General features: G+C 60.8%; 53 protein-coding genes, 2 tRNA genes and 1 pseudogene (1 of these 56 running past the window's edge). 26 read left to right on the top strand and 30 right to left on the bottom strand.

Annotated features, from left to right (window positions below; all coding sequences use genetic code 11):
* The 3 genes from LC531_RS19855 to LC531_RS19845 all read right to left on the bottom strand — a co-directional run.
* Nucleotides 1–121, bottom strand: the 5' portion of a protein-coding gene (locus LC531_RS19855; RefSeq protein WP_223653382.1) for an STAS-like domain-containing protein. The gene continues 188 nt to the left of window position 1, outside the view; 121 of the gene's 309 nt are visible here — the first part of the coding sequence; it begins with the start codon at nt 119–121; the stop codon falls past the left edge of the window.
* A gap of 53 nt (nt 122–174) precedes the next feature.
* Entirely contained in the window at nt 175–1,101 is a 927-nt protein-coding gene (locus LC531_RS19850) for a hypothetical protein (protein WP_223653381.1), read from the bottom strand.
* Between the two features lie 271 nt (nt 1,102–1,372).
* A tRNA-Phe gene (locus tag LC531_RS19845) sits at nt 1,373–1,445 on the bottom strand.
* 119 nt (nt 1,446–1,564) lie between these two features.
* On the opposite strand from LC531_RS19845, the gene LC531_RS19840 reads away from it, so the two are divergent.
* The 5 genes from LC531_RS19840 (at nt 1,565) to LC531_RS19820 (ending at nt 7,877) form a co-directional block, all read left to right on the top strand.
* The gene (locus LC531_RS19840; RefSeq protein WP_223653380.1) at nt 1,565–2,998 is read left to right on the top strand and encodes a 4Fe-4S dicluster domain-containing protein; all 1,434 of its coding nucleotides are present in this window, start codon (nt 1,565–1,567) and stop codon (nt 2,996–2,998) included.
* A 285-nt stretch (nt 2,999–3,283) separates the two neighbouring features.
* A complete protein-coding gene (locus LC531_RS19835; RefSeq protein ID WP_223653379.1) occupies nt 3,284–4,195 on the top strand; it encodes a (Fe-S)-binding protein in 912 nt (303 codons plus the stop codon).
* 10 nt (nt 4,196–4,205) lie between these two features.
* Nucleotides 4,206–4,700, top strand: a complete 495-nt coding sequence (locus tag LC531_RS19830; protein WP_223653374.1) for a hypothetical protein — start codon at nt 4,206–4,208, stop codon at nt 4,698–4,700.
* A 77-nt stretch (nt 4,701–4,777) separates the two neighbouring features.
* Entirely contained in the window at nt 4,778–6,730 is a 1,953-nt protein-coding gene (locus LC531_RS19825) for a CHU_0125 family OmpA-like outer membrane integrity protein (RefSeq protein WP_223653372.1), read from the top strand.
* A gap of 169 nt (nt 6,731–6,899) precedes the next feature.
* The gene (locus LC531_RS19820; RefSeq protein WP_223653369.1) at nt 6,900–7,877 is read left to right on the top strand and encodes a DUF4476 domain-containing protein; all 978 of its coding nucleotides are present in this window, start codon (nt 6,900–6,902) and stop codon (nt 7,875–7,877) included.
* A gap of 124 nt (nt 7,878–8,001) precedes the next feature.
* Here LC531_RS19820 and LC531_RS19815 read toward each other — a convergent pair whose 3' ends face one another.
* Entirely contained in the window at nt 8,002–8,478 is a 477-nt protein-coding gene (locus LC531_RS19815) for a DUF4293 domain-containing protein (protein WP_223653367.1), read from the bottom strand.
* A gap of 96 nt (nt 8,479–8,574) precedes the next feature.
* On the opposite strand from LC531_RS19815, the gene LC531_RS19810 reads away from it, so the two are divergent.
* From LC531_RS19810 to LC531_RS19800, 3 genes are all read left to right on the top strand, one after another.
* On the top strand, nt 8,575–9,777 hold the full coding sequence (locus LC531_RS19810; RefSeq protein ID WP_223653365.1) for a thiolase family protein: 1,203 nt from the start codon (nt 8,575–8,577) through the stop codon (nt 9,775–9,777).
* Nucleotides 9,778–9,909: 132 nt separating this feature from the next.
* Nucleotides 9,910–11,184 carry a kynureninase gene (gene kynU / locus LC531_RS19805; protein ID WP_223653363.1) on the top strand — a complete coding sequence of 425 codons (1,275 nt, stop codon included), beginning with the start codon at nt 9,910–9,912 and terminating at the stop codon, nt 11,182–11,184.
* 71 nt (nt 11,185–11,255) lie between these two features.
* Nucleotides 11,256–11,918, top strand: coding sequence for a hypothetical protein (locus LC531_RS19800; RefSeq protein ID WP_223653362.1), 663 nt, complete (start codon nt 11,256–11,258; stop codon nt 11,916–11,918).
* Nucleotides 11,919–12,008: 90 nt separating this feature from the next.
* Here the strand turns inward: LC531_RS19800 and LC531_RS19795 are convergent, their stop codons facing one another.
* The 4 genes from LC531_RS19795 to LC531_RS19780 form a co-directional block, all read right to left on the bottom strand.
* Nucleotides 12,009–12,671 (bottom strand): phosphatidylserine decarboxylase family protein, encoded by a 663-nt coding sequence (locus LC531_RS19795; protein ID WP_223654018.1) that lies wholly within the window; start codon nt 12,669–12,671, stop codon nt 12,009–12,011.
* Between the two features lie 315 nt (nt 12,672–12,986).
* A complete protein-coding gene (locus tag LC531_RS19790) occupies nt 12,987–14,276 on the bottom strand; it encodes a Glu/Leu/Phe/Val family dehydrogenase (RefSeq protein WP_223653361.1) in 1,290 nt (429 codons plus the stop codon).
* 161 nt (nt 14,277–14,437) lie between these two features.
* Nucleotides 14,438–15,427, bottom strand: coding sequence for a phosphatidate cytidylyltransferase (locus tag LC531_RS19785; protein ID WP_223653360.1), 990 nt, complete (start codon nt 15,425–15,427; stop codon nt 14,438–14,440).
* A gap of 51 nt (nt 15,428–15,478) precedes the next feature.
* Nucleotides 15,479–16,390, bottom strand: a complete 912-nt coding sequence (locus LC531_RS19780) for a CPBP family intramembrane glutamic endopeptidase (RefSeq protein WP_223653359.1) — start codon at nt 16,388–16,390, stop codon at nt 15,479–15,481.
* A gap of 192 nt (nt 16,391–16,582) precedes the next feature.
* Here LC531_RS19780 and dusB point away from each other — a divergent pair, with 192 nt between their 5' ends.
* Nucleotides 16,583–17,572: a tRNA dihydrouridine synthase DusB gene (dusB, locus tag LC531_RS19775; RefSeq protein ID WP_223653358.1), complete on the top strand. Its 990-nt coding sequence runs from the start codon at nt 16,583–16,585 to the stop codon at nt 17,570–17,572.
* A gap of 221 nt (nt 17,573–17,793) precedes the next feature.
* On the opposite strand, the gene LC531_RS19770 is transcribed toward dusB, so the two are convergent.
* Nucleotides 17,794–19,218, bottom strand: a complete 1,425-nt coding sequence (locus LC531_RS19770; RefSeq protein WP_223653357.1) for a DUF6600 domain-containing protein — start codon at nt 19,216–19,218, stop codon at nt 17,794–17,796.
* A gap of 237 nt (nt 19,219–19,455) precedes the next feature.
* Here LC531_RS19770 and gndA point away from each other — a divergent pair, with 237 nt between their 5' ends.
* From gndA to pgl, 3 genes are read left to right on the top strand one after another with little or no spacing between them, the layout of a single operon-like run.
* On the top strand, nt 19,456–20,985 hold the full coding sequence (gndA, locus tag LC531_RS19765; protein WP_223653356.1) for an NADP-dependent phosphogluconate dehydrogenase: 1,530 nt from the start codon (nt 19,456–19,458) through the stop codon (nt 20,983–20,985).
* The gene (gene zwf / locus LC531_RS19760; protein ID WP_223653355.1) at nt 20,986–22,500 is read left to right on the top strand and encodes a glucose-6-phosphate dehydrogenase; all 1,515 of its coding nucleotides are present in this window, start codon (nt 20,986–20,988) and stop codon (nt 22,498–22,500) included.
* On the top strand, nt 22,487–23,230 hold the full coding sequence (gene pgl / locus LC531_RS19755; RefSeq protein WP_223653353.1) for a 6-phosphogluconolactonase: 744 nt from the start codon (nt 22,487–22,489) through the stop codon (nt 23,228–23,230). Before zwf ends, pgl begins: the two co-directional genes overlap by 14 nt.
* Nucleotides 23,231–23,312: 82 nt before the next feature.
* Here the strand turns inward: pgl and LC531_RS19750 are convergent, their stop codons facing one another.
* A complete protein-coding gene (locus tag LC531_RS19750) occupies nt 23,313–24,761 on the bottom strand; it encodes a hydrolase (protein ID WP_223653351.1) in 1,449 nt (482 codons plus the stop codon).
* Between the two features lie 119 nt (nt 24,762–24,880).
* Nucleotides 24,881–25,645, bottom strand: coding sequence for a TerC family protein (locus LC531_RS19745; protein ID WP_223653350.1), 765 nt, complete (start codon nt 25,643–25,645; stop codon nt 24,881–24,883).
* A gap of 118 nt (nt 25,646–25,763) precedes the next feature.
* Here LC531_RS19745 and LC531_RS19740 point away from each other — a divergent pair, with 118 nt between their 5' ends.
* From LC531_RS19740 to LC531_RS19730, 3 genes are all read left to right on the top strand, one after another.
* The gene (locus LC531_RS19740) at nt 25,764–26,516 is read left to right on the top strand and encodes a DUF3891 family protein (protein WP_223653349.1); all 753 of its coding nucleotides are present in this window, start codon (nt 25,764–25,766) and stop codon (nt 26,514–26,516) included.
* A gap of 157 nt (nt 26,517–26,673) precedes the next feature.
* A complete protein-coding gene (locus LC531_RS19735) occupies nt 26,674–27,642 on the top strand; it encodes a YihY/virulence factor BrkB family protein (protein WP_223653348.1) in 969 nt (322 codons plus the stop codon).
* Between the two features lie 226 nt (nt 27,643–27,868).
* Nucleotides 27,869–28,858: a hypothetical protein gene (locus LC531_RS19730; RefSeq protein ID WP_223653347.1), complete on the top strand. Its 990-nt coding sequence runs from the start codon at nt 27,869–27,871 to the stop codon at nt 28,856–28,858.
* A 44-nt stretch (nt 28,859–28,902) separates the two neighbouring features.
* Here LC531_RS19730 and rlmN read toward each other — a convergent pair whose 3' ends face one another.
* The 3 genes from rlmN to LC531_RS19715 all read right to left on the bottom strand — a co-directional run bounded on the left by rlmN (nt 28,903) and on the right by LC531_RS19715 (nt 31,222).
* Entirely contained in the window at nt 28,903–29,985 is a 1,083-nt protein-coding gene (gene rlmN, locus LC531_RS19725; protein ID WP_223653346.1) for a dual-specificity RNA methyltransferase RlmN, read from the bottom strand.
* Between the two features lie 52 nt (nt 29,986–30,037).
* Nucleotides 30,038–30,508, bottom strand: a complete 471-nt coding sequence (locus LC531_RS19720) for an energy transducer TonB (RefSeq protein ID WP_223653345.1) — start codon at nt 30,506–30,508, stop codon at nt 30,038–30,040.
* Nucleotides 30,509–30,799: 291 nt separating this feature from the next.
* Nucleotides 30,800–31,222, bottom strand: a complete 423-nt coding sequence (locus tag LC531_RS19715) for a thioesterase family protein (protein WP_223653344.1) — start codon at nt 31,220–31,222, stop codon at nt 30,800–30,802.
* Between the two features lie 21 nt (nt 31,223–31,243).
* Here LC531_RS19715 and mnmC2 point away from each other — a divergent pair, with 21 nt between their 5' ends.
* The 3 genes from mnmC2 to LC531_RS19700 all read left to right on the top strand — a co-directional run bounded on the left by mnmC2 (nt 31,244) and on the right by LC531_RS19700 (nt 33,870).
* A complete protein-coding gene (mnmC2, locus tag LC531_RS19710; protein ID WP_223653342.1) occupies nt 31,244–31,945 on the top strand; it encodes a tRNA (5-methylaminomethyl-2-thiouridine)(34)-methyltransferase MnmC2 in 702 nt (233 codons plus the stop codon).
* Nucleotides 31,946–32,058: 113 nt separating this feature from the next.
* Complete coding sequence (locus LC531_RS19705; RefSeq protein WP_223653333.1) at nt 32,059–33,315, top strand: DUF2157 domain-containing protein; 1,257 nt, start codon at nt 32,059–32,061, stop codon at nt 33,313–33,315.
* Between the two features lie 6 nt (nt 33,316–33,321).
* Nucleotides 33,322–33,870, top strand: a complete 549-nt coding sequence (locus tag LC531_RS19700) for a GDYXXLXY domain-containing protein (RefSeq protein ID WP_223653330.1) — start codon at nt 33,322–33,324, stop codon at nt 33,868–33,870.
* Here LC531_RS19700 and LC531_RS19695 read toward each other — a convergent pair.
* The 3 genes from LC531_RS19695 to LC531_RS19685 all read right to left on the bottom strand — a co-directional run bounded on the left by LC531_RS19695 (nt 33,857) and on the right by LC531_RS19685 (nt 35,754).
* Nucleotides 33,857–34,393 carry an ExbD/TolR family protein gene (locus LC531_RS19695; RefSeq protein ID WP_223653328.1) on the bottom strand — a complete coding sequence of 179 codons (537 nt, stop codon included), beginning with the start codon at nt 34,391–34,393 and terminating at the stop codon, nt 33,857–33,859. The genes LC531_RS19700 and LC531_RS19695 overlap by 14 nt on opposite strands.
* A 95-nt stretch (nt 34,394–34,488) precedes the next feature.
* On the bottom strand, nt 34,489–35,085 hold the full coding sequence (locus tag LC531_RS19690) for a 5-formyltetrahydrofolate cyclo-ligase (RefSeq protein WP_223653326.1): 597 nt from the start codon (nt 35,083–35,085) through the stop codon (nt 34,489–34,491).
* 3 nt (nt 35,086–35,088) lie between these two features.
* Entirely contained in the window at nt 35,089–35,754 is a 666-nt protein-coding gene (locus LC531_RS19685) for a Yip1 family protein (RefSeq protein WP_223653324.1), read from the bottom strand.
* A gap of 214 nt (nt 35,755–35,968) precedes the next feature.
* Between LC531_RS19685 and lptB the strand changes: the two genes are divergently transcribed.
* Together lptB and LC531_RS19675 are read left to right on the top strand one after the other, a co-directional pair.
* Complete coding sequence (gene lptB / locus LC531_RS19680) at nt 35,969–36,706, top strand: LPS export ABC transporter ATP-binding protein (RefSeq protein WP_223653322.1); 738 nt, start codon at nt 35,969–35,971, stop codon at nt 36,704–36,706.
* Between the two features lie 171 nt (nt 36,707–36,877).
* The gene (locus LC531_RS19675) at nt 36,878–38,425 is read left to right on the top strand and encodes a GH3 auxin-responsive promoter family protein (RefSeq protein ID WP_223653320.1); all 1,548 of its coding nucleotides are present in this window, start codon (nt 36,878–36,880) and stop codon (nt 38,423–38,425) included.
* Between the two features lie 59 nt (nt 38,426–38,484).
* On the opposite strand, the gene LC531_RS19670 is transcribed toward LC531_RS19675, so the two are convergent.
* Nucleotides 38,485–38,558, bottom strand: a tRNA-Val gene (locus tag LC531_RS19670).
* Between the two features lie 107 nt (nt 38,559–38,665).
* Here LC531_RS19670 and LC531_RS19665 point away from each other — a divergent pair.
* Nucleotides 38,666–39,154 carry a DUF6992 family protein gene (locus LC531_RS19665; protein ID WP_223653318.1) on the top strand — a complete coding sequence of 163 codons (489 nt, stop codon included), beginning with the start codon at nt 38,666–38,668 and terminating at the stop codon, nt 39,152–39,154.
* A 106-nt stretch (nt 39,155–39,260) separates the two neighbouring features.
* Here LC531_RS19665 and LC531_RS19660 read toward each other — a convergent pair whose 3' ends face one another.
* Both LC531_RS19660 and LC531_RS19655 read right to left on the bottom strand, forming a co-directional pair.
* Entirely contained in the window at nt 39,261–39,818 is a 558-nt protein-coding gene (locus LC531_RS19660) for a type 1 glutamine amidotransferase domain-containing protein (protein ID WP_223653316.1), read from the bottom strand.
* 219 nt (nt 39,819–40,037) lie between these two features.
* The gene (locus LC531_RS19655; protein ID WP_223653314.1) at nt 40,038–40,547 is read right to left on the bottom strand and encodes an acyl-CoA thioesterase; all 510 of its coding nucleotides are present in this window, start codon (nt 40,545–40,547) and stop codon (nt 40,038–40,040) included.
* A 163-nt stretch (nt 40,548–40,710) separates the two neighbouring features.
* Between LC531_RS19655 and LC531_RS19650 the strand changes: the two genes are divergently transcribed.
* The 3 genes from LC531_RS19650 to LC531_RS19640 all read left to right on the top strand — a co-directional run bounded on the left by LC531_RS19650 (nt 40,711) and on the right by LC531_RS19640 (nt 46,020).
* Nucleotides 40,711–42,738: an FAD-dependent oxidoreductase gene (locus tag LC531_RS19650; protein ID WP_223653311.1), complete on the top strand. Its 2,028-nt coding sequence runs from the start codon at nt 40,711–40,713 to the stop codon at nt 42,736–42,738.
* Between the two features lie 219 nt (nt 42,739–42,957).
* Nucleotides 42,958–45,498: a hybrid sensor histidine kinase/response regulator gene (locus tag LC531_RS19645; RefSeq protein WP_223653309.1), complete on the top strand. Its 2,541-nt coding sequence runs from the start codon at nt 42,958–42,960 to the stop codon at nt 45,496–45,498.
* 111 nt (nt 45,499–45,609) lie between these two features.
* Nucleotides 45,610–46,020: a hypothetical protein gene (locus LC531_RS19640; protein WP_223653307.1), complete on the top strand. Its 411-nt coding sequence runs from the start codon at nt 45,610–45,612 to the stop codon at nt 46,018–46,020.
* 78 nt (nt 46,021–46,098) lie between these two features.
* Here the strand turns inward: LC531_RS19640 and LC531_RS19635 are convergent, their stop codons facing one another.
* From LC531_RS19635 to LC531_RS19610, 6 genes and pseudogenes are all read right to left on the bottom strand, one after another.
* Nucleotides 46,099–46,920, bottom strand: coding sequence for a YsnF/AvaK domain-containing protein (locus LC531_RS19635; protein WP_223653305.1), 822 nt, complete (start codon nt 46,918–46,920; stop codon nt 46,099–46,101).
* 39 nt (nt 46,921–46,959) lie between these two features.
* Nucleotides 46,960–47,406 carry a YsnF/AvaK domain-containing protein gene (locus tag LC531_RS19630; RefSeq protein WP_223653303.1) on the bottom strand — a complete coding sequence of 149 codons (447 nt, stop codon included), beginning with the start codon at nt 47,404–47,406 and terminating at the stop codon, nt 46,960–46,962.
* A gap of 346 nt (nt 47,407–47,752) precedes the next feature.
* A pseudogene (locus LC531_RS19625) lies at nt 47,753–48,133 on the bottom strand (Uma2 family endonuclease); the annotation flags it as partial.
* Nucleotides 48,134–48,217: 84 nt separating this feature from the next.
* Nucleotides 48,218–49,678 carry an aldehyde dehydrogenase family protein gene (locus LC531_RS19620; protein ID WP_223653299.1) on the bottom strand — a complete coding sequence of 487 codons (1,461 nt, stop codon included), beginning with the start codon at nt 49,676–49,678 and terminating at the stop codon, nt 48,218–48,220.
* Nucleotides 49,679–49,840: 162 nt separating this feature from the next.
* Complete coding sequence (locus tag LC531_RS19615) at nt 49,841–50,482, bottom strand: hypothetical protein (RefSeq protein WP_223653297.1); 642 nt, start codon at nt 50,480–50,482, stop codon at nt 49,841–49,843.
* A gap of 136 nt (nt 50,483–50,618) precedes the next feature.
* The gene (locus LC531_RS19610; RefSeq protein ID WP_223653295.1) at nt 50,619–51,488 is read right to left on the bottom strand and encodes an SDR family oxidoreductase; all 870 of its coding nucleotides are present in this window, start codon (nt 51,486–51,488) and stop codon (nt 50,619–50,621) included.
* Nucleotides 51,489–51,616: 128 nt separating this feature from the next.
* Here LC531_RS19610 and LC531_RS19605 point away from each other — a divergent pair, with 128 nt between their 5' ends.
* Nucleotides 51,617–52,240 carry a pseudouridine synthase gene (locus LC531_RS19605; RefSeq protein ID WP_223653293.1) on the top strand — a complete coding sequence of 208 codons (624 nt, stop codon included), beginning with the start codon at nt 51,617–51,619 and terminating at the stop codon, nt 52,238–52,240.
* Between the two features lie 107 nt (nt 52,241–52,347).
* Nucleotides 52,348–52,806 carry a cold-shock protein gene (locus LC531_RS19600; RefSeq protein WP_223653291.1) on the top strand — a complete coding sequence of 153 codons (459 nt, stop codon included), beginning with the start codon at nt 52,348–52,350 and terminating at the stop codon, nt 52,804–52,806.
* Nucleotides 52,807–52,884: 78 nt separating this feature from the next.
* Here LC531_RS19600 and LC531_RS19595 read toward each other — a convergent pair whose 3' ends face one another.
* The 4 genes from LC531_RS19595 to LC531_RS19580 all read right to left on the bottom strand — a co-directional run bounded on the left by LC531_RS19595 (nt 52,885) and on the right by LC531_RS19580 (nt 55,731).
* On the bottom strand, nt 52,885–53,241 hold the full coding sequence (locus tag LC531_RS19595) for a nucleotidyltransferase domain-containing protein (protein WP_223653289.1): 357 nt from the start codon (nt 53,239–53,241) through the stop codon (nt 52,885–52,887).
* 56 nt (nt 53,242–53,297) lie between these two features.
* On the bottom strand, nt 53,298–53,609 hold the full coding sequence (locus tag LC531_RS19590) for a HEPN domain-containing protein (protein ID WP_223653280.1): 312 nt from the start codon (nt 53,607–53,609) through the stop codon (nt 53,298–53,300).
* A gap of 82 nt (nt 53,610–53,691) precedes the next feature.
* Nucleotides 53,692–55,098, bottom strand: a complete 1,407-nt coding sequence (gene lpdA, locus LC531_RS19585) for a dihydrolipoyl dehydrogenase (protein ID WP_223653278.1) — start codon at nt 55,096–55,098, stop codon at nt 53,692–53,694.
* Between the two features lie 120 nt (nt 55,099–55,218).
* Nucleotides 55,219–55,731, bottom strand: a complete 513-nt coding sequence (locus LC531_RS19580; protein WP_223653276.1) for a DUF4126 family protein — start codon at nt 55,729–55,731, stop codon at nt 55,219–55,221.
* Between the last annotated feature and the right edge of the window lie 51 nt (nt 55,732–55,782).

Genomic DNA, 55,782 nt, shown 5'->3' with positions numbered 1-55,782 from the left:
TAAATTCTGCTAGAGCATTTTTGACTGCAACTAGCAGAGCAAGACCGTCAATATTGGATATAGTGCCGTTTGTGATTGTCGAAACACACAATACAGCACCGTTATGTGGGATGGTGTTCATGAGTGCAGGTGGTAGGGAGAAAGGGGAAATTTTATGCGATATACGAAGGGCGGCTACAGGAAAGCAACGTCGTCCTCTATTATTTCTGCGTCTTCATCAGGTAGGGAGTCTTTAAACAACCTAATTTGGACAGTTGTTCCGGGGAAATCTATGTCTGGTAGAGGTTGAAAAAACACTGTTCCTTTGCGGCTGACATTGTACAGCAGGTGAGAAGTTAAAATAGTAAACTGGCCTTTTAGCGCCTCAACCCCGGTACGCAACGTGTCAAGCCCCCGCCCTTGATTGTGCTTGCGGGAGTGAGCGGTGAAATGTAGCTGTAAAGCTTTTTGCAAGGCTTCTGTTGGCGAAACCGTTGGTAAATCTTTGCTGCTGAGGTACCGGTTTACTGATTTTGGAATACCCATCCCAAAGTCAGCTACTGCGAAGATTAGCCGCTCCCGACTAGGATAATATTGAATCATTGCAAAAGCTACGCGCTCAGTCGCATCATCCGAGAAAGCATGGTCGAAAACATTGTTGAAAACCTCACTCAAGAAAGTAAATAAGCCCGTTAAATCCTTGCTATAAAATGCATTCACTTTGTAGTGTGTATATGCACTATAAACGTAGTCATTCATTCGTTCCCGCGTAACCCGCCACAACACAAAAGAATTTAAGTCATTAGGGAAAGTAAAGCTGGCCCCCGTTGTACCGACCTGGCCCCACTGCGATAAGAATCCAATACTTTCCAAGTAGCGGCAAACAATGCAGTCGGTAAGTTCAAAAACTATCTCAATGTCGGCTAGGCGATATTCTTCTAGCAGACAGGCCAGTGTAACTACGTGGTGGGGCTTTATAGTACTAGCGCCCGTGTCGATGCGCACACGTACTATTTGTAAGTCGGGTAACACCGCTTGAATCCATACAAGCCGGTTTTCAAGAAGAAAGGCTGAAAGCGCTGCTGTAGTGGTGAATACCTGAAAACATATAAGGTGTTCCATTTATAGCCAGTGCTACAAGGTACTAAGTCGTTAAGCAGGAATAAACTAACTAATTAAAAGCCCCGCGCCCTCACTGCTGAAGTACGCGGGGCTTTTACCATTAGGTAGAGCTGGCAACTACAAACCCGTAGGCCAGGCAAAGATAAGGGCCAACGTACTCAGCTCCCTACTGAACCCGCCCCTTACCGAGGCAAAGTTGCCGAGCGTGTACCCCTACGTGTACCCTTAAGAAAACAAAACCCCGTTTACAGCTTGCAAACGGGGTTTCTTGTGGCAACAGTTGGAATCGAACCAACGACACCAGCATTTTCAGTGCTGTGCTCTACCAACTGAGCTATGTTGCCGGGTTTTCCCAGGGCCGCTTGGCGGCTTGGGAGCGCAAAGGTACGAAAAACCTGGAATGGCACAAGAAACCGAGTAAAAAAAGTAGAGTGCGGACCGATTTACGGCAAAAGTAGTCGTCATGCCTACTAAATTGCAGCCTCATCTCACCTTGCTGGCTTACCTTTACTACATGCTGCAACCCATCCTTTTCGCGCTGCTGCTGCTGGCAGCATTTGGCCTGTTTGCCTGGCAGGTGCGTAAAATCCGGGCCAATATCCTCGTCGGGCGCGGGCGCGACATGAGTGGCCACGCCGCCGTGCGCTTCCGCAAAACCTTGCTTGTGGCCTTTGGGCAGCAGAAAATGTTTAAGCGCCTCACGCCCGCTTTTCTGCACCTCATCGTGTACGTAGGCTTTTTGGTTATTAATATTGAGGTAATCGAGATTGTAATAGACGGCCTGTTTGGCACGCACCGCTTTCTGGGGCTGCTGGGACCGGTATATGACGGGCTGGTAGCCGTGAATGAAACGCTGGGCGCACTGGTAATCATTGCGGTAGCTGCCTTTTGGTGGCGGCGCAATCACCAGCCGCCGGTGCGGCGCTTCACCGGCGTGGAACTACGCGCCTGGCCTAAGCTCGATGCCAACATCATTCTCTACGTGGAGGTGGTGCTGATGGCGGCGCTGTTTCTAATGAACTCCGCCGACCTCAAGCTGCACCGGCTGGAAGGCAGGTTTTTGCCGGGAGTCTACCCCGTCAGCCACTTCCTGATGAGCCTGCTGCCGACCACCAATCTAGGCACCCTGCACCTACTGGAGCGCGTGGGCTGGTGGGCGCACATCACGGGTATTTTATTATTCCTTAACTACTTACCTAGCTCCAAGCACTTCCATATTATTCTGGCTTTCCCGAACGTATGGTACTCACGACTGGTACCGCAGGGGCAGTTCAGCAACGTGGAGAGCATCACCCACGAAGTGAAAGCGATGATGGACCCGACTTATGAGGTCCCTACCCCCCCCGTGGGGCCCGATGGCTCGGCGCTGGCCCCTACCCCCTTCGGCGCGAAGGACGTGGAGGACCTGCCCTGGACGGCCCTTATGAATGCTTACTCGTGCACCGAGTGCGGGCGCTGCACCTCGGTGTGCCCGGCCAACCTGACGGGCAAGCTGCTCTCGCCCCGCAAAATCATTATGGACACCCGCGACCGGGTGGAGGAAAAATATAATTCGCCGCTCATCTTTCAGCCCAATATCTATGGCGAAGAGGCGAAGCACGAGCCCGTTACGGACCTGATGCAGGCCACGCTGCTGCGCGGTAAAGTGACCCCCGAGGAACTGTGGGCCTGCACCACCTGCAACGCCTGCGTGGAAAGCTGCCCGGTGAATATTAACCCGCTGGAAAGCATTATCGAGATGCGCCGCTTCCTGGTGCTGGAAGAGTCGGCCGCGCCCAACTCGCTGAACGTTATGTTCTCCAACATCGAAAACAACGGCGCGCCCTGGGCTTTCTCGCCCTCCGACCGCTTTAATTGGGCCGATGAATTGTTCGTAGCGGAAAAGGTGACGGCGTAAACGGAAAAGTCACGTCAAAATAAATCTTGAATGGGTGATTCAACTAAGCGGCTTTATCGGTTGCACAGGCGGCTGGCCAACGATTTAGCTCACTGTGGATTACCCCCGGCCGCTCCATTTCGGGTTAGAAAGTCTATTGCCTAGCTGGTTGAACTGCTGGCCGCATTGACTGTCCCCGACCCAGCAAATTCACCCACGCTTTCGCGCCGCAATGAGATACGAAAGCTGCTGAGTTTGCCGCCGTTTGAGCCAGAAGATTCTTAATTTACGCTACTTAATACTTATATGACGCCTACCATTCCTACCCCCCCCGCTGCCGCCAAGCGCCAGATGACCGTGCCGACCGTGGCCGACTTGGCCGCGCAGGGTAAAGTACCCGAAATCCTGTTTTGGGTGGGCTGCGCCGGGGCTTTCGACGACCGCTACAAGCGCGTGACGCGGGCATTTGCCCGCATTCTGGAGCACGTGGGCACCGACTACGCGGTGCTGGGCCTGGAGGAAAGCTGCACCGGCGACCCCGCCAAGCGCGCCGGCAACGAATTTCTGTTCCAGATGCAGGCCATGCAGAACATCACGGTGCTGAACGGCTACGGCATCAAGAAAATCGTGACGGCCTGCCCGCACTGCTTTAACACGATTAAGAATGAGTATCCGGCGCTGGGCGGCGAGTACGAGGTGATTCACCACAGCCAGTATTTGCAACAGCTTATTAATGAGGGTAAAGTGACGGTGAAGGGCGGCGAGAGCTTCCAGGGCCGCCGCATCACGTTTCACGACAGCTGCTACCTGGGCCGGGCCAATAACATCTACGAAGCCCCGCGCGACGTGCTGGCCGCCCTCGATGCCGACCTGGTGGAGATGAAGCGCAGCCGCGCCAACGGCCTGTGCTGCGGCGCGGGCGGCGCGCAGATGTGGAAAGAGCCCGAGCCCGGCAAAAAGGACATCAACATCGAGCGCACCGAGGAAGCCCTGGCCACGCTTAGCGGCCAGGCGGCGGCCCTCGACAACCTGCGGGGGGTAGAGACCGAGCGCACCGCACCCGCCGCGCACAGCCTGCAAGGCAGCATCATCGCCGTGAGTTGCCCCTTCTGCATGACCATGATGAGCGACGGCGTGAAGCACCAGGAGCAGGAGAGCACCGTGCAGGTCTTCGACCTGGCCGAGCTAGTGGCCAGTGCCGAAGGCATTAATCGCTAACCGCAGCTTTATGAATGTAGCTTTTGATAATTTGCCCGCCCGTGCCCGCGTCTGGATTTACCAAGCCAGCCGGCCGCTGGCAGAAGCAGAAATAATTGCGCTGCTGCCCCAGCTGGCGGCTTTTGCGGAGGAGTGGACCAGCCACGGGCAGCAGCTGGCAGCCGCGGCACAGGTGCTGCACCGGCAGTTTCTGGTTATTGGGCTCGATGAGGCGGTGGCCGGGGCCAGCGGCTGCTCCATTGATGCGTCGGTGCGCTTCGTGCGCGAGCTGGAGCAAACCCTGGGGGTAGGGCTGCTGGAAAAGTCGCGCATGGCCTTTCTGACCGACGGCGAGTTGCGGCTGCTGACGCGCCCCGAATTGCGGGCGGCCATCACGGCCGGGCAGGTGGGCCCCGACACGCTGTACTTTAATAACACGCTGACTATGAAAGGCGAGTTGGACGCGCATTGGCCGGCCCCAGCTGCCCAAACCTGGCTGGCTAGCTATTTTGCGAAGCCGGGCTGAGGGCTGGCACTAATGCTGCGGCACAAACCGTTGTATTATTGCTATTGAATCCCCGGAATTTGCTCTTTACAAGCTGCATGGCCCTCCCTATTCGTTACTCGTCGCTTCGAAAATATGTACTTATTGGGGCGGCTGGCCCTGCTCTCGCGCTGAGCGGCTGCGCCTCCTCGGGCAAACTCAGTAAGGCCGATAAGCACTTTTTGCGCGGCGAGTACGAGGCGGCTATTCCGCTCTACCAAGCCGACGCAGCGAAGAAGACGGGCCCGGCGGCGGCCTTAGCCAGTTTCCGCATCGGCGAAGCCTACCGGCTCTCAAACCGCGTGGGGCAAGCCGAGCCTTTCTATAAAACCGCGTTCGACGGCAAGGCCCGCAACGCCGACCTAAGCTACCGCTACGCCGAGAGCCTGCGCGCCAATGGCAAGCTGGACGAGGCGGCCGCTCTCTTCACTACCTACGCCCAGAGCGGCACCAACCGCACCCTGGCTGCCCACGCCGATGCCGAAGCTCACAACGCGCTGGCCAGCAAGGAGCTGCTGGGTAAAGCCCCCAGCTACAGTGTGGCTCCGCTCGATGCGGTGAACTCGCCCAGCTCGGATTTTTCGGCCGCGCGGATGCCCGCTACCGGCGAGCTGGTCTTTGCCTCGGGCCGCGACGGTAAGCCCTACCCCGGCAACGGCGAGCGCTACACGGCCCTCTACGCGCAGAAGTTTGACGACCCGGCGGCCATGACCGGCGGCACGCCGCGCAAGCTGGACCCGATTTTCAACAACGATAAAGAGCTGCAAGCCAGCGCCACCTACACTCCCGACGGCAAGACGATGGTCTTCGCCCGCTCGAACGATGGCTCGAAAAAGGGCTACAAGAGCGTGGATTTGTGGATTTCGTACTACCACGACGGGGCCTGGACCACGCCCGTGCTGGCCAATATCAACGACCGCACGGCCGATGACTTTTCGCCGGTTTTTGCCCCTGATGGCACTACGCTCTACTTCGCCTCGGGGCGCAAGGGCGGGCAGGGCGGCAACGACCTCTACAAGGCCACGCTCGGGTCTAACGGCCGCTTTTCGGCGGCGGAGAACCTGGGCGAAACCATCAACTCGGTTGGCAACGACAACTTTCCGGGGGTAGCGCCGGATGGCACGCTGTATTACTCGTCGGACGGGTTGCCGGGTTACGGGCGGCTCGATATTTTTGAGGTGCGCGGCGGCAAGCCCGTCAACCTGGGGCCGGGCGTGAACACGGCGGCCGACGACTTCGCGCCCTTCTTCACGGGGCCGGGCACGGGCGTTTTCTCTTCCAACCGCGAGGGTGGCAAGGGCTCCGACGACCTTTACACGTTCAAGAAGCGGAACCGCAAGGTGGTCATCTTCTACGCCGACGGCACGGTGCTGGAGCGCGACGAGAAAGCCGGCACCAACACGGCCCTGCCCAGCCAGACCGTGACCATCACCGGTGCCAACGGCCAGCCGCGGGAAGTGCTGACTGGTCCCGACGGTAAGTTCACGGCCAAGCTCGACTCGGCCCAGAGCTACGCGCTACTGGCCAACCATCCCAACGATTTCACGGCCCGCGCCAGCGTCAGCACCATTGGCCGCTATCCCAGCCAGGACCAGCTGACCGAGCCGCAGACCGACATTCGGATACCCGTGACGCTGACGCTCACTAAGATAGTTGTTAATAAGGCCATCGAGGTTAAGGATATTTTCTACGACTATGACAAGTTTAATATCCGGCCCGACGCGGCCATCCGGCTCGATACGCTGGTGCAGCTCTTGCAGGATAATCCCAAAATTAACATTGAGTTAAGCTCGCACACCGACCAGCGCGGCAAGGATGCCTACAACCTCAAGCTGAGCCAGCGGCGCGCCGAGTCGGCCGTGGCCTACATCGTGAGCAAGGGCATCAGCAAGAGCCGCATCACAGCCAAAGGCTACGGCGAAACCCGGCCCATCGTGAAGAATCCTAAATCGGAAGCCGACTACCAGCGCAACCGCCGCACCGAGTTCAAAGTGACGCGGATTGACAAATAAGCTCTCAGGGATTTCTCGTTTCTGATTTGAACAATAATCAGGAACCAGGGAATTCCGACCAAAAACTCAAAAAGCCCCCGCTGGCGCGGGGGCTTTTTTATTGGCACGGGTTTGGATTATGGAGTATACAAGTTGGTAGAATTCCTTGCCAGCGTTTGCTCTTCTCCTCATGAAAACGCTTCTCAAGCTGGCTGCTACCTTCTTGCTGTTGGGGGTAACCGCGGCTCCGGCATTGGCTGCGCCGCCCGCCAACCTCCGCATCACGGCCGAGCAGGGGCAGCCCTTCAGCCTGGTGCTGGATGGGCAGCTCATCACCCGGCCGGTAGCCCGGCAGATTCGGGTGGGCCTGCTAGCGCCCGGCCAGCATTGGGCCGAGCTAAGCGTGCCTACCCCCTACGGCCCGCCCATACGCCTGCGCACTACCATCTGGCTGCAGCCCGGCCTGGAAACCGATTACGTCTTGTTGCTGCGCCCGTATGGCCCCCAATTGCGCCAGGTAGCCTTAGTGCCACTGGGCCAAAGCGGCTACGGAGCCCCTGGCGGTTACTATGGCCAGGGCCAGCAGCCAGCGCCCGGCCAGGGCGGCTACAACTACCCGGCTCCCGGCTACGACCCGTCTGCGGGCCAAGGGCAGCCGGGCTCCTACCCCGGCCCCAGCTCGCAGTCCGGCCCTTACTCCGCCCCTACCCCCCCGCTTAATTATCCCCCGAATGGGTATCCTAACAACGAGCCGGCCCCGCGCAGCCAGGCTCCGGCGTACCCAGGGGGCGGCAATGGTGCCGCACCGGGCGGCTACTCCGACGATACTGCGGGTGCCAACGGCGAATATCCGGGGGCCACAGCCAACGACTTGCAGCCGCTCGCCCCGGCCGATGTGGCAAACCTAGGCCAGGACCTGCGCCAGCGTACCACCGACGAGGAGCGCCTGCGCACCGCCACCGAAGCCTTGGCCCAGAGCAGCCTGCGCGCCGATGACTTAACCACCCTGCTGCGTACACTTACTTATGACGCGACGCGCATCGAACTGGCCCGTTTTGGCTACGCTCACGTCAGCGACCCCCAGAATTTCAGCCGCGTGTACGCCGCTTTTCAGTACCGCGCCAACGTGCGCGCCTTGCAGCAGGCCCTCGGGCTGCCGCAGAACTAGCCTAACTCTTCTTTCACACGCCTACCCCACGGAAAACCCCGGCCGCCACGTTGGCAGCCGGGGCTTTTTTTGAGCTAGTAGCTGCTAGCTTCGAAAGAAAAACTAACAGCTACCTAGTTGAATATTAGCGCAGCCGGTCGTAGTTGCGGCGCACAAACTGCTCGTCGCGGCGGATGAAGCGGGTGGCCAGCAAATTGAGCATCAGGGCGATGGTGGGTAGATAGAAGGCGGGCGCAAACTTGCCTTCCAGCTTGGGGTTGAGGAAAGCTTCGCCCTGGTTGGAGAAGTAGAAAGCAGCCCCGAAAGTGGCAATGATGAGTAGAATATTGACCGCGCCCAGCTTGAGCTGCGTGAGACGGTTGCGGAACTGAAAAATCTCGTAGGCCGCCAGGGCCGCCGAGGCCAGCGCCAGCACCGCTACTACCCACACCGGGCCGGTAGGCGTGAGCGGGGGCATACCAGTGGCAGTGAAGCTGAAGGCCGTCATGGTTAATTCCTGGTGGGTGAGGCCGTCGGCTTTGTGCCAGAGAGGTAGGGCCAGCATACTCAACATGGACAACGCCAGCAGCAAAAGAAAAACGCTTTGAATTCTTTGTATCATCTTTGCGGTTGTGAAAAAGGCCCGTGCTCGTGCGCGAAGCCTGGCCAAAATTAGCCCTCAACCGGCGGACTTACCCGCCCCAACGATACTCCTAGGATGCCCAATGCGTATATCGTGGATGCCGTGCGCACCCCGATTGGAAAATTTGGCGGCGCGCTCAGCAGCGTTCGCCCCGACGACCTGGCCGCCCTCGTACTGCGCGAGCTGCTCCGGCGCAACCCCAGCCTCGATAAAAGCGCCGTCGAAGATGTGATAATGGGCGCGGCCAACCAGTCGGGCGAAGACAACCGCAACGTGGCCCGCATGGCCGCCCTGCTGGCCGGCCTGCCCGCAACGGTACCCGGCAATACCGTAAACCGCTTGTGCGCCAGTGGCTTGCAAAGCATTATGGATGCCGCCCGCGCCATCAAAATCGGGGAGGGCGACGTGTACCTGGCCGGCGGGGCCGAAAGCATGACCCGCGCACCCTTCGTGATGGCGAAATCGGCCACGGCCTTTGCCCGCGATTTTATGGCCCACGACACCACGCTGGGCTGGCGCTTCGTGAACCCACGCCTGGCTAAGGAGCACTACCCCTACACGATGGGCGACACGGCCGAGAACGTGGCCCGGCAATACAACATCAGCCGCGAGGACCAGGATTTTTTCGCCTTCGAAAGCCAGCGCAAGTACCACCGCGCCGCCGAAAAAGGCCGCTTCCGCAAGGAGCTGGTGCCCGTGTTTCTGCCCCAGCCCAAGGGGGACACGGCGCTGTTTGACACCGACGAGCAGCCCCGCATTTCGACCCTCGAAAAGCTGGCGACGCTGCGGCCCGCCTTCCAGCCCGATGGCGGCACCGTGACGGCCGGCAACTCAGCGGGCATCAACGACGGGGCCGCTGCCGCTCTGCTCGTGAGTGATGAGGCCCTGGCGCGCTACAACCTCAAGCCGATGGTTAAAATCTTGTCGTCGGCCGTGGCCGGGGTAGACCCCTCCATTATGGGCATGGGGCCGGTGCCAGCCGTTCGCAAGGCGCTGGAGCGCGCCGGCCTCACCCTGGCCGATATGGACCTGCTGGAGCTGAACGAGGCGTTTGCCTCGCAGAGCCTGGCCGTGATTCGGGAATTGGGAGCCGACCTGAGTAAGGTGAACGTCAACGGCGGCTCCATTGCGATGGGCCACCCGCTGGGCTCCAGCGGAGCGCGCATCATGGCCACGCTGGTGCACGAGATGCAGCGCCGCGAGGGCGTGCGCTACGGCCTGGCCGCCATGTGCGTGGGCGTAGGCCAGGGCATTGCGATGGTAGTGGAGAAGATGTAATTGATTGTTAATCGTTTGTCTTTGCGAGCGAAGCGCGGCCAGCGCACCCGAACGATGCCCGCGCCGGTCGTTCGGGTGCGCTGGCCGCGCTTCGCTCGCAAAGACGTATAGCCCTACCCTACCCCACCCTCTATGACCTACGATGCTTCACCCGCCTACGCCGCCGCCCAGGACGCGGCCGACCCGCTGGCCGCTTTTCGGCAGGAATTTCACTTCCCGCCGGGGCCCGATGGCCGGCCGGTAGCATATTTCTGCGGCAACTCGCTGGGCCTGCTGCCCCGCGCCGCCCGCGCGGCGGTGGAAGCCGAGTTTCAGGCCTGGGAGATGAAGGCGGTGGAAGGACACTTTCACGGCGAGTCGCCCTGGATGCACTACCAGGATGCACTGGCCGCGCCGACCGCCCGCGTGGTGGGCGCGCTACCTACGGAGGTGGTGATAATGAACACCTTGACGGTCAATTTGCACCTGCTACTAATTTCTTTCTACCGCCCTACCCCTACCCGCTATAAGGTATTGATGGAGGGCGGCGCGTTTCCGTCGGACCAGTACGCGCTCGAAAGCCAGGCCCGCCTGCACGGCCTCGACCCGGCCGAGGCCATCGTGGAAATGCAGCCCCGGCCCGGCGAGCACACGCTGCGCACGGAAGATATTGAGGCCAGAATAGCGGAGCTGGGCGACTCGCTGGCGACGGTCATCTTCGGGGGCATTAATTACTACACGGGGCAAGTATTTGATATGGCGGCCATTACGCGGGCCGGGCACGCGGTGGGGGCTACCGTAGGCTTCGACCTAGCCCACGCGGCCGGCAACGTGGTGCTGCACCTGCACGACTGGGACGTGGATTTTGCCTGCTGGTGCACGTATAAGTATATGAATTCGGGGCCGGGCGGCACGTCGGGGGTATTCGTGCACGAGCGCTTCGCGCACCGGCCCGACCTGCCGCGCCTAGCTGGCTGGTGGGGCAACGACCCCGCCGAGCGCTTCCTGATGAAAAAAGGCTTCCGGCCGGCGGCCGGCGCGGCGGGCTGGCAGCTCTCGTGCGGGCAAGTGCTGCCGATGGCCGTGCACCGCGTCAACCTCGACCTCTTCGACCAGGCCGGGGGGGTAGGGAAGCTGCGCGCCAAAAGCGAAAAGCTCACCGGCTACCTCGAATTTTTGATTCAGCAACTGGCGCTGCCTACCTCTAGGCTCGAAATTATTACCCCCACCGACCCAGCTGCGCGGGGCTGCCAGCTCTCGCTGCTGGTGCACGAGCGCGGGCGCGAGTTGTTTGACTACCTAGCTGCCCGCGGCATTGTGGCCGACTGGCGCGAGCCCAACGTCATCCGCCTCGCACCCGTACCCTTGTATAATTCGTTTGAGGATGTGAGCCGGGTAGGCGCGGCGCTGCACGATTTTTTTAAGTGAGGAAAAAGGGGAATGAACAAGTCCTAGCCTAGTAGCGCCATTCTTCATTCCTCATTCCAAATTCAACCCCAATGGAAGACTACGCGGCCAAGATGGCGCTCAAGACGGATGCCGCGCTGCGCGAGTACGTAACCAGCTACGCGCAATACCGCGAGGAAGCCGTGCTGGCGGCCCTGGCCGAGCTGCGACAGCGCGGCCGGCCTGCCCCTGAGGAGGATACCTTGCGCCCGCAGCTCGAAGTACTGGCGCAGCAAGCGGCGACCGCGGCACCAGCTAGCGTACCCAGCCGGCCCGCTGACCCTACCGCCCTACCCCCCGAAGACCAGCCGGTGCTTTACACGCCGGGCGTTATTGTGCTGTTTTCGGTGCTGTTCAATACCATCATTGCGGGGGCAGTGCTGCTGGCCATCAATATGCGGCGGCTAAAGCAAACCCGCGCCATTTGGGGGCTGGCGGCGTTTGTAGTGGCTTACCTGATTGGGGAAGCCGTGCTGGTCAACATGTTTATGAAAACGTACAAGCTTAGCCCCCTGTTCGTGTCGCTGCTGAACCTGCCGGCCATTCTGGCTTACATTCTGTGGTTCTGGCCGCGCTACGTGGGCACGAACCAGTTTCAGCCGCGGGGCTGGCTGGTGCCGCTTTTTATTTGCTTCGTTATCCTGCTAGTGCTGGGCCTGCTGGCACGCTACTGGCTTCAGCACGTGCCGGGCGCGGCGCAGCTGCTGAATCAGTAGCCTTCCCTACCCCTCTTGACGAAGTCAGCCCGCCCGGTTTGCAGCAAGTGCGGCCGGGCGGGCTGACTTCGTCAAGAGGGGTAGGGAAGGCTAATCAACAAACTGGCAGAGAACGGTTTCGCCGCCTTTCACCTTTTGGCCCAGCTCAACTTTAATTTCGGCGCTGAGGGGCACAAAAATATCGACCCGCGACCCGAACTTAATAAAGCCAAACTCTTCCCCCTGACTCACTTCGTCGCCTTCATTCACGTACCACACAATGCGGCGGGCCATTGCCCCGGCAATCTGCCGGAAGAGGACGAGCGGACCGGCGTCGCTTTCTACTACTACCGTAGTGCGCTCGTTCTGAGTGCTGCTTTTGGGGTGCCAAGCCACCAGATACTGGCCGGGATGGTACTTGAAATACTTGACAGTGCCCGACACCGGGTTGCGGGTAATGTGCACATTGATGGGCGACATGAACACGCTGATTTGCCGGCGAGCATCTTCAAAGTACTCAGGCTCAAATACTTCTTCAATTACGACTACCTTGCCATCGGCCGGGGCCAGTAGCAAATCTTCGTGGGTGAGCAGGCGGCGGAACGGCGAGCGAAAAAATTGCAGTAGCAGCAAAAACGCCACTACTGATGCACCCGCAAAAATGCGGTTGAACACCACGTTGGGCCCGTTGTAGCGATGCAGCAGTAAGTTAAGGACCAGCAGCACGAGCAGCGTCACAAATAGGATGCGGCGGCCTTCTTTATGTATCTTAATCACAGATTCAAACGGATTTAACGGATTTCGCGGATACACCGCCGCGCGGCTGGCTACGCGGGGCGGTAGGCTCCGTCGTGCGGCTTTTTTTATCGCTTAGGCTGGTGGCGATGGGTAACCTAGTAAACCTGGGTAACTGCTTTTCTTTTTTATAGGTGCCGAAAGCAAAGCGGCTGGCCGGCCCAAAAATAAGCCAGCCAGCCGCGAAGCGGCGTGTTCATTTAATCAATTCAATACCATGACCAAAACGGACTACCAGCCCCGCCAGCCAGCCGCGCCGCAGTGTATCCGCGAAATCCGTTTGAATCTGCGGTCTTAGTAGCCGCCGCGGTATTTATACGTCTGCGCTACCTTATCAATAGCCACCACGTAGGCCGCAATGCGGAGCGAGATATCGTATTTCTGGCTCACAGCAAACACCTTTTCAAAGGCATCGGTCATGATGCGGTCGGCGCGGTCGGTCACCATTTCGAGGCTCCACTTGAAGCCTTGCTTATTCTGCACCCATTCGAAGTAGCTCACCGTCACGCCGCCCGAGTTGGCCAGAATATCGGGTACCACCGAAATGCCTTTGGCGTAAATAATAGGGTCGGCCGAGGCCGAGGTAGGGCCGTTGGCACCTTCCACAATTAGCTTGGCCTTGATAAAGGGCGCGTTGTGCTCGGTAATGACGTCCTCCACGGCGGCGGGTACCAGCACGTCCACGTCCGATACCAGCAGTTCGTCAGGGTCAATGGGGGTAGCACCGGGGAAGCCTTCAATGCGGCCACCGTGGGCGTTCTTGTAGGCAATTACGTCGTCAATGTTCAGGCCGTTGTCGTTCCAGTAAGCCCCCGAAATGTCGGAAATAGCCTTGATTTTCAGGCCTTTGTCAAACATCAGCTTGGCCGTCCACGACCCCACGTTGCCGAAGCCCTGAATGGCGACCGAGGTTTCCTCGATTTTCATATTCAGCTTGTTCATGGCGGCCAGGCACGACACCATCACGCCGCGCCCGGTAGCCTCCGTGCGGCCCAGCGAGCCGCCCATCACCAGCGGCTTGCCCGTTACCACAGCCGAGGAAGTCTGGCCTACGGTTTTGGAGAATTCGTCCATAATCCAAGCCATTTCGCGCGGGCCGGTGCCCATATCAGGGGCCGGAATGTCGCGGTCGGGGCCGAACACGTCCTTCATGGACATAGTGTAGGCGCGGGTGAGGCGCTCGATTTCGCCCGCGCTCATGGTGGTGGGGTCGCAAATAATACCGCCTTTAGCCCCGCCGTAGGGAATATCCACCACGGCGCACTTCCAGGTCATCCAGGCGGCCAGCGCTTTTACCTCATCCAGGCTCACGTTCTTGTCGTAGCGAATGCCACCCTTGCTGGGGCCCAGGATAGTGTTGTGCACCACGCGGTAGCCTTCAAACACGCGCACTTTGCCATCGTCCATTGATACGGGCAGATGCACAATTATCTGCTTATCAGCCGCTTTCAGCACTTCGTAGGTTTCGTGGTCGAGACCCAGAATTTCCGCGGCTACGTTGAAGCGCGACATCATCGACTCAAGCGGATTCTCGGTATTGGCTACCCGCGGGGCGGGTTCTTTATATACGGTGGTAGGCGTCATGGGGGAGGGGAAAATGTACGATTGGGTGGGAAGAGGGCAGATAGGTAGACTTACGAAAAAGCGCCGTAAAGGTACGCCCGTTGGTAATAGGTAATGGGAGTAATATCGTTCTCACAGCTGAACGCTAGTACTCTTATCACTCTCGTTGTTCTCACTACTGCCTACCCCACCAGCGCTTGCAGCAGGGCCAGCACCGGCAGCACCAGCAAAAAGGCATCGAAGCGGTCGAGCAGGCCACCGTGGCCGGGCAAAAAGGTGCCCGAGTCCTTCACGCCCGCGCTGCGCTTGAGCATGCTCTCGGCCAGGTCGCCGAGCGGGCCGAACACGGCCACTACCCCAGCTGCCACCAGCCGGTGGCTCAACGGGATATCGGGCAGGAAATAGCCGGCCGCCCAGCCCGTGGCCAACGCGAGGGCCGCTCCGCCGGCCCAGCCCTCCCAGGTTTTGCCGGGCGAAATGCTCGGTGCCAGCTTGTGCTTGCCAAAGTTTTTGCCAGCGAAGTACGCGCCCGTATCAGCCGCCCAAATGAAGAGGATGAGGAGGAAAACGCGGCCAGGGGTAAAACCGCTACGCCCAAACGCAATAACGCTAAGCAGCGCCATTGGCAGGCTAACGTAGAGCAAGCCAATAAGCGTGGTTCCAATATTTATAAATGGATGTCCGTGTTTAGGCCAAAGCACTATTTCACGCAGCACCAACACAACCAGCAATACAATTGCTCCGCCTAACCAGGTATAAGCCGAAAGTACTGTAAAGGAGGCCAATAACCAACCAGAAGGTTGGCCTGGCATTGCCTGAGGCAAGGCTGATAAGGGAGGATAAATGGTCCAACCCGTGGGCCAGCCCAACCACTCCGCATAAACAGAGTAGCTTTTGACGAAATAGATTGCCCCAAAAATGATTACCCCGGCAACTCCCCCTGCCCAGCTAGCCGGCCGGTGGCCAGCCGCCCGCATTATCCGGTAAAACTCCTTCAGCATCACGGCTTGCACAGCGGCAAAAAACAGCCCGAACGAGATGGGCCCGCCGAAGGTGCAGCTAATGAGCAGCGCCGCCGCCAGCGCCCCCCAAATAGCGCGCAGGCGCAGGTTGCTGGGGGCTTTCTTGGGTGGAGGGCCGTCGGGGGGGGTAGAGGTCGCGTCGGGGTTCAAATCGGGCGGAGGGGGTAGGGAAAGAGTGAAAGAATGTAAGGAGCCGGGCAGTTACCCGCGGGCCAATGCTTTGGGAGCCGCCCAGCGCTGGCGCAGCCAGTAGAGCAGCCCCGCCGTGAGCGCCGCCGACAGCAGCACGGCCGGCCACGGCACGGTCTGGTTGGCGTCGGGGTCGAAAACGACGGGTAGCATTTTATTCTGAAACAAATAAAGCAGTACCAGCTGGAATGCATTCTGGGTGAAGTGCGCGGCCATCGAAACCAAGATGTTCCCGCTCCACTCGTATAGGTAGCCCAGCACCAGCCCCAGCACGAGGCGCGGCACGAACCCGAAAAACTGCACGTGAATGGCCGAAAAAATGGCCGCCGCCAGCCACACGCCCACGTGCCGCGAGCCAAACCACGCCACCAGATTGCGCTGCACGCCACCCCGAAACACCAGCTCCTCGGCCACCGCCGGCACGATGGCGATGACCACCAAGCCCACCAGCAGCCGGCCGGGCGAATGAAAATCGGTCAGAAACTTGGTGAGGCCGGCGGTCTGGTCTTCCTTATCGCGCGCCCACAGCTCAAAGCCGTGCAGGGGGGTAGGGAAGTGTACGCTGGCATTCCAGGCCACCAGCGCCGATAAAAACGGCACCGATACCAGAATCACCAGCCCGGCCGCCAGCGGCCACCACGCCGCCCCCAGCCGGCGCGGCGCGAAGTACCCGCGCACCGATTGCCCCAGCACCAGCGGCAGCACCGCCGCCCCCGCCCCCAGCCCGGCCAGCGACAGCCCTTGCAGCAGCATGAGCACCGCCCAGCCGTGCGGCACGCGCTCGGGCGCGGCCCCTACTTCCCCAAATTGGGCCAACGACAAGCCGTAGAGCTGATTGGCCAGTACCAACGCCAGCAGGCTGGCCAGGCACAGCCCCGCCACGGCCAGGCCCAGCAGCATCAGGAGCTGCACGGCGGGGTGCATAGGCGGCGCGGGGCGGAGGGCAGGGCGAGGCACTAAACCATTCATAAGGGCGGCGGTGTTCAAGGGGGTGTAAATTTGCGTAATAAATTCTCGGTGGCGCGGGCATTGGCTAATCTTTACGTCTGTCCCTGCGAGCGCAGCCCCCGCGCCGTCCACAAAATCCGTGAAATCCGCTTAAATCCATACTAATCAGTGGTTCAGATAGGTAATATTCAACTCCCCGATTTCCCGCTGCTCCTCGCCCCGATGGAGGACGTGAGCGACCCGCCCTTCCGCGCCGTGTGCAAGGCCAACGGGGCCGACCTGATGTACACCGAGTTCATCTCCTCGGAGGGCCTCATCCGGGCGGCGGCCAAGAGTCGGCAGAAGCTCGATGTGTTTGATTACGAGCGGCCTATCGGCATTCAGCTCTTCGGCTCCGACGTGGCCACGATGGGCGAGTGCGCGGCCATCAGTACCGAGGCGGGGCCCGATTTGATTGACATTAACTACGGCTGCCCGGTGAAGCAGGTAGCCCTGCGCGGCGCGGGCGCGGCCCTGCTGCGCGACGTGCCCAAAATGGTAGCCATGACCGCCGCCGTGGTCCGAAATACGCACCTGCCCGTGACCGTGAAAACCCGCCTCGGCTGGGACCTCGACACCCTGAACGTGGAGGAAGTGGCCGAGCGCCTGCAAGACGTGGGTATCGCGGCGCTCACCGTGCACGGCCGCACCCGCGTGCAGCTCTACAAGGGCGAGGCCGATTGGCGGCTCATCGCCAAAATCAAGGAAAACCCGCGCATCAAAATCCCCATTTTCGGCAACGGCGACATCGACTCGCCCGAAAAAGCGCTCACCTACAAAAACCGCTACGGCGTGGATGGCGTCATGATTGGGCGCGCCGCCATCGGCTACCCCTGGATTTTTCGGGAGGTGAAGCACTACGCGGCCACCGGCCAGCACCTGGCCCCGCCCACCCTGGACGAGCGCATCGCCATGTGCCGGATGCACTTTGACAAAAGCCTGGAGTGGAAAGGCCCCAAGGTCGGCATTTTCGAGATGCGCCGACACTACGCTCACTATTTCAGGGGTTTGGAGGGCGCCAAGCAGTGGCGCACCCGCTTGGTCGATGCTGACCTGGGCGAAGAAGTGTACGCCATTCTGGAAGAAATCGCGGCCAGCGAGGCCGTGCTAGTGGGGTAGGACAAAAGATTTTCTTCACTCAACCAGCAAGCACGGCGCGGCCGGATTCGTATCCCCGCCAAAATGCAGGTTAAGCTACCTGCCCGGCGAACCTGGTCAAAGCCTGACCCAAGGCTACTTGAACCCAGCTTCGGAGCTGGCATACATAGCACAAACTGGCGGCACGCTGCCAGATTCGCTAGCGATTACAGAGAAATCTTATCGTTAGGTTACTGGTACCCTTAGCGCCGCTGCTCTTCGCGCATGGGGTGCGGTTGCGGGCGCGGCGGTTGGGGGGCCAGCCGCGGCCGCTGAGGGGTCGGGCTTGGTGGCCGTTGCTGACGCGGAGCCTGGGGCCGCGGCGGGGGGGTAGGGGCCGTCAGAGGCTGCTGCTGCTGGGCTTGCCGCTGGGCGCGCTGCTGCTGCTGGTCGGGGGTAGGCGCGGGTTTTGGCTGCCCGGCCAGCGCCTGCTGGCGCGCCTGCCGGGCTTGTTGGCGCTCCTGGCGCGAGGTCAGGTCGGCGGGGGCGACAGGCGGCGCGGCGTTAACTGGCTGGTTGTTGGGACGGGGGGTAGGCAGCGCGATAGTAGCCGGCTGGTTGTTGAGACGGGGGGTAGGCGGCGCGGCGCTGGCCGGCTGGTTACTAGGGCGAGGGGTAGGCGGCGCGGCGCTGGCCGGCTGGGCGGCCCGCTGGTGAGCCGCGCGGAAGGGCTGGGCATCGGTGCTGCTGAGCTGCTGAGCGGCTTTATCGGGTAGCAGGCCGGTGCCGGGCTGGGCGGCGCGGGCCTGCCGGGCGGCTTCGGCCAGGGCTACGGTGTGGCGGGGAGCCGGGGCACTGGCGGTGGCATTGGGCGCTTTCACATCGGGGCGGTAGAAGGCCAGGGAGTTGCCCTGGACCCCCACGCCGGGGGTGTTGCGGCTGGTTACGGCCACTTGTTGCAGGGGCTGGCCAGTGGCTTTCTCCACGTCGGCGCGGGCGGGGCCGGCGGGGTAGCCGCCCCTCTCGCGCTGGTTATTGATAACAGTAGTGTTATGCACCGTGTTGTTAACTGTCTTATTCACATAGGTATTATTGATAATGGTGGTCTGGTTATAGAGCACCGTGGTGCGGGCCGGGGGCAAGTAGTAGGTGGCGATGCGGGGGCTGGCGACGTAGGCCGCCGGCACAAAATACCAGCGGGCCGGCACCACGGGCGCATTACCAAAGGAAAACGAAAAGCCAATGTTTACCCGCACGCCCGGCTGGACCGGCGGCGGCCCTAATGGTGCCCAGCCGTAGTAGCCGGCGCTTTGGCGCCACGCCACCCAGGCCGGCCCCCAGCGGTAGCCCGGCACCCACACCCAGCCATACGGGTCGCTAAAGCGCCAGCGGCCGTAGTGAAACGGCGCCCAGCCCCAAGCGTAATCAGATACCCAGGTCCAGCCATAATCAGTGTATACCCAGTGGCCATTACTCCCGTAGGGCTGGAAATTGGGCCCGACCGAGGGCAGCCACACGTAGCCATAATCGGGGTCGTTTACCCACTGCCCGTAGGGGCTCAGGGCATCGTAAAACATCTGGTACGTGACCGGACCGCCATCGGGCGGCGCGGGGGCCTGCGCCCGGGCCGGCTGGCCGGCGGCTAGCAGTAGCAGCCCCAGCACCGCCCAACGAAAGGAAAAAGACATAGTAAAAAAGCAAGGTGAAGCCGCCCGGCCGGCGAGTAGCCGTGGCACCAGCGGCGCGCGCGAGAAAGGTAGTTGTAGCCTTGGAGGTGGCTCCGGCGTAAAGGTTTAAGCGACCGGTGTTGCGGCCCAGCAGCCAGCTTATTTTTTCCTGCCCCGCTTGTTAAAGAAGAGCCTAATCAGCTTTTCAGCGTATAACTGTTCCTTTATGCTTTCAATCACTTTCTTTCAAACACCTTCATGAGCGACAATCCCACGGACTACGCATTCGGCATGATTGGCCTCGGCACGATGGGCCGCAACATGCTGCTGAACATGGCTGACCACGGCTTTGCCGTAGCCGGCTACGATAAAAACCAGAAGCAGGTGGACCTGCTGGGTCAGGAAGGCCAGGGTAAGCCCGTGAAGGGCTTCACCGACCCCAAAGCCTTCGTGCAGAGCATTAAAACGCCCCGCGCTATTATGATGCTGGTGCCCGCTGGCCCCATCGTGGACAGCGTAATTGCCGAAATGCTGCCCCTGCTTGCAGCCGGCGACATCCTGATTGACGGCGGCAACTCGCACTTTACCGACACCGAGCGCCGGGCCAAAGACTTGGCGGGCAAGGGTTTTCACTTCTTCGGCATGGGTGTGAGCGGCGGCGAGGAAGGCGCGCGCTTTGGCCCGAGCATGATGCCGGGCGGCGATAAAGAAGCCTATCAGACGATGAAGCCAGTATTCGAGGCCATTGCGGCGCATGTGGACGGCGCGCCCTGCGTGGCCTGGCTGGGGCCGGGCGCGGCGGGACACTTCGTGAAAATGGTGCACAACGGCATCGAGTATGGCCTGATGGAGCTGATTGCCGAGACCTACGGCCTGCTGAAAAACGGCCTGGGAATGGCCGACGAGGCCATCGGGCAGGAGTTTGCCAAGTGGAACGACGGGCGCTTGCAGTCGTTTTTGCTCGACATTACGAAGGATATTTTTGCCTTTAAAAACCCGGACGGCGACGGTACGCTGTTGCTCAACGATATCAAGGACGAGGCCCGCGCCAAGGGCACCGGCAAGTGGACCTCGCAGGTAGCGATGGACTTGCAGGCCCCGATTCCGACCGTGGACGCGGCCGTGTCGATGCGTGACTTGTCGAAATACAAGGACCTGCGCGTGGAGTTGGCCAAGCTCTACGGCCCCGAAGCCGGCCACCTGCAAGGTGATAAAAACGAGCTGCTCAAGCAGTTGGAGCAGGCGTTTTATTTCAGCATGATAATGAGCTACGCCCAGGGCATGCACCTGCTGGCGAAGGCGTCGGAGGAATACAAGTACGACTTGCAGCTGGCCACTATTGCCAAAATCTGGCGCGGCGGCTGCATCATCCGCTCGGCGTTTTTGAATGAGATATATAACGCTTTTGAGAAAGATAATAATCTGGCCCACTTGCTTTTAGACAGCAAAGTACAGGAGCTGACGCAGAGCTCGGCCCCCGGCATGCGGGCCGTAGTAGCGGCCGCCGTGGCGGCGGGGCAGGCGGTGCCAGCCTACGCCTCGGCGCTGAGCTACTTCGATGCCTTCCGCACGGCGCGCCTACCCTCCAATCTGATTCAGGCACAACGCGACTATTTTGGGGCGCACACCTACGAGCTGGTGGGCCAGGAAGGCGTGTTTCATACCCAGTGGACGGGCAAGCGCAGCCACCCCGACGCGCCCGCCGGCCCGGCCGCTAATCTAAAGCCTAATACCCCGCCCGTGCCTAATACCAAGCAGTCGGAAGACCCTTCTAAAGCGAAGCTGTAAATGAACGAGACCCTGAAATCGCAGCCGACGGTGTTCGTCATCTTCGGCGGCACCGGCGACCTGAACTCCCGCAAGCTGGCCCCGGCTCTGTATAATCTGTACCTCGAAAGCTGGCTACCCACGCAGTTTGCCCTCATCGGCACGGGCCGCACGCCGCTCAGCGACGATGATTTTCGGGGCCGGCTGCTCAAGGACGTCAACCAGTTTTCGCGCAGCGGCAAGGTGAAGGATGAGCAGTGGACGGACTTCGCGCCCCACATCTACTACCAGCCGGCCGATGTGCAGAATGCCGAAACCTACCGGGATTTTGGCACGCGCATCAAGGCATTGGAGAAGGAGTGGCAGGCCCCGGCCAACGTCATCTACTACCTGGCGGTATCGCCCAATTTCTTCCCCATCATTGCCGAAAACCTGGCCAAGGCCGGGCTCACGACCGACCCCGAGCGCACGCGCATCGTGATTGAGAAGCCCTTCGGGCACGATTTGGAGTCGGCCAGGGAGTTGAACGCGCTGCTGGGCCGCATTTTCCAGGAAAAGCAGATTTACCGTATTGACCACTATCTGGGCAAGGAAACGGTGCAGAATATCATGGCTTTTCGCTTCGCGAACGCCATTATGGAACCGCTCTGGAACCGCAACTACATCGAGCACGTGCAGATTTCGGTGACCGAAAGCCTGGGGGTAGGCGACCGGCTGGGCTACTACGACGGCTCGGGCGCGCTGCGCGACATGATTCAGAACCACCTTTTGCAGCTGCTGTGCATTGTGGCGATGGAACCGCCGGTGAATTTCGCGGCCGAGGAAGTGCGCGACCGCAAGGTGGACGTGCTGCGCGCCATGCGCCGCTTCACGCCCGAAACCGTGCGCGAGCAGGCCGTGCGCGGGCAGTATGGCCCCGGCTGGCTGCAAGGCCAGCAGGTGCCCGGCTATCGCGAGGAGCCCGGTGCCAACCCGCAGTCGAACACCGAAACCTTTGCGGCAGTGAAGTTTTTCGTGGATAACTGGCGCTGGCAGGGCGTGCCGTTTTACCTGCGCACGGGCAAGCGCCTGCACCGCTCGGCCTCGGTTATTACCATTCAGTTTAAAGACGTGCCGCACTTCATTTTTTCGCCCGAAACGGCGGAAACGATGCGCCAGAACCGGCTGGTTATCAGCATTCAGCCCGAGATGAGCATCCGGCTGCAAGTGCAGGCCAAACGCCCAGGGGTAGACATGATGCTGAATACCGTGGACATGGTGTTTGACTACAAAGGCACCTACGTGAGCGAGGCCCCCGAAGCCTACGAAACCCTGCTGCTCGACGTGATGCTCGGCGACCAGACGCTCTTTATGCGCGGCGACCAGGTGGAGGAAGCCTGGGACCTGGTGATGCCCATCCTGACCTCGTGGCAGCACCGCATCAGCCAGAATTTTCCTAATTACTCGGCCGATTCCTGGGGCCCCGAAGATGCCGAAGCCCTCGTGGCCAAGGACGGCTACCACTGGTTTACCTTTCCGCTCAATGGTAAAAAATAGCGCCCTCCTGCACGTTTTTCCTACCCCCGACGCGACGCTGCACGCGCTGGCCGACTACTTCGTGGCGCAGGCCGAGCGGGCAGTGGCCGCCCGTGGGCGCTTCGTGGTGGCGCTCTCGGGCGGCAGCTCGCCCAAGAAATTGTACGAGCTGCTGGCTTCGCCCGCCTGCCGCGGGCGCGTGGCCTGGGAGCACACGTATTTCTTCTTCGGCGATGAGCGCTACGTGCCCCACGACTCGCCCGAAAGCAATTATTTGATGGCCAAAACCAGCCTGCTCGACCCGCTGAAAATCCGCCCCAATCAGGTTTTCGCCGTGGATACCAGCCTACCCCCCGCTGAAGCCGCGGCGCAATATGGCGTGGCCGTGGAGGAGTTTTTTGGCCAGGAACCGGCCCGGTTCGACCTCGTACTGCTGGGGCTGGGCGATAACGCCCACACGGCCTCGCTGTTTCCGCACACGCTCGTGCTGCACGATAAAACGGTGGGCGTGAAGGAAGTATGGTTACCCGTGGAGCAAGTATTCCGCATCACCTTCACGGCTCCGCTCATCAACCAGGCGCGGGCCGTGGCCTTCTTGGTCTACGGAGCCGGTAAAGCCGAAGCGGTACACCAGATTCTGGAGTTGCCGCACGATGTGGAGCAATATCCGGCGCAGCTCATCTGCCTGGAAAACAGCAAAGCAGATTGGTTTCTGGATAAAGCAGCAGCCGCAGCATTGGCGAATGGTTGAAATAGTGAGCAGTTGACGGAGTAAAAAAGAACGTCATGCCTTAACCAGGTATGACGTTCTTTTTATTCCGTCAACTGCTTGCTTATTGCTGCTTAGCCAGCCAGAGCGAGGCGTTGAGGTGCAGCGGGGCGTGGCTGGAAATCTCGGTCCAGCCGGGATACACGGTGTTGCCGGGGCTGCCGGTGCCATCATCGGCCGGCGACGAGTCGGTGATGACGAAAACGCGGCCGGTGCCGAAGGTGCTGCTGGCGCACATGATGTTGCTGAGGCCCTGCGCCGAGCTACCCTGCCACACGAGCGGCTGCGCCTGCGAGCCGCTGGTTTTGGTGATAGTCGCGCCGTTCGAGAACTTGAGCTGCGTCACGTTGCCCTGCGAGCCGTGCAGAATAGAATTGCTACTGCTGGCCAGTACGTTGCTGGTCGTTTCGGAGATGTTGGTGAGCGCGATGCTGTAGCCAAAAGGGTTAGCCTGCACCGAGTTGTTGCTCATCAGGTCGTTCCAGATGGCCGGCGAGTCGTAGCCATCGTTGTCGCGGTCCGATACGGTGTGGTCGGAAATCATGAACAGGCCACCGCCATTTTTGACGAACGTGACGATGGCCGTTTTCTCGCTGGCTGTGAAGAGGTTATTCGGCTCATCTACCACAAAAACGCTGTAGTTGCTCAGGTCCTGCGGGTTAGAGGCGTTGCCGTAGGTGATGGCCGTGCCGACGGGCAGGTTCTCTACCGAGTTGCCGAGCTTCACCAGCGCCACGCCCCACGAGGAGAGGGCGGCCGTCCAGTACGTTTCCGGGGTACTGGCCGTGATGCCCGCCGCGGCGGGGGTAGGGAAGCGCGGCACCGTGCCGCCATCCACGTCGAGCACCCAGTCGGCGTTACCGGCCGTTTCGGCGTGGCTGGCGTCAAACAGGAATTTCTTGCCGCCGGTGGTCGTGCCGCCCCCGCCGCCCGCGCCGGTGCCGCCGTAGGTCTGCACCGTCAGGTTATCGAAGTTGAGGCGGTTGGAGCCACCGTCGGTCTTGCGCACTTGCAGGCGCACGGTGCCCGGCAGGTTCACTGCGAAGCTGGCCGTGCTGAGCGCCGTGCCGCTGTTGGTGATGGTGCTGCCCACTTTACCAAACGAGCTACCGCCGTTGGTGGAAGCCCACAGCTCCCAGGTGCCGGCCGCGTCGGAGCCGTAGCGGGCGTGGTCGAGCGTCACGGTGCCGGCCCCGCTGGCGAGGTCGAAGTTCATGGTGAGCGTACCGCTGTTGCGCACGCGGGCCGACTGGCTGCCCGTTTTCACGTCGGCCGCAGCGTTGCCCAGCAGCGCGTCGCTGAAGGTCCACGCGCCGGAGCCCAGTGCCACGGTGCCGCTGGCGTAAGAGGTTTTGCTACCCGTGTCGAAGGTTTCGGGAAAGCCGGCGGCCGAGGCATCCTGGCGAACGTTGGCCGCCGCCGGTAGGGTAGGCGCGGCTTCCTGGCGGGCGCAGGCGGCCAGCAGGGCCGCGCTTAATAGGGGCACGGCCAAAAAACGAACTAAATGCTTCATTAAGAAGGAAATAAAAGGGAGCTGTTTTGCTCACCAGCAAAGCTAGACTCGTTTCACTCCCGCAAAGCATGAAGAGAAAATGAGTAACAAACTGATAGCCTGGCTAGCCCCGCCTGTTCTTACCTGCCGCCCAGGCGGCGCGGCCAGCCCAGCAGCCGCGAGGAAAGCAGCGGCACCCCAAACGTGGCGATGGTGAGCACCGTGAGCCCGACTTCGGCCACTTCGCTGGTAAGGAAGCGGCTAACCGGGTGGGTAGGCGCAAAATGCGCTGGCAAGGAAAGCAGCAGCTTGAGACCCAGCACGCCGATAATCACAAAGGCCGAGGTTTCCAGAAACGGATACTGGCCCATTGGTCCCACGAACGCCTGCGCCACCAGCCGCATGGCCAGGATGCCGATGAACACGCCCGTTGTTATCAGCAGCAGGTTGCTACTGAAGGCCACCACCGCGAATACGTTATCGATGGAAAAAGCTACGTCCATCAACTCAATCATGGCTACGGTGGCCCAGAACGGGCCCAGCAGGCCCAGCGTGCGGCGGTAGAGCCAGCTTTTTTCTTTGAGAGGCGCGTCCTCGTGGCTAGCCGGCGCGGCAAAGAAGTAGTTGAGAGCCAGATATAGCAGGTACAGGCCGCCCAGCGGCTTTAGGTACCAGAACTCGACCAGATAGGCTGCAAAAACCAGGCACAGCCCCCGAAACAGATAGGCCCCGAAGATGCCGTAGCGCAGGGCCTGTTTGCGGCGCTCGCGGGGCAGGTCGCTCACCATCGTGGCGAGTACGGCCGCATTATCTACCGAAAGCAGGCTTTCGATGATGATAAGGTTGCCGACTACCGCCAGCGAGGGCAGCGGATGGTCCAGAATATCTTGCAATTCTGCGAACATGGGGGTAGAAGCAGAGAGATGTGCATAATCTATTATTTCTTCGCCTTGCTTACAATGACAGATTATTTCTTTCGCCGTATAATCCCCAAAATTGCGTCAAAAATCCTGGCATTTTCTCATGATAGTCAACCCAACCCCTATTGGCTGGCAGGTTATTTACCAGCAGGCGCACGCGCTGCTGGCTATGCAGTTGGCCTGGGCCTGGCCGCCTTTCCTACCCCCCGACCGCTGGGTGGGCCTGCTGGCAGCCATTGCGCAGCACGACGACGAGCAGGCGGCCTGGCATGGGCGCGGCGGCCACCACGGCCTCACGCCCGCCGGTGCCCCGGCCAACTTCACGCAGCTACCCTTTTCCCTGGAGCAGGCTACCGGCGTGCTGCACGCGGCGCGCTTCCAGGGGCGCTGGCGCAGCCTGCTTACTAGCCTGCATCTGAGCACATTATACGAGCCGCTGCGCGGCAGGCAGCTAGGTATAGAAGTGTTTTTGGATGAGCTGCGGGCGGGCCAGGCGCGCTGGACCAAAGAATTACACCTCACCAAAACCCAGGCCCGCCAGGCCTATGACCTGCTGCACTGGGCCGACCGCCTCTCACTCATCCTCTGCCGGCAGGAACTACCCGAGATGGGCCGCGAGGTCGAAATCAGCGCCCTACCCCCCAGCCACCAGCCGCACGCCAGCTACGTGAGCCAGCCCGCCGGGCCGGGCACGCCGGCCGTGGTGCGACCTTGGCCTTTTGCGGTTAAAGAACTGGAAGTGAGCGTTGAGGCTCAGGAGCTGCACCAATTGTGCTTCCGAGATGATGCCGAGTTGGCGGTGGCGTTGCGCCAGGCTCCCATTGCTCCGTTGCGCTGGGCGCTGCGGGCGGGGTAGCGCAGCGCGCGGCAACTTGAACGCCGCGCCAGGTTATTTTTTAGGTAGTTTTCAGGCAAAAACCCGTGGCGACCGTATTCTTAGAGAGCGGCCAACTGGCGCGCCTCCTTGCGCCAGCACCCGGCCCTGGTGCGCGTCGCTTTTTTCGCCTCCTATTATGACGCAATATAAATTCTCGGATATCGTCGCCATCTTTAAAGCCTCCGCCAGCGAGTTCACCACGAACAACTCGTTTCGGCACGCGGCGGCCTTGTCGTACTACACCATTTTTTCCCTACCCCCCCTGCTACTCATCGTCGTCACGCTGGCCAGTTCCGTGTACGGGGGCGATGCCCTGACCGGGCAGATTTATGGGCAGCTGCGCGGACTGGTGGGGGCCGACTCGGCTAAGTTCTTGCAAGACAGCATTGCGCAGTTCACGCTGTCCAACAAATCGGGCCTGGCCACGGCCATCGGGCTGGGTACGCTGGTGTTCACGGCTACCACGTTTTTCGTCACCTTGCAGGAAAGTATCAACGACATCTGGAACCTGAAAGTTAAGACCGATGGCATTGGCATCTGGGACTACGTGCGGCAGCGGCTGCTTTCGTTCGGACTCATCCTAAGTGTGGCGCTACTACTACTTATCTCCTTTATAATCACCGCTTTGGTAAGTTTTTTTACGGGCTATCTGGCGCGTATCCTGCCCGAAGTCGGGCTCATTGCTATCAAGCTGGTTGACTTTGTTTTATCGCTGCTGGTTACTACGCTACTTTTCGGGCTGATATACCGTTTTTTGCCCGATGCCATTATTCGCTGGCGCGATGTGGGCATTGGGGCTTTCATTACGGCGGCGCTCTTTATTTTAGGTAAGTTCTTGATTTCCTTTTATATAGCTAAGGCAAATCCGGGGTCGGCCTTTGGGGCGGCGGGCTCGGCCATTGTGCTGCTGGTCTGGATTAACTATTCCTCGCTCATTATCTTTTTCGGGGCCGAGTTCACCCAGGAATTCGCCGATGCCTTCGGGCAGCGCATCCAGCCCAAAGCCCACGCCGTGCGCGTCGAAACGATTGAGGTGCCGCCCGGCGAGTCGGAAAGCGAGAAGGCTAGCGGCCGGCCGCCGAGCACCGGCAGCTGGCGGGGGTAGGGAAAATTTTAGTTGGCTAAAGTCAGCTGAAAAGAAAGAAAAATACATCGCCTTTTTATTTTAATCAATTCTTCATCAATAGATTATCAAGTGCCTGCGCGGCTATTGGACCCATAATAAGAGGCTAGCTAAAGTCTGATAGCCAATCAAATAGGGTTGCAACTACCGGGTAGGAACCCTGCATCTTTACGGCGGTAGCAAGCCACTTTCCTTGCGGCCCCTACGAATGCGTTTCTCTTTCGCACTGCTGGGTTTGTTGAGTCTGCTGGCCGGGCCTGCCTTTGCCCAGCGGCCAGTGTTGCCCGGCGCGCCGCAGCCCGCCCAGCCGCTTGGGCCGCCTACCCCCGCCAGCCAGCCGGTTCCTCCCGTGCGCTCGACCGCGCTGCCATCGGCCGAGGTTATCGGCCATCCCGAAGTCATCGGGCAGGTGTACAGCGTGGAAACCGTCGGGGGCACGCAGTTTAGTGGCACGCTGCAAGCCAGCACCGACCTGACGCTGACCTTTGAAACCCGGGAGTTGGGCCTGGTGACGGTGCAGCGGACCAACCTGCGGCAGCTGATGTCGCAGACGCCCGAACAGGCGCGACGCGGCTTCGACTACGTGGGCAACGGCACGCGCATGTTCCTGGCTCCCACGGCCCGCGGCCTGCACGAAGGCGAAGGCTACGTGCAGGCGATTGACGTGTTTTTGCTGGGAGTTAATTACGGCCTGACCGATAATATCTCTTTGGGCCTGCTCGTGCCCGTGATACCGTTTGTGGGCGTGCCGGCCCTGGCCTTGACGCCCAAGCTGAGCGTGCCGGTGAGCGATAAGCTGCACGTGGGAGCGGGAGTGCTGTTTGGCTTCGCCACGGGCATTGCCGGGGGTAGCGGCAGCGCCGGCGTAGGCTACGGCATGGCCACCTACGGCTCAGCCGATACCAACGTGACCCTTGGCTTGGGCTACGGCTTTGGCAGCGAGGGCGTTGGCAGCTCGCCGGTGGCAGTTATCGGGGCTAATGTCCGGTTATCACGCCTGTTTTCGCTGGTCAACGAAACGTACATCGCAAATTTCAATACCAATGGGGATTTTGCCGGCCTGGCCGGTTTCCGCTACGCCTCGCCCCGCTTCAGCGGCAGCCTGGGGGCGCTCTACTTCACCTCGCGCAACAACAGCGGCATCTATCCGGCTTATCTGGATGTAGCGTATCGGTTTGGTAAAATCAAGCTGCGGTAGGCTGGGCTGACCGCGGGGCTTCGCGGGGACGGAGGGGGTAGGGCTCAGGCCGCCGCGGCCTTTTCCTTGCCCGCCAGTTGCCCGCAGGCGGCGTCAATGTCTTTGCCCCGCGAGCGGCGGATGTTGGTTTGCACGCCGCGGTCGGCCAGGTACTTGTGGAAGGCCGTGATTTTATCGGCCTCCGCGTTCTGGTAGCTGGCGTTTTCGATGGGATTATACTCGATAAGATTGATTTTGCAGGGCAGCCACTTGCTGATGACGTGCAGCTCGGCGGCATCTTGCAGCGTGTCGTTAAAGCCGTCGAACACAATGTATTCGTAGGTGACTTTGCGGCCCGTTTTCTCGTGGTAGTATTGCAAGGCTTCCTTGAGCGCGGCGAGCGAATTGGCCTCGTTGATGGGCATAATCTCGTTGCGCTTCGTGTCGTTGGGCGCGTGCAGGCTCAGGGCGAGGTTGGCTTTCACGTCGTCATCGGCCAGCTTTTTTATCATCTTGGCGATGCCGGCGGTGCTGATGGTGATGCGGCGCGGGGCCATGTTCAGGCCATCGGGTGCGGTGATGCGGCGCACGCTTTCCACCACGTTGGCGTAATTGAGCAGCGGCTCGCCCATGCCCATGTACACAATGTTGGTGAGCGGCGTGCCATACTGGGCCTCGCACTGCTCGCGGATGCGCACCACCTGGTCGTAAATCTCGGCCGCGTCGAGGTTGCGCTTACGGTCCATGTAGCCGGTGGCGCAAAACTTACACGTGAGCGAGCAGCCCACCTGGCTCGAAATGCAGGCCGTCATGCGCGTATCGTGCGGGATGAGCACGCCTTCCACCACGTTGCCATCGTGCAGCCGAAAGGCCGACTTGATGGTGCCATCGGCGCTGAGCTGCTGGTTTTGCACCGCCACGCCGTTTATCACGAAGTGGGCGGCCAGCAGCTCGCGGGTAGCCAGCGAGATGTTATTCATTTCCTCAAACGAGCCGGCCGTATTTTTCCACAGCCATTCGCTCACCTGCTTGGCACGAAACGGCTTTTCGCCGTGCTCCACCATAAACGCCTTGAGGTCGTCGGGCGAGGTTTTGCGAATGTCGCGTTTGGCGGACGGCGTGGGGGCTAGGGGTAATTCGAACAGCATAGCACAAAAATACAACTGCCCAAGCGGTTAGGTTCCGGGTGGTAACGGCGACTTAGTTGCCCGAACCGACTCCCAGGTGCGGACGGGCGACTTTTTGCAGCCGAAACGTTATCGGTATAGTATAACCAATGGCCGATGGCTTGCCCGCTATAATGCCTGGCTCAAAGTGCGGTAATTGCCGCACAGCTTCTACTACAGCCGAGTCACAGTCGGCCCGCAGAGATTCTGTAATACGCACTGCCCCAATGCCTCCATCTGCCTTAACAACAAACCAAACTTTCGTGCGGCCTTCCAGTTGCTCACGAATTGCTGCGGGTGGGTATATCACACGCTGTTGAATAGCTGTAACTACGGCATGCTCGCCGCCGCCACCAGGCAGTTCTGGGAGTTTCTCCACGTATACATATTGGGTCTCAGCCTTAGCTGGTACAGCAACAGTTTGTGCTGCCACTGGTCGAACAACGAAAAAAGCAATACTGCCCAACAGGACTAATCGAAGGGGTTTTTGTAAAAATAAACTCATACGAGCAAGAAAATGAATGCTTTATAAAGGCACACCATCTCAGTAGAAAGTAAACTAGTATAGAATGCTGTTAATCATGGAGCCGCATAAGATTCCGGCAAACACGGCCCGGCTCAGCTGCCACGCATCTTCCGCCGCCCACCTTCGCCGCATAGACTTAGGGGTGATTTGCACGAGCAAGGCTGAGCCGATACCCTTCTAACCTGAACCAGATAATGCTAGGCAAAGGGAGAAGTACTGGCCCGCCTGCGGCTACCTGGGTGAACTAGGCGCGGCCAGCCTCATCTAGGCTTAGCCGACCTTGGCGGCCAGCTCGGGGGGTAGGGGGCGCAGCTTGCGCGTGTTGTAGTCGAAGCACAGCATGCCGGTTTTGGCACGGGCCACTTCCCTACCCGCTTGGTTTTCAACCAAGTACACTATATCAAAGCCGTACTTATTCAAGTCGTTGACGGCCAGCCGGATAGTGAGCACGTCGCCGTAAAACGCCTCCGCTTTGTACTCAATGGCCACATCAACCATAATAAAACCCAGCTTGGTAGCGGAGTCAAACTCGACTGCGCCGAGGTGGGCCAGAAACTGCACCCGCGCCTCGTGCAGCAAACTCAGCAGGGCATCGTTGCCGAGGTGCGCGCCGTAGTTGAGGTCGGTGATGCGGACGGGCAGCGTGACGGCAAAGCCGAAGCTGGCGGGCAAACTTACTTTTACGCGGGGCATCTTTTCAATGAACAGTTAGTAATGAACAGTGAGCAATTGGAAGGCGGGCCAAAAGTAGAGGTGCGAACCACCGCCGACGGCTCGCCCACGCTCTACGTGCCGGCGCTGGATGAGTGCTACCACTCGCGGCACGGCGCGCGGCAGGAGTCGCGGCACGTGTTTATTGAGGCGGGACTAAAGCCGCTGCTGGCGGCGGGCGGGGGTAGGGAGCGGCCATTACAAGTACTAGAAGTAGGCCTGGGCACCGGCCTCAACGCGCTACTAACGCTGGAAGCGGCTGAAGCTATGGGAGCACTTATTTCTTACGATGGTTACGAAACCTATCCTCTGCCCCCCGAGGCTGTGGCAGCGCTAGCTTCGCAATGGGCCAATTACCCCTTCCTTCGTGTATTTAAGCAGATACATGCGGCTCCCTGGAGTGTTGTAATGGAAATTGACGAAACCCTCTTTCTAACCAAGATTCAGCAGCCAGTACAGCAGGCTGACTTAGGTGCTGACTTTTACGACCTCATCTACTTCGACGCCTTTGCCCCCGAGAAGCAGCCCGAGCTGTGGACCGAAGCCGTATTTGCGAAGCTGTACGCGGCGGCCGCGCCGGGCGCGGTGCTGGTGAGCTACTGCGCGCAGGGGCAGTTTCGGCGCAACCTGCGGGCCGCCGGCTGGCGCACCGAGAAGCTGCCCGGTCCGCCCGGCAAGCGCGAGATGACGCGGGCCACCAAGTAAGAAAAACGGGCGTAGGCTTTAGCTTGCCATTAAAATGAAGCCCGAGCCGACATCCGGCCAGCTAAAGCTTACCGCACATTCCCTACCCGGCCAGCCGAAGCTCACTCTACGCTATGTCCCGAAAATTTCTCGAAACCGATAGTCCCGCCTGGGTCGCCGAGGGCCTCATCACGGAGGCGCAGCGGGAGCGCCTGCTGGCCCGCTACCCCTCCGAGACCGTGCGGGCCGTGGGCCTGCTGCCGCTGCTGGGCAGCATTTTGGTGGGGCTGAGCGCGCTGAGCGTGGTGGCGGCCAACTGGCAAAACCTACCCCCGGTAGTGCGGCTGGGGCTGCTGCTGGGTAGCCTGCTGGCAGCCTATGCGGGCGGCGACTATTTTTTGCGGCGCGGCAACCGGCGCGTGGGATATGGGCTGCTGGGGCTGGGCCTGGTGCTGTTTGGGGCCGGCATTATTCTTACCAGCCAGCTTTACCAGCTGGTGGGCTACGACGTGAGCGGCCTGCTGGCCTGGGTAGTAGCGGGCGTGCTGCTGAGTTATTTATACGATAGCCAGACGCTCGTTTTACTACCCATCCTCATCGGCGCGGCGGTCCAAACGTACTGCACGCAGGCGCTGGGCACGTTTAGCTACGCCACCATCGGGCTGGTGGCGCTGGGCAGCGGCTGGCGCTGGTGGCGGCAACCAGATACGCTGGTGGGCAGTCTGTTAGCCGTTGGGCTGCTGTGGCAGGCGGCGCTGTGGGTGGCGCTCACGCACGCCAAAATCACCTGGTTTTTCGTGCCGGCCATGCTCGTGTATGCGGCCGGCGATTGGCACCCCAACCGCGCCGCCGGCCGGGCGCTGCAAGGGCCGCCGCTGGTGGCGGCTTATTTATTTGCCCTCGGCCTGGCCTTGTTTGGCGAAACCGACCAGTATGCCGGGCTGCTGCGGCCGCCGGTACTGGCCTACTTGGGCGCGCTGGCGGCGGTGCTGGCGCTGTCGGTGGCCGGCAAGCGGGCGCGGGGCCGGCTGGCCACGCTGCCCGACTGGCTGCTGCTGCTACCAGGCTTTTACTTGCCGGGCGGGCTGCCGCTGGCCGTGGCTACGCTGGTGGTGCTGTACGCCCACGCCGGCTCGGTGCTGGCCCGCGCCCACCGCGCCACCGACGCCGAGCAGCTCACGCTGGGCACCGTGCTGTTCGTGGTGGCCACGATGGTGGCGTATTTCAAACTCACCTGGGCTTTCCTGGATAAGTCACTGTTCTTCTTAATTGGCGGAGTTTTATTGCTGAGCTTAAGCTGGTATTTACGTCGCCGTAATGCGCAACGCCTGGCGGCCGGCGCGGCGGCGGTTATCGCTGCGCCCAACCACGAACCCGAAACCAGCCACTAGGAACCGATGCCGATTCGCCCTACCCCCTCTCATCGCCTGTTGCTGCGGCTGCTCGTGGCGGCGCAGGTGCTCTACGTGCTGGGCGTGGCCGGCGCGGGCTACGCCACCACGGCCTACGGCCGGCACATCTGGCTGGCGACCGCGCCCGTTGATTTGCACGCCCTGCAGTACGAAAGCTTCGTGTGCCTGCGCTATCTCGCCGCCGAAGCGCCCCTCGCGGCCTGGCGCGGCCCTACCCCCCCGCAGCGTCGCCAAGCCGTGTATGTGCTGCTGACCACCACGCTCGGCCCCGACAGCCTGGCCACCGTGGCCGGTGTCTATACCCAAGAGCAAAAGCCCGGCCCCGGCCAGGCCATACTACGCGGCTGGATTACGGAGGTATACAACCGCAGCTTAGGCCTGCGCTACAACCTGGAGCGCTACTACGTGCCCGGCGACAGCCCCCTGCGCCTCGGTAAAACCAGCCCCGCCGTGCGCGTGCAAGTCAGCATCGCGCCGTGGGGCCAGGCGCGGATTGAGCAGGTGAAGCTGTTGCCGGCTACTATCGCTCGGTAGGCGGCAGTAGTTGGCGGTCGGCTAACGAGAGGTCAGTGAGAGCGTATTTTGACTGACCGGTGATATTCATCTCGTCCAGAATATCCACCATGTCAGCGTATTTGGCACCGAGGCCGGATTTGATGAGCACAAATACTGGCCCTAGTTGCCTTTGCTGCTGCGATACTCGCTGAGTCAGCAAGGTTTGGCGAATACCATGTGGGCCAAAGTTAGTACTGTGCAAAACGGGCACTGGCACCGAGGGGTCTTTGGGTGCATTTAGGCCCAGATAATAGTAAACCCGATGCCCCTTACCCAAGATAATAGTCATCGCCCCTGACTCTTTTATGGGTGTAAGAATAGGGCTTTTCACGGGCATAACTAACTCCATCACGCGGGGCTTGGCGAAGGTGGTAGTGAGCATGAAAAACGTAAGCAGCAAAAACGCCAGGTCTACCATCGGGGTCATGTCAAGGTGAAACTTGTGCGGGCGGGCGCGCGGCTTTTTGCTGTCTTTGGGGGCGGGTTGGTCGATGGTAGCCATTGGGGCAGAAGAGGGGGGTAGGAAAAAGCTGCCCGCGCCCCGCCCTCCGGCCGGGCGCTACCGAAGGCAGCCGCTACCCACCTGATGCCGGCCCGCTAAAATTTCCACACGCCGCCCGGCCCCACGCAGGCGTGCAGCGGCACGTCGGTGGGCAGCACGTCGGCCAGGGCCAGCCCCGGCGCATCAGCCAACATATTCAAGCCAATAAACTGCGTTTCGGGCCGGCACTGCGCCAGCAGCCGGTCGTAGAAGCCGCCGCCGTAGCCCACACGCTGGCCCCGCTCGTCCACGGCCAGCAGCGGCACCAGCACTGCGTCGAAGCGCGCCGGGGCTACCTCGGCGGCCGGGTCGGCGGCCGGCTCCGGGATACCCCAGCAGTTGGTGAGCAGTGGCGTAGCGGAAGTCAACTCGTAGTTTTTCAACGAAATACCGTCGGGCTGCACCATAGGCGCGGCTAGGCGCACCAGCAGTTTTTCAGTCCAGATGCGGTGGATTATCCACCACGTATCGGGCTCGTGCTTCGCGGCGAGGGGTAGGAAGACGTGCAGCCAGCGCCACGTCGCCACCGGAAAATGGGTAAAAAGCTGCGCGCTGAGCTGCTCACTGCGGCGGGCCACCTCGGCGGGGCTTAGGGCCAGGCGGCGGGGTAGGGCGGCGCGGCGCAGGGCGGCTTTGGTGGGTGGGGGTAGCATGGCTCAGGTGGTAGCCATTTCAAATACCCGCATGCGCAAGGAAATACTGCCAACGAAGAGCAGTATGGCAACTCCCGGCAGTAGCATACACACTACGGCCCGGCCCATCGAAAATCCTTGCACCAACCGAATACCAGCCAAGAGGATACTGATTGCCCACATCACCAAAATTAATTCAAAGGCGGTAAGCAAATAGGTCAACGTTTCGGTGGATAAGGGTAAGTCGATAACTTCTCGGCGAAATGAATTGGTGCTGTGTATATCAACTACCAAAAACATCGGCACCAGCGAAACTATCGTCGGCACCAAGGCCCAGGCAACAACCGTTCTGCACATGTTGAATGTTGCCCGTCCGCCCAGCCACTGGCCGCCTAGGCTTAAGCCCCAGGCGTAAGCATAGTAGGTAAACCAGCCAAATAATCCTCCCACCAATACCGCCAGCAACAGCGCGTTGCTTATAGATGAAGCAGCACGGGGGTGCTCATAATCAATGCGACCCACGGCCCTGGCGACACCTCCCAGCATCAGCAACTGGGTAACGTGTGCATTAGGAGAGTTGGTCAGGATGAAGCGGAGCGTAGCTCTGGGATGCAACCACAGCTTGATGAATAGATTACGACTGGTAATCCTGGTGTTTTCAGGCCCCAAGTTGATAAAGTTTTCAGGCATAATTACAGATAGAGTGCCGTTGGATTAAGCCAAATTATAATCGGAAGTGCTTTTGTCAGCTATTGATGCCGCGCAGCAAGTTATCGGGCAACGATGAGGCACTAAATTTTGCCCCTCTACTGCATTACCATTTCCTTTTGCTGAATTTCTCAACCATTACCACTAATTTTTCCTGTGTCCTCCCCCCGCCCCCGGCTTTACCTTTGCCCCGCCTATGATTCTTCGCGCCGAGCACCTGCTCAAACAGTATAAGTCCCGCATCGTGGTCAACGATATGTCACTGAGCGTGGCGCAGGGCGAAATCGTGGGGCTGCTGGGGCCCAACGGGGCCGGCAAAACTACCTGCTTCTACATGATGGTGGGCATGGTGAAGCCCAACGGCGGCCGCATTTTTCTGGATGACGAGGAGGTAACGCGCCTGCCCATCTACCAGCGGGCGCGGCGCGGCATGGGCTACCTGGCGCAGGAAGCCAGCGTGTTTCGGGACCTGAGCGTGGAGGAAAATATCCTCTCGGTGCTCGAAATGACCAGCATGTCTAAGCCGGCACAAAAAGCTAAAGTGGAGGAACTGCTGGAAGAATTCAGCCTGGGCCACGTGCGCAAAAACCTGGGTAAGGTGCTAAGCGGCGGCGAGCGGCGACGCACCGAAATTGCCCGTGCTCTGGCCGTAGACCCCAAGTTCGTGCTGCTCGACGAGCCTTTCGCAGGCGTGGACCCCATCGCCACCGAGGAAATCCAGGGCATCGTGGCCCGCCTCAAACACCGCAACATCGGCATCCTCATCACCGACCACGACGTGAACTCGACCCTGAGCATCGTGGACCGGGCCTACCTCCTCTTCGAGGGTAAGCTTCTCAAAGCCGGCACCGCTGAAGAGCTGGCCGCCGACGAAACCGTGCGCCGCGTGTACCTGGGCCGCAACTTTGAGTTCAAGCGCAAAGTATTTGAGTAGATAGTTAGTTTAGCCTCATTGTCATTACGAGCGCAGCGCGGCAATCGCATCCGAACGACACTCGCACCAGTCGTTCGCCCATCGTGCGGGTATCATTCGGGTGCGATTGCCGCGCTGCGCTCGTAATGACAAACGTCCTTTGCCTGACTCTTAACCCTTACCCAATCCGCAGTGCTCGACCAGCTCATCGCCCGCGCCGTTCAGCTTGGTAGCCTGCCGCGGCTGGCGCGGGTGCGGCACGAGCCGGAGGCAGCGCAGGCGGCCGTGCTGCGCTACCTGCTGGGCCGGGCGCGCAGCACGGCCTGGGGCCGGCGCTACGGCTACGAACCGGGCCTAAGCGCCAGCGAGTTTGCGGCGCGAGTGCCAGTGAGCACTTACGAGCAGCTATACCCCGAGCTGGAAAAAGTGCTGCGCGGCCAGCCCGACGTGCTGTGGCCCGGCCCGGCCCCGCGCTGGCAGGCGCGCAGCAGCGGCACCACCAATGCCCGCAGCAAATACCTGCCCCTCACGCCCGAGGCGCTACACCATAACCACTACCGCGCCGGCCGCGATATGCTGGCCCTGGCCACCCACCTCTACCCTGCCCAGCGCCTGCTGCAAGGCAAAACCCTGAGCCTGGGCGGCAGCCTCAACCCCAGCCCCTTCGACGGCGGCGCGCTCACCGGCGACGTGTCGGCCCTGGTGATGCACAGCCTGCCCGGCTGGGCGCAGACGCTGCGCACCCCGCCCCTACCCCTGGCTCTATTAGAAGAGTGGGAGGAAAAAATCGAACGCATTGCCCGCCACGTGCTGCGTCAGGATGTGCGCGTGCTGGCCGGCGTGCCCACCTGGATGCTCGTGCTACTGCGCCGCGTACTGGCTCTGACCGGGGCCGATGACCTGCGCCAAGTGTGGCCCCGGCTGGGCTTGTTCCTGCACGGCGCGGTGGCTTTCGGGCCCTACCAGCCGCTGTTTGAGGAGCTGATGCCGGGCGGACAGCTACGCTTTCTGGAAATCTACAATGCCTCGGAGGGCTACTTTGCTTTGCAGGATGAGCCCGGTAGTCCCGATTTGCTGCTACTGCTCGACCACGGCATTTATTACGAGTTTTTGCCGGCCGCGCAGTTCGACCAACCTGACCCGCGTCCGGTGCCGCTCGAAGCCGTAACCATCGGGCCGAGCTACGCGCTGGTTATCAGTAGCAACGCCGGACTGTGGCGCTACCTCGTGGGCGATACCGTACGCTTCACCTCGCTGCGGCCCTACCGGGTGCGCATCACGGGCCGTACTAAGCACTTTCTCAATGCCTTCGGCGAAGAAGTGGTGGTGGAAAACGCGGAGGCGGCCATCGCGGCGGCGGCCCTGGCCACGGGCTGCGCGGTGTGCGACTTCACGGCCGCGCCCGTGTATTTCGCGGCGGCTACCGGCACTTCACGCGGCGGCCACGAGTGGGCCGTGGAGTTGGCCGGGCCCCTACCCCCCCCCGCCGCCGCCGCCTTCGCCCAGCACCTCGACCAAGAGCTGCGCCGCCTCAATTCGGACTACGATGCCAAGCGCCACCGCGACCTGGCCCTGGCCCTGCCCCGCGTGCACTTTGTGCCACCCGGCACTTTCGAAACCTGGCTGCGCGGCCGTGGCCGCCTGGGTGGCCAGCGCAAAGTGCCCCGCCTGGCCAACTCGCGCCAGGTGCTGGAAGAAGTACTGGCTTTAAGCCAACAAGGCATTGATTTACAGCGCTAAAGCCACAAAAGTAAGGGTGCGACCTGGCACAAAAAAACCCGCCGAAGGGCGGGCTTTCGTGGGCAATACCGGAATCGAACCGGTGACCTCTACCATGTCAAGGTAGCGCTCTAACCAGCTGAGCTAATTCCCCGAGGCTAGCAGCGCGACTCGCGCGCCGGCCGCAAAAGTACGCCCGCCGGTCAATTAGCGCGCATCCGGCTTCCAACTTTTGGCGGGGGGTAGGCGTTCTTTGCGGCGATGCTTCTTCTCTCTACCCTTCCGGCGGGGCCGGCCTGGCTGGTGGCCTACCAGCACCACGAGCTGGCGCTGGGCCGGGGCCTGGGCATCCTGGGCGTCTGGGCGCTACTCAATTTGGTAGCGAGCGGCTACCAGCTGCCGCGCACCGACCGCCGCGAGTGGCTCTACCATTTTCACTTCATGAACTGCCTGTGGGCATTCATCAACGCCATATTAGCGGCAGTAGGCATTCTGCGCACGCATCCTGGCGCGCCTTTAGCCGGCTTTACGGCCGCAACTGCCCTGGCCGACGTGCATTCTACCAGCCAGATTTTTCTAATAAACGCGGGCCTCGATGTGGGCTATCTGCTGGTGGGACTGTGGCTGCTCACCCACGCCGCCCGCCCCGGTGCCAATCGCCCCGAACGCCTTTACGGCTACGGCCGCTCGGTGCAGCTGCAAGGCGGGTTCCTGCTGCTATTTGATGCGGTAATGTGGTGGTTTTTATAGGGTTTTTCTATAACATCATCATTGCGAGCAAAGCGAAGCAATGACATCCAGACGATTTCGTTCGGGTGTGATTGCTTCGCTCTGCTCGCAATGACAATAGTTTTACTTAAGAACCTGCCAGCAGCTTTTCTTCGATTTTCTGATTAAAAGCGTCCAGGTCCTCGGGCTTGCGGCTGGTGATAAGGTTGCCGTCCACGACCACCTCAGCGTCTTGCCAGTGCGCGCCGGCGTTGCGCAGGTCGGTTTGAAGGCTGGGCCAGCTGGTCAGGTGCTTGCCGCGCACGGCATCGGCCTCAATCAGCGTCCAGGGGCCGTGGCAGACGGCAGCCACCAGCTTGCCGGCATTCACGAAATCACGCACAAAATTTACGGCTTTGGGCTCGGTGCGTAACACATCGGGGTTCATTTGGCCGCCGGGCAGCACCAAGGCATCGTAGTCGCTGGCTTTGGCATCGTCCAGGGTCTTGTCCACGTCTACCTTATCGCCCCAGTCCTTCTGGTCCCAGCCTTTGATAGAACCCGACTTGAGCGACACGACATCGACCGTCGCGCCTTCTTGTTTGAGAAATTTTTGGGGCTTAAGGAGTTCGGATTGCTCGAAGCCATCGGTGGCCAAGATGGCAATGCGCTTACCTTTAAGCTTATCGCTGCTGAAAATTGACATGAGATTTGTGGAAAAGGAATGCGGCAGCGAAAGTGCCGCCCGTAGTATTCTGCTGTACGCCTAGCAGTGGCTAGTGGTTGTCGTTCATCATTGCCAGCAACGCGAAGCAATCGCACCCGCCCGGCACACGCCCTAGTTGTTCGCCTATTGCTCGGATGCGATTGCTTCGCTTTGCTGGCAACGACAACCGTCCTCAACCACCAACCAAGCACCAAAACCCTACTCCCGCCGGGCCCTTTTCAGCTCCTGGCGCACGGTTTTCACGCGCTGGTCGAAGCCATCGGGCTCGTAGTCTATGCCGGGCACGTCCAGTTCGTCGAGCAGGTCCATGAGGGCGTCGGCGTGGTCGGTGCGGGTGCCGGCGGGCAGTTGCACGAACGCCATTTCGGACCACAGCAGCGCCAGCAGGCGCTGGCCGTCGGCGGCGCGCATCTGCATTTCCAATACCAGGTTGGAGTTGTCGAAATGAATGAGCTGGGTGCGGATGCGTACCAGCGCGCCCTGCCGCGCCGGCTTGAGGTAGCTGAGCTGGTGCTTGGTGATGACCCAGGCCGCGTGCTGCTCGCGGGCCAGCTCGCCCATGTTGAGGGCGTAGTGCTCGGCCACCTGGTCCTCGCGGGCGTTGAGAAAGTAGTCGAGGTAGCGGGCATTATTGAGATGACCCAGCATATCACAGTCTTGAAAATGAATGCGATGCTGGGTTTCGGGCGTGCGCAGAAGAGAAGCCATGGGGCAAAGGTAGAGGCGTAGAATACGCTGTAGCTGGTCTGGCAGGGGGTAGTGTACGAGTTGATTCGCAGTGGCGCGGGTCCGACAAGCTACAGCGTATCCTTCGCAAACTACTCGTCATGCCGAGTATTTCCAGAAAAAAAGCTTACCTTTTCTCCCGCCTTTGCCTACCCCCTTTCCCGCCATGTTTGCCCTCACGCCCACCCGCGCCGCCACGCTGCGCGCCATCGCCGACACGTTTATCCCAGCCGGGCCGGGTGCGGACGGCCTACCCCCCGGTTCGGCCCAGGTGGACCTAGATAAGCTAGTGACGGCCCTGCGCGCGCAGCCGCTGGGCGAGCAAGTGGAGTTTGAGCAGCTGCTTGATTTATTGGCTAAACCCCTAGCCGGCCTCACCTGGTGGGGGCCGCTGCGGCCGTTTCTGGACCTTACGCCCGCCCAGCGCGAGGCGCTGTTGCAAAGCTGGGCCGGCTCGCGGCTGCCGCCGCTGCGCAAGGGCTTTCACGCGCTGCGCAAGCTGTGCACGTTTTTATATTACGGCGATGCGCCGGCCGGCGGCCCCAATCCGGCCTGGGCGGCGCTGGGCTACCCCGGCCCTACCCCCCCGGTGGACGCCCGCCCGCCCGGCGCGACCGAGCGCCCGCTAAAGCCCCTCGCGCCGGTGGCCGACACCACGTATTGCTGCGACGTGCTGGTGATTGGCTCGGGCGCGGGCGGCGGGGTAGTGGCCGGCGAATTGGCCCAGGCCGGGCACGACGTGCTGGTGCTGGAAGCCGGCCCCTACCTGCACGGTGCGGACTTCACGCAGCGCGAAGCCGACATGATGGGCCGCCTCTACGACGCGCGCGGCGCGCTCAGCACCCGCGATGGCAGTATTGGCATATTGGCCGGGGCCTGCCTGGGCGGCGGCACTACCGTGAACTGGGCCGGCGCGTTTCGCACCCCCGACTACGTGCTGGAAGAATGGGCCCGCGAGCACGCCGCGCCGCAGTTCATCAGCCCCGATTTTACCCAAAGCCTCGACGCCGTGGCCGCCGCCCTGAGCGTGAACACCGCCTACCCCCGCCACAACGGCCAGAACCAGGCCCTGCTGGACGGCTCGGCCCGGCTGGGCCAAAAAACGCGCCTCATTCCGCGCAATGAGAAGGGCCTGAGCGAATCCGACGCGCACTTTCAGGGGCTGGGCTACTCGTCCTTGGGCGATGCGCACGGCATTAAACAGGGCACTTTGAATACTTACCTGCGCACGGCCGCCGACCACGGCGCGCGCCTGCTGGCTGGTGCGCGGGTGGAGCGCGTGACCATTGTGGGCGGCCGGGCCACCGGGGCCGAGGCTGTGCACACTACTGCCGCGGGCCGCCGGGTGCGCATTCTGGTGCGGGCGGGACAGGTAGTGGTGGCGGGCGGGGCCGTGCAAACGCCGGCGCTGCTGCTGCGCTCGGGGCTGCGCCACCCGCATTTGGGCCGGCACCTGCATTTGCACCCTACCGTGCCGGTGGCGGCGCACTACCCCTGGCCCATGCGCTCGTGGCACGGCCCCAGCATGAGCGTCGTCAACGACACGTTTACGCGGCTGGGCGGCACCAACTTCGGGGCCAAGCTCGAAACGCCGCCCACCCACCCCGGCCTGCTGGCCATGGTGCTGCCCTGGCAATCGGGCGCGCAGCACCGCGAATTACTGCAAGCCGCCGACCACCTGGGCTCGTTCATCGTGCTCACCCGCGACCGCGACGGCGGCCGGGTGCGCATAGACAAGCAGGGCGCGCCGCTCATTGATTATCAGCTCTCTGGCTTCGACAAGAAGAGCATGCTGGCCGGCATCCGGGCGGCCGTTGATATTCACGTGGCAGCCGGGGCGCACACCGTGTACCTGCCCCACGGCACGCTGCCCACGCTGCGCGCCAAAGACGGGGTAGTGCAAAACCCCGAGCTGCTGGCCGCCCTACCCCACCTGCCTTGGCAGCCCAACCGCTACGGCCTCTACAGCGCCCACCAGATGAGCACCTGCCGCCTGGGCGGCCGCCGCGCTACCCACCCACTGCGCCCCAGCGGCGAAACCGTGGAGGTAAAAAACCTCTACGTGGCCGACGGCTCGGCCTTTCCGGCGTGCAGCGGCGTCAATCCGATGCTCACCATTATGGCGCTGGCCCACTATACAGCCCAGGGTCTGAAAGCTACGCGGCCCAGCTAGCCAGGCCGTCTTCATTGCAAACCTTAAATTATTGGTAGTCAATGGCCTGCTATGTGAGACTGCGGCCAAGCAGCCAGCGCGAACGCTGATGAACAAGAAAATTAGTAATTTTACTTGTTATAATTACATTTTTTTTTACATAAAAAACTAACCCTCAATACTTTTGCTACTTGTGTTACCTGTATATTTGCTACTACGCCGTTTGTATGTGCAGCTTATATGCCTGATTTTATTTCCGCTAACCATTCACCAGTTGCGCTTACTCAGCTCGGAACGACTGCCAGGCAAGCAGCCAGCACCGAGGCAGAGCTTGCGGAGCTGCGACAAGCGCTAGCCGCGGCCGAGCGGCAGTTGGCCGCTACCAGGCAGCAGCTAACGGAGCAGCGGGAGTTTTACGAAGGCGTGCTCAACGCGCTGGCCGTGAACGTGGCCGTGTACGATGCCGACCTGCGTTTCTGCTTCATCAATTCGGCCGCCATCAGAGACCCGACCGTGCGGGCGTGGGCATTGGGCAAAACGAATGAGGACTATTGCACTCACATTCAGCTGCCTACCGAGCTGGCCGCTGCGTACCAGGGTTACTATGAGGAGGCGCGCCGCACGCGGGCCGAAGTACGCTGGGAAGAAAGCCTGGCTACCGGGCACGGTCCGCGGCGGCAGGTGCGGCGCTTTCAGCCACTGTTTGGGCCCGATGGGGAGCTGCGCTTTATGGTGGCATCGGGCGTGGATATTACCAAGCGCTACCAGGCCGAGCAGCAGCTGGCCGAGCAGCGCGCCTTTTACGAGCTGGTGCTTAATCAACTGCCGACCGACGTTGGCGTTTTTGACGCGCGCCACCACTATCTTTTTGTGAATGAGTGCGGTATAAAAGACCCGGTCGTGCGCGAGTGGGTTATCGGGCGCGATAATTTTGCGTATTTTGCCCGCACCAACCGGCCCCGCGCGATGGCCGAGGAGCGGCGCGTGCGCTTTGAGCAGGCCGCGCGCACCCGCCAGTCCGTGAGCTACGAGGAGCAGTTTGCGCGGCCCGATGGCACGCGCCATTTGCTGCGCTGCATCCAGCCGGTTTTTTATCCTGATGGGGCACTCCACCTGCTGGTGTGCTACGGGCTCGATATCACGGAGCGGGTGCGGGCCGAGCAGACACTAACCCAGGCCAAGGTAGTAGCCGAGGAGTCGGCGCGGGTCAAGGAGACGTTTCTGGCCAATATGAGCCACGAGATTCGCACGCCCATGAATGCCATCCTGGGCATGAGCCAGCTGCTGGCCAAAACCGCGCTCGCCGACGACCAGCTGAGCTACCAGCAGGCCATTGCTACCTCGGCCGAAAACCTGCTCGTCATCATCAACGACGTACTCGACCTCTCGAAGCTGGAAGCTGGCAAGCTGGTGCTCGAAATCATTGGCTTTGCGCCTACCCACCTGCTGGCCCAGGTAGAGCAGACGCTACGCTTCAAGGCCGCCGAAAAGGGCCTGAGCCTGCTGCTAGAGCTGGGGCCGCAGGTGCCGCCCGTGCTGCTCGGCGACCCCTCCCGCATCCGGCAAGTACTACTCAATCTGGCTGATAATGCCTTGAAGTTCACGAATAAAGGGTCCGTAACGGTGGCGTGCCAGCTGCTGAACAACAGCCCCGAGGTACCCGCCGATACTGTGGCCCTGGAGTTTCGGGTGACGGACACCGGCATTGGCATCGACCCGGCGTACCTGACGACCATGTTCACGGAGTTCAGCCAGGCCGACTCGTCGGTGACGCGCGAGTTTGGGGGCACGGGGCTGGGCCTGAGCATCTGCCGCGACCTGGTGCGGCTCATGGGCAGCGAGATTCAGGTGAGCAGCCAGAAAAATAAGGGTACTACCACCCGCTTCGTGCTGCACTTACCAGTGGGGCCGCCGCAGGCCGTGCCGCGCCGCAAACTGCCGCCCCTCACGGCCCAGCACCGGGCTTTGCTACGCGGCCGGCGCGTATTGCTGGTGGAAGATAATTTATTTAACCGCCAGATTGCCAAGTCGTTCATGACTCAGGCCGATATCCTGGTAACTGAAGCCGAACACGGAGCCCAGGCCGTGGAGCTGGCCCAGCATCAGCGCTTCGACCTGGTGCTGATGGACGTGCAGATGCCCGTGATGGATGGCTACGCGGCCACCGCCGTGCTGCGCCAGCAGCTAAACCTGCCTACCCCCATTCTGGCCCTCACGGCCAACGCCATCAGCGGGGAGCGCGAAAAATGCCTGGCGGCCGGCATGAATGGCTACCTGGCCAAGCCCTTTCAGGAAGCGCAGTTGCTTCAGCTGCTGCTCGAATGGATAGTGCCGGGCTCGGCGGGGGCGGCCGCCCCCGCCGAGCCGGAGCCCCTACGCCCCCCCAAGCCAGCGGGGATAGCCCGGCCCGATGCTAGCCTCTACAGCATCGACGACCTGCTCAAAGCCGGGCAGAACGACCCGGACTTCGTGCTCTTTATGCTCCAGACGTTCGCAGATAGCTGCCAGGAAGCCCTGCGCGACCTGCGCCGCGGGCTGCGCGAGGCCGATGTGGTGCTGCTCAAAAGCACGGCCCACACACTCAAGCCCAGCCTGCAGCACCTCAACGCCTGGCAGGCCCTGCCGCCCGTCGAAAAAATCAACTGCTGGGCCGGGGCCTTCGCCCTGGAGCCGCTGCGCATACTGGTAGAAACCGTGGAGCTGCTACTGCGCGACGTGCTAGCCCAGATTGCCGGCGACCTGCACGCCGAGCGCGTGATGAGCCGTGTACTGACCAGATAGGGGGTAGGGCCATACTTTATACCAAGGCGGTTTGGGGGAAAGCTGTACCAGGTGGCCATTTTCTGCGTATCCTGGTCCTACTTCTTTCCATTGGCCCTCGGCCGCCACCTTATGAGTTCTACCCGCTTTACGCTACCGGCCCTGGCCCTGAGCTTGCTGGCTGCTGGCTGCTCCATCTTTCACCGCCACCGCGATGCGCCGGCCCCGCCGCCGGTCGCAGTCACGCGCTCAGCGGACACCCCTACCCCTCCCACCGCCGCCCGCGACCTCGCCGATGCCATGACGACCGTGCTGCGCCTCACTCCCGAGCAAACCGCCCAGGCGCGCCAAGTGCTGAACTCCACCGTGCGGCAGGCCAACGCCGCCCGCCAGGAATATCCCGCCTCCTCACCAGAGCTTGGCACGGCCCTCAAGCGCATCAACCTTGCCTCCGACAAGGAGCTGCGCCAGGTGCTGGGCCCCGCTGCTTACCGCGAAATGCAAACCAAGCAGGCTCAGATTCAGGCCGAAATGCGGAAATGATGAGCGCTCCCACTAAAACGCAAAAAAGGGGGTTGCCGATATCGGCAGCCCCCTTTTTTAATTTAAAACCAACTGTTATTAGTTGTTGGTTTTGTCCGTGTAAGTTGTATCGGTCGTGGTGGTTTTACCGGGGATTTGCTCCACGTCCACTTCCGTGTTGCGCACGGTGTCATGGATAGTTTGCTCGCGCTCGGTTACCTGCTTGCCCAGTGATACTTCTTCCACTACGCGGGCCTCTTTGGCTACTACGGCGCGCTCGGCGCTTTCAGTCACTTCCAACTCACCTTCCTTGAAGGCTTTAAAGTCAGCCTCTGAAGCAACGCGGTCTACGGGGGTGCGCTGCACCGTTACGTGCTCTTCGCGCAGGCGCACGCTGGCTTCTACAGGCTTTTCTACGATGCGCGAGCGCAGGCGCACGCCACCGGTTTGCTCCACGCGCTTGCCCACTTGCAGGTTCTCCTCGATAACTTCGGCCTTCACGTTGTCGCCGGTTTGGTTGGTCTTGTCGGCCTGGTAATTCTGGTTGGTTTGGCCAGCCTGGTAGCTCTGGGGCTTATCGCCCGTTATGCCGCCATCCACATCCACGGCACCGGCATCGTCGAGGATACGGGCGGCGCGCTGGCTTTGGTCGGCCGAATCAACGTGCACGGTTACAACCGACGAGCCATTTTTGGCGGCTGCGGTGTAGCTGCGGGCATCGGCGTTGTCATCGCCCCCAAACAAAGAGCTAAAGAAGCCGCCGATGCTGTCATCGCTGGTGCGGCCCACACCGACATTAGCAGTTTCGCGGTGAGCCACGTCTACATAATCAAGCTTGAACCCGGCTTGCTCCAGGTTTTGAACGGCTTGCTGCGCCTCAGCGGCGGTATTGAAAATTCCAACTACGGTTTGAGCACTCATGGGAAAAGGAAAGAAAAGGGTGAAAAAAAATGGGAATCCTTAGGAGGCGGCCGATGGCTCGCGGGGGGGTAGGCGCTCGACCAGCACCTCCTCACGCCGCAGGTGCAGCGGCTCGGTGTGCTCAGTCGTCACCTGGCGCTTAGTTATGCGCAGCTCTTCCACCAGCAGCAGGCGCTTTTCAACCACGGCCACCTCGCGCAGCACCGGAATGATGAGCGTATCGCCCTCCTGGCGCGGGCCAGGGGCCACCGCGCCGGCCGGCAGCGTCTGGTTGAGCGGCACGCGCTCATAGTGCACTTCGTCGTGCTGCACAGGCACTACAATCTGCTCGTCGGCCTCGTGCACGCGCTTGGTTACTACTACCCGGCCGGTTTCCACTACCTCGCGCCGAATGGTGGCGCGCTCCTCAATAATGGGTAGCACCCGGCTTTCATCGGCCGCTTCGGAAGCGAGCCGCGAAGGCGAGGATGGAGTAGCTGGAGTCATGGTAGCGGCTGGGTGGGCAGCTACTTCTGCTGCGCCGATTCTTACGCACCCGTAGCCGACTCGTTGCCGAGTTCTGGCATTATCCCAACCTTATTATTAAGTAATTACCAAGCTCACAGACACTTGTTTTTTTCCACGTTAGTAAACATTAATTTTCCCTTCACACTACTCCATTTTGCCCAGTCAGCGGCGTTGCCCGCAGCAGCGCTACGTCGGTGTCTTCGTACAGCTCGCGTAGCGGCAGCGTCAGGTCTAGGTCGGGAATGGCGAGCACGGCGGCCGGCTCGGGTAGCAGTGTATAAATCCACTACCCGGCCTCATCGCGTTGAAACCACTCTACTACCCACTAGGTCTGCGAAATCAGTAGGTAGTGCCGCAGGCTGAGCAGCTTCTGGTAATTGGCAAATTCCTCCGTGCGGTCATAGTCGGCGGTAGAAGGCGATAGAATTTCGGCAATCAAGACCGGGTTGCGCACCAGGTAAGCATCCTGTCGGTCGGCCTGATGGCAGGTTACCAGCACATCGGGATAGACGTAATGTACGTCCTTCTTTAGCACAAGGCGAACATCTTCTATAAACGTTTGATAACCCTTACCTCGCAGCGCGCCGCACAAACTGGCGGCTAGGTTTTGGGCCAAGAGATTATGCGACTTGCCAGCCCCCGCCATTGCAAAGACCTCACCTTTAACGTACTCATGGCGCACCTCGCTGGCTCCTTCCAAAGCGAAGTACTCCTCTGGCGCGTAGCGACGCTCCCGTAACTCAGCTTATCCCATCGGCGCGTTTTTTCCAAGTATATGGCCGCCTACCCCCTACAAATACTTCAGCAGCCAGCCCAGCAGGCGGCGCGTGCGGCTGGTGTAAGGGGGGTAGAAGGGCTTGATGCCAGTGAGGCCCACGCGCTGCCGCAGCACCGCTTTTTCGTTGCTGAAAGCCAGGAAACCGGCGTGCCCGTGGGCTTTGCCCAAACCGCTGTTGCCAACCCCGCCGAAGGGTAGCGCGGGGTGCGCGAGCTGAATGATGGTTTCGTTCACGGCCGCGCCGCCGGCCGCGATGGTATCGAGCAGGTAGCGGCGATTAGCAGCGCTGGTGGTGAACACGTACTGCGCCAGCGGCTTGAGGCGGGCGTTGACGTAGGCCGCCGTTTCGGGCAAGCTTTGGAAGGTGAGCACGGGCAGCAGCGGGCCAAATATCTCTTCTTCCAGCACGGCCGCGCCGGCCGGCACATCGGTGAGGATAGTGGGTTCCAGGTAGCACTGGCGCTCGTCGAGGCCGCCGCCCTGGGCCACGGTAGCCCCGCGCGTTTGAGCATCTTCGAGCAGCCCGGCCAGGCGGGCGAAATGGTGCTCGTTCACGATGCGGGCGTAGGATTTAGACTGCTTAATCGCCTCATTGTCGGCCCCATAGTACGTCCCGATGGCCCGGCGCAACTCGGCCAGCAGCGGGTCGCGCACGCCGGCCTGCACCAGCAGGTAGTCGGGGGCCACGCAGGTCTGGCCGGCGTTGAGAAACTTACCCCACACTATTTTCTCGGCCGCATCGCGCAGGTTGGCTGTTTCATCCACGATGGCCGGGCTCTTGCCGCCCAGCTCTAGCGTGAGGCCGCTCAGGTGCTCGGCGGCGGCGCGCATCACGATTTTGCCCACCTGCGGCGAGCCAGTAAAAAAAATATGGTCCCAGGGCAGGCGCAGTAGCTCAGTGGCCACTTCCCTACCCCCCTCCAGCACCAGCACCTCCTCGGGTCGAAACAGCTCCTCGGCCATTCGGCACAGCAGGGCCGAGGTAGCGGGCGTTTGCTCAGCGGGCTTGATGACCACTGCGTTGCCGGCCGCAATGGCCGAGGCCAACGGGTCGAGGGCCAGGTAAAACGGGTAGTTCCAGGGTGCGATGATGAGCACCACGCCTTTGGGCTCGGCCTGCACCCAGCCCGTAGTGCCGGCCAGGGCCAGTGGCGTGCCCACTTTGCGCCGGGCTGCCCAGCGCTTCAGCTCGCGGCTGCTGTGCCGAATCTCAGTTAGCGAGGGCCAGATTTCGGTGAGGTCGGTTTCTTCAGGCGGCTTCCGAAAATCCTGGTACAGCGCCTGTTGAATGGCGGCCCGGTTGGCCAGCAGCCAATCGGCCAGCCGGGCCAGCCGCTGGCGGCGGGCGGCCACGTCCTCGGCCCGCAGGGCCGGGGCCTGCGCCCGCAGGGCCGCAAACTCGGCGGCGAAGCGGTAAGCAGTGGGCGGCGTGGGCACGGCCGGCGCGGCGACGGGGTAGGCAGAGGTTGTCATCAGCAGGAAAAGGAAGCGCTAGTTGATTGAGCGGCTGAAAGATACACCTACTACTTCTCTTCTTGGCCACGCCCGCAGCCAAGCTGCGCGACTACCCCGAATTATCCAAAAAAGGCCCGTTCCTCAAAAGAGAAACGAGCCTTTTTACATAGAGCAAAAGGTCTAGAGCAGACCTTTCTTCACCGTGCGGTGGCCGTGCTCGTCAATTTTGATTTTCGTACCGTCGGCACGCTTAATCTTGAGCGAGCCGTCATCACTACGCTTGATTTTCGCGCCATTCTGGTATTTTACTTTTTTATCATCCGCGTTGTTTTCCAGCTTCTTGATGCCTGAACCCTGACCTACGCGGGCTCCAAGACTAGGCTTGGTTTCGGTGGCCTTGGCTACGGCGGCAGTATAAGGGCCTACATAGTACTGGCCAGCGTTGCTGGTGTACGTCTTATACTCGGGCTCCGTTACGGTAGTTTTCACCGCACTGCTAGTCTGGTCGTTAGCAGCCTTCATAGCGGCGTAGCGGCCGGTGGTATCGGTGGCGTAGCGCGTCTCAATGGCCCTCATGGCCCGGCCGCGGGTGTAGTAGATGGGCCGCAGCTTGGTGGGCAGGGTAGTATCGGCGGCGTTGAGGTCGGCGGCCACGCGGGTAGCCAGGGTATTGGCGGCGTTGCGGTAGGCCAGCGTGTCCACGGCAGCTACTTGGTTGGTAGTGGCCGGCGTAGTGGTCGTTTCAGTGGTTTTGGTATCCTGCGAGCAGGAGGCGAAAGCGAAAGCGGCCGCAGCCGTTAAAAGAAGAAAACGGGTGTTCATAAGGTTGGAAAGCGTGAGGTAGCGGCATTGGCCGCAAGTAGCCCCTGTGTACGGGTAGGCCTAAGTGATAGTTGCCAACTCCTTATGCAAGAAGTTGGCAACTAGCTATTTCTCCGTAAGAATTGCTTATTTACTCTTACGCATTGACCACTGAGCCGCCGTTGGGGTGCAACGTCTGGCCCGAGAAGTACGAAGCATCTTCCGAGGCCAGAAACACGTAGGCCGGGGCCACTTCCGAAGGCTGGCCGGCGCGGCCCATTGGCGTATCGTGGCCGAAAAGCGGCAGCTTCAGCAGCCCTACCCCCACAATAAACGGCGTCCAGATGGGACCCGGCGCCACCGAGTTCACCCGAATGCCTTTCTTAATGAGCTGCAACGACAAGGCCCGCGTGAATGCCTCAATCGCGCCCTTGGTGGAGGTGTAGTCGAGCAGCATCTCGTTGCCCTTGTAGGCGTTCACCGAGGTGGTGTTGATGATGGCTGCGCCTTCCTTGAGGTACTTGAGCGCCGCCCGCGTGATGCGGAACATGGCGATAATGTTGAGGTTGAAAATACTGTCCAGCTCATCATCCGTAATCTCCTCCAGCGTGTCGTGCCAGTTTTGCTCGGCCGCGTTGTTCACCAGTACATCCAGCTTGCCGTATTCGGCCACGGTGCGCTCCACAATTTCGCGGCAAAAGTCGCGCTGTTTAAGGTCGCCGGGTAGTAGCAGGCAGCGGCGGCCGCGGCCCTGCACCAGCTCCTGGGTTTTTTCAGCATCCTGCTGCTCAGTAGGGAAGTAGCAGATGGCCACATCGGCCCCCTCGGTGGCAAAGTGCACGGCCACGGCCCGCCCAATGCCCGAGTCGCCGCCCGTGATGAGGGCCACCTTGTCTTTTAGCTTATCGACCCCTTTGTAGCCGGGCCGAATGTGCTCGGGCTCGGGAGTCATCTTGTATTCTAAACCGGGTTTGCCGGCCCCAGCGTCCTGTTTCTGGGGCGGGAAGATAGTGGGTTCGTCAGCCATTTGATTGGTAATGCGTTGGGAGTTGTGGAAAGGATTTGGCTTAACGGCCGGCGGCGGCGGGGGTTACTGGCGGCGGCGCTTTTTTAAGTAAAAATTTGGTTCTTTGCGGCTTCCCTACCCCCCCGCCCGTGCCCGAGCCGCTGCCTGCTTCCACTTTGCCGCCTACCCCCCCGGCGCACCGCCACTTCGCGCTGCATAAGCCCTGGGGCTACCTCAGCCAGTTCACCAGCGAGTTTGCCAAAGAAGTGAAGAAGAAGCGCTTCCTGGGCGAGCTGGGCGACTTCCCGGCGGGCACCATGGCCATCGGTCGCCTCGATGAAGACAGTGAGGGCCTGCTGCTGCTCACCACTGATGGCCGCGTGAGCGAGCAGGTCCGCGGCCGCCACGTGGAGAAAGAATACTACGCCCAGGTAGACGGCCAGCTCACACCCGAAGCCCTGGACCGGCTGCGGGGCGGCGTCGACATCAGCCTGCGCGGCACCTTGTACCGCACGTTGCCCTGCCAGGCGCGCCTGCTGGCCGAGGCCCCCGCCCTACCCCCCCGCGGCCGCGCCATCCGGTCCGACCGCCACGGCCCCACGAGCTGGGTGGCCCTGGTGGTGACGGAGGGTAAATTCCGGCAGGTGCGCAAGATGACGGCCGCCGTGGGTTTCCCCACCCTGCGGCTGGTGCGCGTGCGGGTTGGCGAGGTGCACCTAGCGGGCCTGCCAGCCGGGGCCAGCCGCGAGGTAACGAGCTTTTTTGAAAAATAACCAGTAGCTTCGGGACTTATTCCGGTGCGAGCTGGTTATAACCTAGGCGGTTGCCGGTCGGCGACGGTCTATCATCGCCCCGCAACCGAATACCCTACACCCCCCCTATGGCCAGAGCGCAAGAAAGTTTCAGCAAGAAAGAAAACGAGAAAAAGCGGCTGAAGAAGCAGCAAGAAAAGTCCGAGCGCCGCGAAGAGCGCCAGGCTAACAAGAAGGATTCGAGCCTCGAAGAGATGATGGCCTACGTGGACGAAAACGGCAACATTACGAACACGCCGCCCGACCCAACCCGCAAGAAGAAGGAAATCAACGCCGAAGACATTCAAATCGGCGTGCCCAAGCAGGAAGACCGCGAGCCGGAAGACGTTATCCGCACCGGCACCGTCACGTTCTTCAACTCCTCCAAAGGTTACGGCTTCATCAAGGATGGCACCAGCCAGGAAAGCATTTTTGTGCACGCCAACGCCCTGGGCGGCCTCACGCTGCTGGAAGGCAATAAGGTCACGTTTGAGGTAGAGCCGGGCATGAAAGGCCCGACCGCCGTGCGCGTGAAAATGAGCGCTTAGCACGCCCTACCCCCTTTTATAGAGAGGCGCCGGAAACTATGAGTTTCCGGCGCTTTTTTGGTTTTTGGCCGAGAAAAATCAGGATTGAGGTATTGCTTCTTCCGTTACTGATTTCCACTCGCCGATGACGATGCCGGTGCGCTTGATTTCTTGCACGAAGGGATTCCAATCGGTAAATTGTGCGGGGGAGAAGGTATGGGGTTCGATGTCTATAAACTCCTTCCGAATAGCGGCATCGCCTAGCAAGCCGACATCCTGGAAGCCGAAGCCTGTGAACTCATCGGCTACTAACGCCACGTCAATATCGGAGAATTGGCGCTGCTCGTTGCGGGCATAAGAACCAAATAGAATTACCTGCCGAAGTCCTATATGTTGTTGGCAAATAGCCTCGGCGAACGCCTTGGCCCGCGCTAGGGCAACTGACTGAGTAAGCATAGTCGGAGGTCGGTTACGTCTTGCAATACGGACTGGGTGAACGTCTTAGTCGCTAGTTACCGCAGGTTGGTGGTGTAGCTTTCATATCGTCCTTCCAGTTGAAAAGTATTCAATTGCTGTACGAATCGGGCTTGCATTGATGTCAACACTAACGAAGTATCAGCCAGCAACTTACTAATATTGTGCGTAAATGGCGGCGTATCTCCAGCATTGTCTTTCACCCACAATGCTTTCGCCAGTTTCTCAATCGCCAGATGTGCCCAAAACAGACAGGGCACGTAGGCCCCGGCTGTAAACATGGTGCTAACTTCCTGCCAATTCTGGTCAGCTCCGTTTAGCCAATGCGCAATATGGTCTTTTTTAGTCATGATTTTCAGCGAGTTAAATCCCATTAGTTAGGTTCAGGATACCCGCAAGCCAGGTAGCATGTTATCGCTGACAACATGAAATTTACATATGAATCGCCCGATTATCCGTAGCCGCCAGGCAGGCTTCTTTCATGGCTTCGGCGTAGGTGGGGTGCGAGTGGCTCATGCGGGCCACATCCTCGGCGGAGGCGCGGAATTCCATGGCCGTTACGGCTTCGGCGATGAGGTCGGCGATGCGCGGACCAATCATGTGCACGCCCAGGATTTCGTCGGTAGTTTTGTCGGCCAACACCTTTACGAAGCCGTCGGTGTCGCCGCTGGCGCGGGCGCGACCGCTGGCTTTGAAGGGAAAGCTGCCCACTTTGTAGGCTCTGCCCTGCTCTTTTAGCTGCTCTTCGGTGTAGCCTACCCCCGCCACTTCGGGCCAGGTGTAGACCACGCCGGGGATGAGCAGGTAATTGACGTGCGGCTTCTGGCCGGCGATGGTTTCGGCTACGAACACGCCTTCTTCCTCGGCCTTGTGGGCCAGCATCGCGCCCCGGATTACGTCGCCGATGGCGTAAATACCGGGCACGTTGGTTTGCAGGTGCTCATCCACCTTGATGCGGCCGCGCTCTTCCATCGCTACGCCGGCAGCTTCCAAGTTGAGGCCAGCAGTGTAGGGCGCGCGGCCCACGGCCACCAGGCAGTAGTCGCCTTCCAGCTTCAGTTCCTCCCCTTTGGGGTTGGTGGCGGTTACGGTCACGGTGTCGCCGGCGCGGGTAGCGCTGGTCACTTTGTGGCTGAGGTAAAACTCAATCCCAATTTTGCCCAGCACGCGCTTCAGCTCTTTGCCCAGGCTGCGGTCCATCGTCGGAATAAGCGAATCGAGGAATTCGACCACCGAGACTTTCGCCCCCAGCCGGGCGTACACGGAAGCCATTTCGAGCCCGATAACGCCGCCGCCAATCACAATCATATGCTTGGGCACCTCACGAATGGTCAGCGCCTCGGTGCTGGTGATGATGCGCTGCTTGTCCTGCTGAATGAAGGGTAGGACGGTCGGCTTAGAGCCGGTAGCAATGATAACGTTTTTGGTTTCAATCTGCTGCGCCTCGCCGCCGGCCAGGGGCGTAATACTCAGGTGGTTCTTATCCACGAACGCGCCGATGCCTTGCAGCACCTCAATTTTGTTCTTTTTCATGAGGTAGGCAATGCCGTCCACGTTGGCTTTCACCACGCCGGCCTTGCGGTCCATCATGCGGTTCATGTCCACCGTCAGGTTGTCGAGGCCGATGCCGTGCTCCGCAAACACCGAGTGGGCGTTGTGGTAGTGCTCCGACGAGTCGAGCAGCGCCTTGCTCGGGATGCAGCCCACGTTGAGGCAGGTGCCGCCCAGCGTGGGGTATTTCTCAATAAGCGCCGTTTTCAGGCCTAATTGCGCGCAGCGAATGGCGGCCACATACCCGCCAGGGCCCGAGCCTACCACGGTCACATCGTACTGATTCATAATCGCAAAAACAAGGATAAAGCCAGTAATCGGCTAGCTCTTACAAAGGTAGTTTCTGGCTAAGAAGTTTGTCATTGCTGCGCGTTGCTCGCACTGACAAACGCTTTGACCAAGGTTAAGCTACCGCTTGGGCCGGGGGCTGAGGGCTACCCCACCAGCCAGCACCAGCGCGTCCTCGCCCGCGCCCACGGCAGAAGTATTGAAACCCGTTTTTTCGCTGATGCTTTTGCGCAGGTAAAACGTTAAGAACGTGACGGCTACCGCGCCCAGGCCACCCACGAGCGCGCCTTTGAAAGCGCTACCGCCCTGGCTTTTGTACCACGTAGCGCCGACCAACGCGCCCGAGGCGGCGCGCGCGCCCAGCTGCTGCGGCTCAATACGGTCGCCGGTTTGGGGCAGCTTGTCGCCCACCAGTTCGCCGGCGGTTAGCAGCTTGAGGGTAGCGGCTACCCCCGGCCGGGCCAGGAAGCGCAGCGGCGAGCCCGCCATGCCGGGGGCCAGCGCCCGGTGCGAGAGATAATCGCTCAGAAACATGGGGCCGCTGGTGGCGCGGGCTCCCGTGATGGCGGCAAAGCCCAGCGCGGGCCAGAACTTGGCGGCGCGGCGGGGGGTAGGGACAGGCTTGGATTTCATGGCAGTGGGAATCGGGGAAAGAATTCAAAGTAGTAACGAGAAGCCCGCCGA

Source organism: Hymenobacter psoromatis (assembly GCF_020012125.1).
Taxonomy (GTDB): domain Bacteria; phylum Bacteroidota; class Bacteroidia; order Cytophagales; family Hymenobacteraceae; genus Hymenobacter; species Hymenobacter psoromatis.
This window is presented reverse-complemented; position numbering and strand designations above follow the sequence as displayed.

Excerpts from the sequence above, each read along its gene's own strand:
- LC531_RS19810 (WP_223653365.1), top strand. The coding sequence starts at position 8,575 with ATGCCCAATGCGTATATCGTGGATGCCGTGCGCACCCCGATTGGAAAA.
- LC531_RS19815 (WP_223653367.1), bottom strand. The coding sequence starts at position 8,478 with ATGATACAAAGAATTCAAAGCGTTTTTCTTTTGCTGCTGGCGTTGTCC.
- gndA (WP_223653356.1), top strand. The coding sequence starts at position 19,456 with ATGAGCGACAATCCCACGGACTACGCATTCGGCATGATTGGCCTCGGC.
- rlmN (WP_223653346.1), bottom strand. The coding sequence starts at position 29,985 with ATGCTGTTCGAATTACCCCTAGCCCCCACGCCGTCCGCCAAACGCGAC.
- LC531_RS19835 (WP_223653379.1), top strand. The coding sequence starts at position 3,284 with ATGACGCCTACCATTCCTACCCCCCCCGCTGCCGCCAAGCGCCAGATG.
- LC531_RS19690 (WP_223653326.1), bottom strand. The coding sequence starts at position 35,085 with ATGCTACCCCCACCCACCAAAGCCGCCCTGCGCCGCGCCGCCCTACCC.
- mnmC2 (WP_223653342.1), top strand. The coding sequence starts at position 31,244 with ATGAACAGTGAGCAATTGGAAGGCGGGCCAAAAGTAGAGGTGCGAACC.
- LC531_RS19600 (WP_223653291.1), top strand. The coding sequence starts at position 52,348 with ATGGCCAGAGCGCAAGAAAGTTTCAGCAAGAAAGAAAACGAGAAAAAG.
- LC531_RS19780 (WP_223653359.1), bottom strand. The coding sequence starts at position 16,390 with ATGCACCCCGCCGTGCAGCTCCTGATGCTGCTGGGCCTGGCCGTGGCG.
- LC531_RS19705 (WP_223653333.1), top strand. The coding sequence starts at position 32,059 with ATGTCCCGAAAATTTCTCGAAACCGATAGTCCCGCCTGGGTCGCCGAG.
- LC531_RS19740 (WP_223653349.1), top strand. The coding sequence starts at position 25,764 with ATGATAGTCAACCCAACCCCTATTGGCTGGCAGGTTATTTACCAGCAG.
- LC531_RS19685 (WP_223653324.1), bottom strand. The coding sequence starts at position 35,754 with ATGCCTGAAAACTTTATCAACTTGGGGCCTGAAAACACCAGGATTACC.
- LC531_RS19820 (WP_223653369.1), top strand. The coding sequence starts at position 6,900 with ATGAAAACGCTTCTCAAGCTGGCTGCTACCTTCTTGCTGTTGGGGGTA.
- LC531_RS19850 (WP_223653381.1), bottom strand. The coding sequence starts at position 1,101 with ATGGAACACCTTATATGTTTTCAGGTATTCACCACTACAGCAGCGCTT.
- LC531_RS19660 (WP_223653316.1), bottom strand. The coding sequence starts at position 39,818 with ATGTCAATTTTCAGCAGCGATAAGCTTAAAGGTAAGCGCATTGCCATC.
- LC531_RS19580 (WP_223653276.1), bottom strand. The coding sequence starts at position 55,731 with ATGAAATCCAAGCCTGTCCCTACCCCCCGCCGCGCCGCCAAGTTCTGG.
- LC531_RS19655 (WP_223653314.1), bottom strand. The coding sequence starts at position 40,547 with ATGGCTTCTCTTCTGCGCACGCCCGAAACCCAGCATCGCATTCATTTT.
- LC531_RS19630 (WP_223653303.1), bottom strand. The coding sequence starts at position 47,406 with ATGACTCCAGCTACTCCATCCTCGCCTTCGCGGCTCGCTTCCGAAGCG.
- LC531_RS19620 (WP_223653299.1), bottom strand. The coding sequence starts at position 49,678 with ATGACAACCTCTGCCTACCCCGTCGCCGCGCCGGCCGTGCCCACGCCG.
- LC531_RS19745 (WP_223653350.1), bottom strand. The coding sequence starts at position 25,645 with ATGTTCGCAGAATTGCAAGATATTCTGGACCATCCGCTGCCCTCGCTG.
- LC531_RS19665 (WP_223653318.1), top strand. The coding sequence starts at position 38,666 with ATGCTTCTTCTCTCTACCCTTCCGGCGGGGCCGGCCTGGCTGGTGGCC.
- LC531_RS19590 (WP_223653280.1), bottom strand. The coding sequence starts at position 53,609 with ATGACTAAAAAAGACCATATTGCGCATTGGCTAAACGGAGCTGACCAG.
- LC531_RS19595 (WP_223653289.1), bottom strand. The coding sequence starts at position 53,241 with ATGCTTACTCAGTCAGTTGCCCTAGCGCGGGCCAAGGCGTTCGCCGAG.
- LC531_RS19715 (WP_223653344.1), bottom strand. The coding sequence starts at position 31,222 with ATGCCCCGCGTAAAAGTAAGTTTGCCCGCCAGCTTCGGCTTTGCCGTC.
- LC531_RS19695 (WP_223653328.1), bottom strand. The coding sequence starts at position 34,393 with ATGGCTACCATCGACCAACCCGCCCCCAAAGACAGCAAAAAGCCGCGC.
- LC531_RS19840 (WP_223653380.1), top strand. The coding sequence starts at position 1,565 with ATGCCTACTAAATTGCAGCCTCATCTCACCTTGCTGGCTTACCTTTAC.
- LC531_RS19640 (WP_223653307.1), top strand. The coding sequence starts at position 45,610 with ATGAGTTCTACCCGCTTTACGCTACCGGCCCTGGCCCTGAGCTTGCTG.
- lptB (WP_223653322.1), top strand. The coding sequence starts at position 35,969 with ATGATTCTTCGCGCCGAGCACCTGCTCAAACAGTATAAGTCCCGCATC.
- LC531_RS19825 (WP_223653372.1), top strand. The coding sequence starts at position 4,778 with ATGGCCCTCCCTATTCGTTACTCGTCGCTTCGAAAATATGTACTTATT.
- LC531_RS19720 (WP_223653345.1), bottom strand. The coding sequence starts at position 30,508 with ATGAGTTTATTTTTACAAAAACCCCTTCGATTAGTCCTGTTGGGCAGT.
- kynU (WP_223653363.1), top strand. The coding sequence starts at position 9,910 with ATGACCTACGATGCTTCACCCGCCTACGCCGCCGCCCAGGACGCGGCC.
- LC531_RS19610 (WP_223653295.1), bottom strand. The coding sequence starts at position 51,488 with ATGGCTGACGAACCCACTATCTTCCCGCCCCAGAAACAGGACGCTGGG.
- LC531_RS19735 (WP_223653348.1), top strand. The coding sequence starts at position 26,674 with ATGACGCAATATAAATTCTCGGATATCGTCGCCATCTTTAAAGCCTCC.
- LC531_RS19730 (WP_223653347.1), top strand. The coding sequence starts at position 27,869 with ATGCGTTTCTCTTTCGCACTGCTGGGTTTGTTGAGTCTGCTGGCCGGG.
- lpdA (WP_223653278.1), bottom strand. The coding sequence starts at position 55,098 with ATGAATCAGTACGATGTGACCGTGGTAGGCTCGGGCCCTGGCGGGTAT.
- LC531_RS19615 (WP_223653297.1), bottom strand. The coding sequence starts at position 50,482 with ATGAACACCCGTTTTCTTCTTTTAACGGCTGCGGCCGCTTTCGCTTTC.
- LC531_RS19770 (WP_223653357.1), bottom strand. The coding sequence starts at position 19,218 with ATGTCTTTTTCCTTTCGTTGGGCGGTGCTGGGGCTGCTACTGCTAGCC.
- LC531_RS19635 (WP_223653305.1), bottom strand. The coding sequence starts at position 46,920 with ATGAGTGCTCAAACCGTAGTTGGAATTTTCAATACCGCCGCTGAGGCG.
- LC531_RS19790 (WP_223653361.1), bottom strand. The coding sequence starts at position 14,276 with ATGACGCCTACCACCGTATATAAAGAACCCGCCCCGCGGGTAGCCAAT.
- zwf (WP_223653355.1), top strand. The coding sequence starts at position 20,986 with ATGAACGAGACCCTGAAATCGCAGCCGACGGTGTTCGTCATCTTCGGC.
- LC531_RS19830 (WP_223653374.1), top strand. The coding sequence starts at position 4,206 with ATGAATGTAGCTTTTGATAATTTGCCCGCCCGTGCCCGCGTCTGGATT.
- LC531_RS19700 (WP_223653330.1), top strand. The coding sequence starts at position 33,322 with ATGCCGATTCGCCCTACCCCCTCTCATCGCCTGTTGCTGCGGCTGCTC.
- LC531_RS19645 (WP_223653309.1), top strand. The coding sequence starts at position 42,958 with ATGCCTGATTTTATTTCCGCTAACCATTCACCAGTTGCGCTTACTCAG.
- LC531_RS19750 (WP_223653351.1), bottom strand. The coding sequence starts at position 24,761 with ATGAAGCATTTAGTTCGTTTTTTGGCCGTGCCCCTATTAAGCGCGGCC.
- pgl (WP_223653353.1), top strand. The coding sequence starts at position 22,487 with ATGGTAAAAAATAGCGCCCTCCTGCACGTTTTTCCTACCCCCGACGCG.
- LC531_RS19800 (WP_223653362.1), top strand. The coding sequence starts at position 11,256 with ATGGAAGACTACGCGGCCAAGATGGCGCTCAAGACGGATGCCGCGCTG.